51 protein-coding genes and 4 tRNA genes (1 of these 55 only partly in view) are annotated in these 54,452 nt (G+C 73.4%); 27 read left to right on the top strand and 28 right to left on the bottom strand.

Translation table 11 applies throughout. The annotated features are described in order from the left end of the window. Positions 1 to 818 precede the first annotated feature (818 nt). From ACZ4WZ_RS08100 to ACZ4WZ_RS08085, 4 genes are all read left to right on the top strand, one after another. A complete protein-coding gene (locus tag ACZ4WZ_RS08100; protein WP_467886591.1) occupies positions 819 to 1,592 on the top strand; it encodes a hypothetical protein in 774 nt (257 codons plus the stop codon). A gap of 339 nt (positions 1,593 to 1,931) precedes the next feature. Next, positions 1,932 to 2,711, top strand: a complete 780-nt coding sequence (locus ACZ4WZ_RS08095; protein WP_388946319.1) for an HAD-IIA family hydrolase — start codon at positions 1,932 to 1,934, stop codon at positions 2,709 to 2,711. Positions 2,712 to 2,814: 103 nt separating this feature from the next. Then, entirely contained in the window at positions 2,815 to 3,420 is a 606-nt protein-coding gene (locus tag ACZ4WZ_RS08090) for a hypothetical protein (protein WP_467886589.1), read from the top strand. Next, positions 3,417 to 4,082, top strand: a complete 666-nt coding sequence (locus ACZ4WZ_RS08085) for a class F sortase (RefSeq protein WP_467886586.1) — start codon at positions 3,417 to 3,419, stop codon at positions 4,080 to 4,082. Before ACZ4WZ_RS08090 ends, ACZ4WZ_RS08085 begins: the two co-directional genes overlap by 4 nt. Positions 4,083 to 4,236: 154 nt before the next feature. Here ACZ4WZ_RS08085 and ACZ4WZ_RS08080 read toward each other — a convergent pair. After that, a tRNA-Lys gene (locus tag ACZ4WZ_RS08080) sits at positions 4,237 to 4,310 on the bottom strand. A gap of 227 nt (positions 4,311 to 4,537) precedes the next feature. On the opposite strand from ACZ4WZ_RS08080, the gene ACZ4WZ_RS08075 reads away from it, so the two are divergent. The 5 genes from ACZ4WZ_RS08075 to ACZ4WZ_RS08055 all read left to right on the top strand — a co-directional run bounded on the left by ACZ4WZ_RS08075 (position 4,538) and on the right by ACZ4WZ_RS08055 (position 10,948). Beyond that, entirely contained in the window at positions 4,538 to 5,992 is a 1,455-nt protein-coding gene (locus ACZ4WZ_RS08075) for a peptidoglycan-binding protein (RefSeq protein ID WP_467886643.1), read from the top strand. Positions 5,993 to 6,003: 11 nt separating this feature from the next. Further along, positions 6,004 to 8,148 carry an SPFH domain-containing protein gene (locus tag ACZ4WZ_RS08070; protein WP_467886583.1) on the top strand — a complete coding sequence of 715 codons (2,145 nt, stop codon included), beginning with the start codon at positions 6,004 to 6,006 and terminating at the stop codon, positions 8,146 to 8,148. Between the two features lie 241 nt (positions 8,149 to 8,389). After that, the gene (locus tag ACZ4WZ_RS08065) at positions 8,390 to 9,064 is read left to right on the top strand and encodes a lytic polysaccharide monooxygenase auxiliary activity family 9 protein (RefSeq protein WP_467886580.1); all 675 of its coding nucleotides are present in this window, start codon (positions 8,390 to 8,392) and stop codon (positions 9,062 to 9,064) included. 26 nt (positions 9,065 to 9,090) lie between these two features. Then, the gene (locus tag ACZ4WZ_RS08060; RefSeq protein WP_467886577.1) at positions 9,091 to 10,797 is read left to right on the top strand and encodes an AMP-binding protein; all 1,707 of its coding nucleotides are present in this window, start codon (positions 9,091 to 9,093) and stop codon (positions 10,795 to 10,797) included. A 77-nt stretch (positions 10,798 to 10,874) separates the two neighbouring features. Continuing rightward, positions 10,875 to 10,948 (top strand) — tRNA-Lys (locus tag ACZ4WZ_RS08055). A gap of 134 nt (positions 10,949 to 11,082) precedes the next feature. Here the strand turns inward: ACZ4WZ_RS08055 and ACZ4WZ_RS08050 are convergent. Next, positions 11,083 to 11,841 carry an IclR family transcriptional regulator gene (locus ACZ4WZ_RS08050; RefSeq protein WP_388946303.1) on the bottom strand — a complete coding sequence of 253 codons (759 nt, stop codon included), beginning with the start codon at positions 11,839 to 11,841 and terminating at the stop codon, positions 11,083 to 11,085. A 264-nt stretch (positions 11,842 to 12,105) separates the two neighbouring features. Between ACZ4WZ_RS08050 and ACZ4WZ_RS08045 the strand changes: the two genes are divergently transcribed. Together ACZ4WZ_RS08045 and ACZ4WZ_RS08040 are read left to right on the top strand one after the other, a co-directional pair. Next, the gene (locus ACZ4WZ_RS08045; RefSeq protein ID WP_467886575.1) at positions 12,106 to 13,362 is read left to right on the top strand and encodes an LLM class flavin-dependent oxidoreductase; all 1,257 of its coding nucleotides are present in this window, start codon (positions 12,106 to 12,108) and stop codon (positions 13,360 to 13,362) included. Positions 13,363 to 13,627: 265 nt separating this feature from the next. Next, positions 13,628 to 15,325: a glycosyl hydrolase family 18 protein gene (locus tag ACZ4WZ_RS08040; RefSeq protein WP_467886572.1), complete on the top strand. Its 1,698-nt coding sequence runs from the start codon at positions 13,628 to 13,630 to the stop codon at positions 15,323 to 15,325. Positions 15,326 to 15,413: 88 nt separating this feature from the next. Here ACZ4WZ_RS08040 and ACZ4WZ_RS08035 read toward each other — a convergent pair whose 3' ends face one another. Further along, the gene (locus ACZ4WZ_RS08035) at positions 15,414 to 17,282 is read right to left on the bottom strand and encodes a putative bifunctional diguanylate cyclase/phosphodiesterase (protein ID WP_467886640.1); all 1,869 of its coding nucleotides are present in this window, start codon (positions 17,280 to 17,282) and stop codon (positions 15,414 to 15,416) included. A gap of 375 nt (positions 17,283 to 17,657) precedes the next feature. Here ACZ4WZ_RS08035 and ACZ4WZ_RS08030 point away from each other — a divergent pair, with 375 nt between their 5' ends. Further along, a complete protein-coding gene (locus ACZ4WZ_RS08030; RefSeq protein WP_467886637.1) occupies positions 17,658 to 18,854 on the top strand; it encodes a M6 family metalloprotease domain-containing protein in 1,197 nt (398 codons plus the stop codon). Positions 18,855 to 18,928: 74 nt separating this feature from the next. On the opposite strand, the gene ACZ4WZ_RS08025 is transcribed toward ACZ4WZ_RS08030, so the two are convergent. The 4 genes from ACZ4WZ_RS08025 to ACZ4WZ_RS08010 form a co-directional block, all read right to left on the bottom strand. Beyond that, a tRNA-Lys gene (locus ACZ4WZ_RS08025) sits at positions 18,929 to 19,002 on the bottom strand. Further along, complete coding sequence (locus ACZ4WZ_RS08020; RefSeq protein ID WP_467886569.1) at positions 18,993 to 19,583, bottom strand: bifunctional DNA primase/polymerase; 591 nt, start codon at positions 19,581 to 19,583, stop codon at positions 18,993 to 18,995. The genes ACZ4WZ_RS08025 and ACZ4WZ_RS08020 overlap by 10 nt, the downstream gene beginning before the upstream one ends. Before the next feature lie 159 nt (positions 19,584 to 19,742). Next, positions 19,743 to 20,090 (bottom strand): hypothetical protein, encoded by a 348-nt coding sequence (locus tag ACZ4WZ_RS08015; RefSeq protein WP_467886566.1) that lies wholly within the window; start codon positions 20,088 to 20,090, stop codon positions 19,743 to 19,745. A 73-nt stretch (positions 20,091 to 20,163) separates the two neighbouring features. After that, positions 20,164 to 20,721: an NADPH-dependent FMN reductase gene (locus ACZ4WZ_RS08010; RefSeq protein WP_467886563.1), complete on the bottom strand. Its 558-nt coding sequence runs from the start codon at positions 20,719 to 20,721 to the stop codon at positions 20,164 to 20,166. Positions 20,722 to 20,856: 135 nt separating this feature from the next. Here ACZ4WZ_RS08010 and ACZ4WZ_RS08005 point away from each other — a divergent pair, with 135 nt between their 5' ends. Genes ACZ4WZ_RS08005 through ACZ4WZ_RS07995 form a run of 3 tightly spaced genes read left to right on the top strand, consistent with a single transcriptional unit; the run spans position 20,857 to position 22,443 of the window. Further along, positions 20,857 to 21,351, top strand: coding sequence for a MarR family winged helix-turn-helix transcriptional regulator (locus tag ACZ4WZ_RS08005; protein ID WP_467886560.1), 495 nt, complete (start codon positions 20,857 to 20,859; stop codon positions 21,349 to 21,351). A 29-nt stretch (positions 21,352 to 21,380) separates the two neighbouring features. Next, on the top strand, positions 21,381 to 21,983 hold the full coding sequence (locus ACZ4WZ_RS08000) for an SMI1/KNR4 family protein (RefSeq protein WP_467886557.1): 603 nt from the start codon (positions 21,381 to 21,383) through the stop codon (positions 21,981 to 21,983). Between the two features lie 43 nt (positions 21,984 to 22,026). After that, positions 22,027 to 22,443, top strand: a complete 417-nt coding sequence (locus ACZ4WZ_RS07995; protein WP_467886554.1) for a GNAT family N-acetyltransferase — start codon at positions 22,027 to 22,029, stop codon at positions 22,441 to 22,443. A gap of 22 nt (positions 22,444 to 22,465) precedes the next feature. Here ACZ4WZ_RS07995 and ACZ4WZ_RS07990 read toward each other — a convergent pair whose 3' ends face one another. The 3 genes from ACZ4WZ_RS07990 to ACZ4WZ_RS07980 are packed head-to-tail and all read right to left on the bottom strand — an operon-like array spanning position 22,466 to position 26,522. Then, positions 22,466 to 23,800 carry an AAA domain-containing protein gene (locus ACZ4WZ_RS07990; protein ID WP_467886551.1) on the bottom strand — a complete coding sequence of 445 codons (1,335 nt, stop codon included), beginning with the start codon at positions 23,798 to 23,800 and terminating at the stop codon, positions 22,466 to 22,468. After that, on the bottom strand, positions 23,797 to 25,368 hold the full coding sequence (locus ACZ4WZ_RS07985; RefSeq protein ID WP_467886548.1) for a hypothetical protein: 1,572 nt from the start codon (positions 25,366 to 25,368) through the stop codon (positions 23,797 to 23,799). The genes ACZ4WZ_RS07990 and ACZ4WZ_RS07985 overlap by 4 nt, the downstream gene beginning before the upstream one ends. After that, positions 25,356 to 26,522, bottom strand: a complete 1,167-nt coding sequence (locus tag ACZ4WZ_RS07980; protein WP_467886546.1) for a hypothetical protein — start codon at positions 26,520 to 26,522, stop codon at positions 25,356 to 25,358. The genes ACZ4WZ_RS07985 and ACZ4WZ_RS07980 overlap by 13 nt, the downstream gene beginning before the upstream one ends. Before the next feature lie 280 nt (positions 26,523 to 26,802). Between ACZ4WZ_RS07980 and ACZ4WZ_RS07975 the strand changes: the two genes are divergently transcribed. Further along, positions 26,803 to 27,399, top strand: coding sequence for a histidine phosphatase family protein (locus ACZ4WZ_RS07975; protein WP_467886544.1), 597 nt, complete (start codon positions 26,803 to 26,805; stop codon positions 27,397 to 27,399). A 43-nt stretch (positions 27,400 to 27,442) separates the two neighbouring features. After that, on the top strand, positions 27,443 to 27,784 hold the full coding sequence (locus tag ACZ4WZ_RS07970) for a VOC family protein (protein WP_467886541.1): 342 nt from the start codon (positions 27,443 to 27,445) through the stop codon (positions 27,782 to 27,784). A 14-nt stretch (positions 27,785 to 27,798) separates the two neighbouring features. Here the strand turns inward: ACZ4WZ_RS07970 and ACZ4WZ_RS07965 are convergent, their stop codons facing one another. Continuing rightward, entirely contained in the window at positions 27,799 to 29,121 is a 1,323-nt protein-coding gene (locus tag ACZ4WZ_RS07965) for a tetratricopeptide repeat protein (protein WP_467886538.1), read from the bottom strand. A gap of 275 nt (positions 29,122 to 29,396) precedes the next feature. Between ACZ4WZ_RS07965 and ACZ4WZ_RS07960 the strand changes: the two genes are divergently transcribed. Beyond that, positions 29,397 to 29,879: a hypothetical protein gene (locus tag ACZ4WZ_RS07960; RefSeq protein ID WP_467886535.1), complete on the top strand. Its 483-nt coding sequence runs from the start codon at positions 29,397 to 29,399 to the stop codon at positions 29,877 to 29,879. A gap of 70 nt (positions 29,880 to 29,949) precedes the next feature. Then, positions 29,950 to 30,789, top strand: a complete 840-nt coding sequence (locus ACZ4WZ_RS07955) for a spermidine synthase (protein WP_467886634.1) — start codon at positions 29,950 to 29,952, stop codon at positions 30,787 to 30,789. A 6-nt stretch (positions 30,790 to 30,795) separates the two neighbouring features. Here the strand turns inward: ACZ4WZ_RS07955 and ACZ4WZ_RS07950 are convergent, their stop codons facing one another. Continuing rightward, positions 30,796 to 31,347 (bottom strand): hypothetical protein, encoded by a 552-nt coding sequence (locus ACZ4WZ_RS07950; RefSeq protein WP_467886532.1) that lies wholly within the window; start codon positions 31,345 to 31,347, stop codon positions 30,796 to 30,798. A gap of 102 nt (positions 31,348 to 31,449) precedes the next feature. Here ACZ4WZ_RS07950 and ACZ4WZ_RS07945 point away from each other — a divergent pair, with 102 nt between their 5' ends. The 5 genes from ACZ4WZ_RS07945 to ACZ4WZ_RS07925 all read left to right on the top strand — a co-directional run bounded on the left by ACZ4WZ_RS07945 (position 31,450) and on the right by ACZ4WZ_RS07925 (position 34,934). Then, positions 31,450 to 32,139 carry a response regulator transcription factor gene (locus ACZ4WZ_RS07945; RefSeq protein WP_388938709.1) on the top strand — a complete coding sequence of 230 codons (690 nt, stop codon included), beginning with the start codon at positions 31,450 to 31,452 and terminating at the stop codon, positions 32,137 to 32,139. 69 nt (positions 32,140 to 32,208) lie between these two features. Beyond that, complete coding sequence (locus ACZ4WZ_RS07940) at positions 32,209 to 33,585, top strand: HAMP domain-containing sensor histidine kinase (protein ID WP_467886528.1); 1,377 nt, start codon at positions 32,209 to 32,211, stop codon at positions 33,583 to 33,585. Between the two features lie 88 nt (positions 33,586 to 33,673). Continuing rightward, a complete protein-coding gene (locus tag ACZ4WZ_RS07935; RefSeq protein ID WP_467886525.1) occupies positions 33,674 to 33,838 on the top strand; it encodes a DUF5993 family protein in 165 nt (54 codons plus the stop codon). 12 nt (positions 33,839 to 33,850) lie between these two features. Continuing rightward, entirely contained in the window at positions 33,851 to 34,492 is a 642-nt protein-coding gene (locus ACZ4WZ_RS07930; protein WP_467886523.1) for a disulfide bond formation protein B, read from the top strand. A gap of 142 nt (positions 34,493 to 34,634) precedes the next feature. After that, positions 34,635 to 34,934, top strand: coding sequence for a hypothetical protein (locus tag ACZ4WZ_RS07925; RefSeq protein ID WP_467886520.1), 300 nt, complete (start codon positions 34,635 to 34,637; stop codon positions 34,932 to 34,934). A gap of 126 nt (positions 34,935 to 35,060) precedes the next feature. Here ACZ4WZ_RS07925 and ACZ4WZ_RS07920 read toward each other — a convergent pair. The 4 genes from ACZ4WZ_RS07920 to ACZ4WZ_RS07905 form a co-directional block, all read right to left on the bottom strand. Beyond that, positions 35,061 to 35,133: transfer RNA gene (locus tag ACZ4WZ_RS07920), tRNA-His, on the bottom strand. Positions 35,134 to 35,227: 94 nt separating this feature from the next. Beyond that, positions 35,228 to 35,830 (bottom strand): oligoribonuclease, encoded by a 603-nt coding sequence (gene orn, locus ACZ4WZ_RS07915; RefSeq protein WP_467886517.1) that lies wholly within the window; start codon positions 35,828 to 35,830, stop codon positions 35,228 to 35,230. A gap of 78 nt (positions 35,831 to 35,908) precedes the next feature. Next, on the bottom strand, positions 35,909 to 37,084 hold the full coding sequence (locus ACZ4WZ_RS07910; RefSeq protein WP_467886515.1) for a helix-turn-helix domain-containing protein: 1,176 nt from the start codon (positions 37,082 to 37,084) through the stop codon (positions 35,909 to 35,911). A gap of 376 nt (positions 37,085 to 37,460) precedes the next feature. Continuing rightward, positions 37,461 to 37,847 (bottom strand): hypothetical protein, encoded by a 387-nt coding sequence (locus ACZ4WZ_RS07905; protein WP_467886512.1) that lies wholly within the window; start codon positions 37,845 to 37,847, stop codon positions 37,461 to 37,463. A gap of 416 nt (positions 37,848 to 38,263) precedes the next feature. Between ACZ4WZ_RS07905 and ACZ4WZ_RS07900 the strand changes: the two genes are divergently transcribed. After that, positions 38,264 to 38,797, top strand: coding sequence for a universal stress protein (locus tag ACZ4WZ_RS07900; RefSeq protein ID WP_467886509.1), 534 nt, complete (start codon positions 38,264 to 38,266; stop codon positions 38,795 to 38,797). Between the two features lie 99 nt (positions 38,798 to 38,896). After that, a complete protein-coding gene (locus ACZ4WZ_RS07895; protein WP_467886506.1) occupies positions 38,897 to 39,463 on the top strand; it encodes an acetate uptake transporter in 567 nt (188 codons plus the stop codon). Between the two features lie 116 nt (positions 39,464 to 39,579). Here ACZ4WZ_RS07895 and glmS read toward each other — a convergent pair whose 3' ends face one another. From glmS to ACZ4WZ_RS07880, 3 genes are all read right to left on the bottom strand, one after another. Continuing rightward, positions 39,580 to 41,397, bottom strand: a complete 1,818-nt coding sequence (gene glmS, locus ACZ4WZ_RS07890; protein ID WP_467886503.1) for a glutamine--fructose-6-phosphate transaminase (isomerizing) — start codon at positions 41,395 to 41,397, stop codon at positions 39,580 to 39,582. 71 nt (positions 41,398 to 41,468) lie between these two features. After that, positions 41,469 to 41,744, bottom strand: a complete 276-nt coding sequence (locus tag ACZ4WZ_RS07885; protein WP_388938730.1) for a hypothetical protein — start codon at positions 41,742 to 41,744, stop codon at positions 41,469 to 41,471. 106 nt (positions 41,745 to 41,850) lie between these two features. Beyond that, positions 41,851 to 42,735 (bottom strand): DUF4429 domain-containing protein, encoded by an 885-nt coding sequence (locus ACZ4WZ_RS07880; RefSeq protein ID WP_467886500.1) that lies wholly within the window; start codon positions 42,733 to 42,735, stop codon positions 41,851 to 41,853. Positions 42,736 to 42,798: 63 nt separating this feature from the next. Between ACZ4WZ_RS07880 and ACZ4WZ_RS07875 the strand changes: the two genes are divergently transcribed. Beyond that, entirely contained in the window at positions 42,799 to 44,388 is a 1,590-nt protein-coding gene (locus tag ACZ4WZ_RS07875) for a beta-N-acetylhexosaminidase (RefSeq protein ID WP_467886497.1), read from the top strand. Between the two features lie 82 nt (positions 44,389 to 44,470). On the opposite strand, the gene ACZ4WZ_RS07870 is transcribed toward ACZ4WZ_RS07875, so the two are convergent. From ACZ4WZ_RS07870 to ACZ4WZ_RS07830, 9 genes are all read right to left on the bottom strand, one after another. Further along, entirely contained in the window at positions 44,471 to 46,252 is a 1,782-nt protein-coding gene (locus tag ACZ4WZ_RS07870) for an IucA/IucC family protein (RefSeq protein ID WP_467886494.1), read from the bottom strand. After that, a complete protein-coding gene (locus ACZ4WZ_RS07865; RefSeq protein WP_467886491.1) occupies positions 46,249 to 46,827 on the bottom strand; it encodes a GNAT family N-acetyltransferase in 579 nt (192 codons plus the stop codon). Before ACZ4WZ_RS07865 ends, ACZ4WZ_RS07870 begins: the two co-directional genes overlap by 4 nt. Then, positions 46,824 to 48,125 carry a lysine N(6)-hydroxylase/L-ornithine N(5)-oxygenase family protein gene (locus tag ACZ4WZ_RS07860; protein ID WP_467886488.1) on the bottom strand — a complete coding sequence of 434 codons (1,302 nt, stop codon included), beginning with the start codon at positions 48,123 to 48,125 and terminating at the stop codon, positions 46,824 to 46,826. Before ACZ4WZ_RS07860 ends, ACZ4WZ_RS07865 begins: the two co-directional genes overlap by 4 nt. Then, complete coding sequence (locus tag ACZ4WZ_RS07855; protein ID WP_467886485.1) at positions 48,109 to 49,599, bottom strand: pyridoxal phosphate-dependent decarboxylase family protein; 1,491 nt, start codon at positions 49,597 to 49,599, stop codon at positions 48,109 to 48,111. Before ACZ4WZ_RS07855 ends, ACZ4WZ_RS07860 begins: the two co-directional genes overlap by 17 nt. 155 nt (positions 49,600 to 49,754) lie before the next feature. Further along, positions 49,755 to 50,663, bottom strand: coding sequence for a siderophore-interacting protein (locus ACZ4WZ_RS07850; protein ID WP_467886483.1), 909 nt, complete (start codon positions 50,661 to 50,663; stop codon positions 49,755 to 49,757). 137 nt (positions 50,664 to 50,800) lie between these two features. Continuing rightward, positions 50,801 to 51,847 (bottom strand): ABC transporter substrate-binding protein, encoded by a 1,047-nt coding sequence (locus tag ACZ4WZ_RS07845; protein ID WP_467886480.1) that lies wholly within the window; start codon positions 51,845 to 51,847, stop codon positions 50,801 to 50,803. A gap of 150 nt (positions 51,848 to 51,997) precedes the next feature. Beyond that, entirely contained in the window at positions 51,998 to 53,158 is a 1,161-nt protein-coding gene (locus ACZ4WZ_RS07840; protein WP_467886476.1) for an acyl-CoA dehydrogenase family protein, read from the bottom strand. Between the two features lie 7 nt (positions 53,159 to 53,165). Continuing rightward, positions 53,166 to 54,086: a hydroxymethylglutaryl-CoA lyase gene (locus ACZ4WZ_RS07835; protein WP_467886631.1), complete on the bottom strand. Its 921-nt coding sequence runs from the start codon at positions 54,084 to 54,086 to the stop codon at positions 53,166 to 53,168. Positions 54,087 to 54,097: 11 nt separating this feature from the next. After that, positions 54,098 to 54,452, bottom strand: the final stretch of a protein-coding gene (locus ACZ4WZ_RS07830) for an acetyl/propionyl/methylcrotonyl-CoA carboxylase subunit alpha (protein ID WP_467886473.1). Its footprint extends 1,676 nt past the window's final position; 355 of the gene's 2,031 nt are visible here — the last part of the coding sequence; the start codon falls outside the window, past its right edge; the stop codon is at positions 54,098 to 54,100.

Raw genomic sequence — 54,452 nt, 5'->3', positions numbered from 1 at the left:
GCCGGGCGCCGGGCGCGGGTGGCGTGCGGCGGCTGGGCCCGGGGGCCGGCCCCGGGCCTTCTCCGCACTGCGTCCGGCGGGTCCGGCACCACCCGGCCGGGCGGCGGCGTCCGCTTCTCGGGAGTGTGCGGCTGCTGGGCGTTGGGTCATGCCCCTCCCCGCCCTTCCACCGTTCCCCGGGACTCCGCCCCGGACCCCGGCCCCTCTTGGGCCGTTCCACGGACTCCGGGCTGTGCCTGGATCCCCGGGGCTGTTGCTGGATCCCCGGGGCTGTGCCCGGATCCCCGGGGGTGTGCTCCGGCCCCCCCGGGCTGTGCCCCCGGATGCCCCGGGCTGTGCCCGGACCCCCGGGCTGTGCTCCGGAACTCCCGGGCTCTGCCCCTGGACCCCCGGGCTCTGCCCGGACCCCCGGGCTGTGCTCCGGATCTCCCGGGCTCTGCCCCCGGCCCCCCGGGCTGTGCCACGGATCCGGGGTTCTGTTCCCGGCCCGGGGCTTCGCCCCGCCCCCGGGGGGGGGCCCATCCCCATGCGGCGCCCATCCCCATGCGGCACTCCCCCATGCGGCACTCCCCGGGGCGACGCCCGCGCGGGCGGCACCTGGGGCGGTGCCCGCCCGGCGGCACTTCCCCGCGCGGCACCGCCATCCCGGCCCGCCGCCAGCCTCGCGTTTGACCCCGGCCGCCGTATGGGCGTAAACCGGGAGGGCTTGGGCGTGGGGTGGATGTGGGGTCGCGCGGGCGTGGCAGGGTGCGGGAGGGCCGGGGTGATTGTCACCTCGTCCGATCATCGTTCCGTCCGGCGAGCAGCGAAGGTCTGCCATGAGACTGCGCAACGCCCTTGCCCTCACCGCCCTCCTCCTGGCCCTCAACACCGCGACCGCCGCTGCCGACATCGGCAACGGCGGCGGTGCGCGCCCCGCACCCGCTCTGCCCTCCCGCGCGCACGCCACCTGCGGCGACGGCAAGGCCACCGCGTTCCCCATCGGGGCGCGGATCAGGGGTGGGCCGGCGGTCTACCGGGCCGGTGCCGGGCCGCAGACCTGGCTGCTCGACCTGACCAACACCACCAGCGGCACCTGTACGGCCATCCACCCCGTGGTCGTCTTCACCGATGCCGCCCGGGCGTTGCGCCCCGCCCACCTCCGGATGGAGTTCGAGGCCCCCGGCGGCCCCTTCCCCGTCACGCTGGAGCGCTCCGACCGCGACGAGATCATCGCCGTGTTCGACGGCGGGCCCGGCAGCGGAAACGGCAGCGGGAAGGGTGGGTACGGCGGCAGCCGGTTCGCCGGGTTCTCCGTACCGGCCGGGGGTTCAGCGACCGTCAAGGTGCGGCTGGCCTTCGCCCCCGACGCCCCCCTGGGCGAGGTCGTCGCCGACGCGGCGCTGGTCCAGCGGAAGGCCGACGACGGCGAGTGGGTCGGGGAGGCGGGCGGGTACCGCTTCGCCGTGGCGGGGCCGCAGGACCCGGCCGAGGCGGGTTCGCTCGCGCACACCGGGCCCCGCGAGTGGGCCTACGGGTCCGCCGCCGTCGCCGCCGTCGCGGCCGGGGGCGGGCTGCTGCTCGGGGCCCGGCGGCTCCGCGCCTCCGCCTAGCGACACACCCCCGGCCCCCCTCGTGCCCCCCTGGCGCCCCCGCCCCCTCGGCGCGACCGGCCGCGCGGGCCCGCTCGTCGACCGGCCGCGCGGGCCCGCTCGCCGGCCGGCCGCGCGACCGGCCCGTCACCGCCGTCGCCACCGGCCCGCCGACTCGCCCGCGCGCGGACGTCACCCCGCCGCACCGGGCGGCGTACCGCTGAACCCCCGACGGCGGCTGCCCCCGCCCCGCCCTGTCCGGGCCGTGGACGCCCTCCCCTTCCGCGGCCCCGCACCGCTAGGGTGGTACAGACCAGAGGCCCCCGAGGTCAGAGGCCCCGCAGAGCGGAGAGACGTCCCGTGGCAGAGCGCAAGCCGATCGAATCCTGGCTGACCGACATGGACGGGGTCCTCATCCACGAGGGCACCCCGATCCCCGGCGCGGATGCCTTCATCAAGCGGCTGCGCGAGTCCGGCAAGCCCTTCCTGGTGCTGACGAACAACTCCATCTACACCCCGCGCGACCTCCAGGCCCGGCTCAGCCGGATGGGTCTGGACGTGCCCGTCGAGAACATCTGGACCTCGGCGCTCGCCACCGCGAAGTTCCTCGACGACCAGCGCCCGGGCGGCACCGCGTACGTCATCGGCGAGGCGGGCCTGACCACCGCCCTGCACGACATCGGCTACATCCTGACCGACCACGAGCCCGATTACGTGGTCCTGGGCGAGACGCGCACGTACAGCTTCGAGGCCATGACCAAGGCCGTCCGGCTGATCAACGGCGGCGCCCGCTTCATCTGCACCAATCCCGACGAGACGGGTCCCTCCACCGAGGGCCCGCTCCCGGCCACGGGTGCGGTCGCCGCGCTGATCACCAAGGCGACCGGCAAGAAGCCGTACTTCGCGGGCAAGCCCAACCCGCTGATGATGCGTACGGGTCTCAACGCCATCGGCGCCCATTCCGAGTCCAGCGCGATGATCGGCGACCGTATGGACACCGACGTGCTGGCCGGCCTGGAGGCGGGCATGCAGACCTTCCTCGTGCTGACCGGTCTCACCACGGTCGAGGACACCGAGAAGTTCCCGTACCGGCCGACCAAGACGGTCGATTCCATCGCCGATCTCGTCGGCCTGGTGTAGTCGCGCATTAGCGCGTACGGCTGACACGTACGGGCCAAGAGAGCGCCGCTCCGGATGCGGAGCGGCGCGCCGCGCGTGAATCTCCTTGTTGAGGAGGTTCACCATGCGCTGTTCTTTGATCGCTCTGCGTGTCGCAGGGGTCGCCGTCGCCCTGACGGCCTTCACCGCCGTGACCGCCCCCGCAGCCCTCGCGAACGAGTGGGACCGCGGCGGTGTCTCGGCGGAACCGAACCCGGCCGCACCGGGAGCGCACGTCAAGATCCGCGTGCGGGGCTGTCACGGTGACTGGGGGGCGGCCCGTTCCCCCGTCTTCGTGTCGGACGTGCGCCTCTCCTCCCGCCACGGGGACGGCCGGACCCTCTGGGGCGAGGCCACCGTCCGCTCGCACGCCGCCCCGGGCTGGCACGAGATCCGCGTCAAGTGCGAGGGCGCCGACGGCCTGCGCGGCTCCATCGAGATCCGCCACCGCGACCACCACCACCGCCCCGACCCGCACCGTTCGCCGGTCTGGCCGGTCCACGCGGGCGGCGGCGGGATGTCCGCCGAGGTCGCCGGGGCGACCCGGTTGGCGACGGCCGCGAAGAAGAGCCACGACGGCGACGGCCCCGGGCTGCCCCACACCGTGATCGGCGCCGTTCTCGCCGCCACGGCCACCCTGGCGGTCGCGGGCCGGGCCATCACCCTGCGACGCCGCCGCAACGGCGGATGAGCGAGCCCAGGGGCTCCGCGACCGGCCGGCTGCTGACCTTCGCCGCCTGGACGGTGCTGGTGATGGGCCTGTGGCTGTGGGGCAAGGAGATCACCGGGGTTCCGCCCGGTCCGGCCGCGGACCGGGCCGGCGGGCTGCCGGGGCCGGTCCTCCCGGCCGCGCGGCCCCCGTTGCCCGGGGCGATGCCCGCGCGGGTCGACGTACCGGCCCTGGGCGTCCGGGCGCCGGTGATCGCCCGGGGCCTGGACGCGCAGGGGGCGATCGATCCGCCGCCGTACGAGCTCCCGGGCACGGTGGGCTGGTGGGGCGCGGGCCCGGAGCCCGGTGCGGTGGGGGCCGCGCTGATGGTGGGGCACGTGGACACCAAGTCCAAGCCGGCGGTGTTCTACGGCCTGAGCTCCCTCAAGCCAGGCCAGAAGATCCGCGTGGAACGGGCGGACGCCACGGTCGCCGAGTTCACCGTGGAGGACGTACGCGTCTTCGAGCGCGCGGGCTTCGACCCCCACGAGGCGTACGGGCCCCGGGTCGGGGGCCGCGCCGAACTGCGGCTCGTGACCTGCGGCGGGAACTACGACAAGGCGGCCGGGCAGTACGCGGCGAACGTGGTGGTCTCCGCGTACCTCACGGGCGCGGGGGCGAAGCCGGCCGCGGCGTCGGTGTAGCCCGTCCGGGTCAGCCGGGCCGTCCGGGTCCCTCGGGCCATCCGGGCCGTCCGGGCCGTCCGGGTCCTCCGGCCCCAGGGCCCGCCCGGCCGGGCCAACGGCAGAACGAAGAAGACCCCCGTGGCTTTCGCCACGGGGGTCTTCTTCTCGTCTGTGCGCCGCCAGGGACTCGAACCCCGGACCCGCTGATTAAGAGTCAGCTGCTCTAACCAACTGAGCTAGCGGCGCCTGCTGACAGGCAAAACTCTACCCCACCTCGAGAGGTACGCGTGACCAGCCGCGCCCGTCCTGTCCGATTAACCCATGTTTAGGAGGTTTGTCGTGCACGATATGTCTGGTCGAGCCGAATCTGATGCCCCGACAGATGCGTGCCCGGCCGACCAGTGGACGAGCAGGGGAGTGGACGGAACCGCATGACGATGCAGCCTCCGGTGCATGTGCAGATGCCGGCGCCGATGACGATGCCGGTCTTCGAGGAGTACGAGCCCGCCGGCGACTGCGTGTGCCTCGGGTGCGCGCAGCGGCGCCGCACCCTCGCGCGCGGGCGGGCCATAGCGCTGCGGGACGGCGGACACCCGGCCGTGCGCGGGGCCCGCCGGGCGCTGGTACTGGCGACCGCGGCCGGTGTGGTGCTGGGCGGCGGCGGGTCGGCGGCGCTGGCCGCCGCCAGGCCGGTGCCGGGTCCGGGGCCGGTGGCCCTGGACGACCGGGACGGCGCGGACGGTCCGGGCTCCCCGCAGGGCGACCGGGCCCCGCTGCACGGACGCCCGGCCCCGGGGCCGCGTCCCCCGTCCCCGTCGACGGGGCGGCCGGGCGCGCCGCCCGCCGTGCGGGCCATCGACCGGGCCACGATCATCAACCGTGCGAAGACCTGGCTGGACGCCCAGGTTCCCTACAGCATGACCGCGTACTGGTCGGACGGCTACCGGCAGGACTGCTCGGGGTACGTCTCCATGGTCTGGAACCTGGGTACGAACGAGTGGACCGGCAGCCTCGACTCCTTCGCCACGAAGATCACGAAGGAGGAGCTGCTGCCGGGGGACATGCTGCTCTTCCACAACCCGGCGGACCCCAACAACGGCTCGCACGTCGTCATCTTCGGCGGCTGGGTCGACGAGACGCGCACGCACTACGTCGCGTACGAGCAGACCCGCCCGGCGACGCGGAAGCAGGCCACCCCGTACGGGTACTGGAAGAACTCCGAGAAGTACCTGCCGTACCGGTACAACGGCGTGACCACCGGGGTCCTCCCGGACACCCCGGTACCGGACACCCCGGTGCCGGGCACGCAGGTGCCGGGCACGCAGGTACCGGGCGCCCCGGTGCCGGGCGCCCCGCCGGCGAGCACGGCCGCCTTCCCCGGCGCGGCCAAGTTCGGCCCGGGCGCGGACAACGAGCACGTCGCCGAGCTCGGCAAGATGCTGATCGGGCGCGGCGCCCTGCGCTTCTACCCCAAGGGGCCGAGCTCGAAGTGGAGTGACGCCGACCGGCAGGCCACGCGGGCCTTCCAGGAGGCGCAGGGCTGGACGGGCGCCGACGCCGACGGCATCCCCGGCGAGCACACCTGGCGGCTGCTGGTCCAGCGCAAGGGCAAGGACATCCCGCCGACGGGACGGACGACGGGACCCGGCGCGGTGAAGCCGCCCGCGGCCCTGCCCGGCCCGACCGGGGTGCCCGCGTACCCGGGGCCCGGGGTCTTCCGCCCGGGGCAGTCCCATCCGGCCGTCCTCGCCCTCGGCCGCCGGCTGGCGGCGAAGGGCTTCGGCAAGTACTACACGTCCGGCCCGGGCCCGCGGTGGAGCGAGGCCGACCGCCGCAACGTCGAGGCCTTCCAGCGCGCCCAGGGCTGGCGCGGTGCCTCGGCCAACGGCTATCCGGGCCCGGAAACCTGGCGCCGGCTGTTCGCATGACGGAGGCAACGATGTACCCCACCCACACCACGTTCACCACGGGCACCTTCCGGATCCCCGCGCTGCCCGCAGCCCCCGCCGGCGCCACGGCCCACGCCTCGGGTCCCGCCGGCCCGCTGCCGTCCCGGGCGCCGGCCGTGGACCCGGACCCGGCCGCCGGCACCCGTCCCGCCGAGCCGGTCGGCGTGTACCGCGGGTTCTGGACACCGCAGCCCCCCACCACGGGCCCCGCCCCTGTCCCCGTCCCGAGCCCCGCCCCCGAACCGACCGCCGTCGCGGGCCCCGCCCCCGCCCCGGCCGTCACCCCGGCCCCGACGCCGGCCACGGGCTCCGTCCCCGCCCCAGAACCGGCCCCCGCCGCGCACCCCGTCCCCGCCCCGGCGTGGCCGTCCGCGCAGCCGGCGCCCGCCGCCGCGCCCCCGGCGGGGGAGTCCGCCCCCGAACGGGCCGTCCAGCCGTTCGGAGCCACCCGGTTCGCGACGGGCGTCGCCGCGGTCCGCCCGGCCGGTCCGGAGCCCGTGGCCGTGGTCCCGGCGGCGGAACCCACCTCCGCGACCGGGGGTACGGAGTTCCCCGCGGCCGCCGCGACCTGCACTCCGGCCCCCCGCGCCGCGGAGCCCGCCGACGCGACGGCCCTCCGCGCCGCCGAGCCGGCCGCCGCGACTCCGGCGCCCCGCGCCGCCGAGCCGGACCCGGTCCCGGCCGGGCACGCGCACCCCGCTCACCCCGAACCGGCCCCCTTGGCCCTGGCGGCGTTCCCGGCCGCCGACCCCGACCCGGCTCCGGGGGCCTTCCCCGGCCCCGCCCGGGGCCCCGGCCCCGAACCGGAACCCGCCCGGCCGGGGCCCCCGCACCCCGCTGACGCCGACGCCGACCCCGACGCGTTCCGCGCGGCCGCCGACGCCCCGGAGCCCGGCTCCGAGTCCGCCCGGCCGGGGTCGCCGCGGGGTGATGTGCCCGCCGCCCGGAGCCAGGCCGGGGCGGACGCCGCCCCCGGCATCCCGCACCCCGCCCCCGAGCCCCCGCACGGCGTGCCCGGCCCCGGGCCCGCGGAGATCGCCGCGCGGGCCGTCGCGCGCGGGATGCGCACCGGGGACCCCGCCCCGCGCGGCCTCCCGCACCCCCCGCGCGGCACCGCGGTCACGGAGGTCCCGCTGCACCTCCCGTTCCGCCCGCAGCCGCAGCCCCCCAGGTACCCGGCCGCCGCTCCCGCCGCCCGCGCCGCGCGGAAGCCGGCCGCGGGCCGTCGCGTCCCCCGGGGCGACGACCGGCTCCGGGAGCACCGCGGGCCCGTACTGCCCGGCTGGATCGCGGTGGCCGTCGGCGGCCTCGCCCTCCTCGGCTGCGCGGCGGTGCTGTGGCGGGCCGGGGTGGTCCCCGCCACCGTGGTCGCCGCCTTCGGGGCCCCTCCCCGCCCCTACCAGGGGCTGCGCGCCACGCACTGGCCCCCGCTCGCCTTCCTCGGCATCGTCACCCTCCTCGCGCTCGGCGGTCTCGGCCGGGCCAAGGCGGGTCACGCCTGGGTGCTCACCCTCTTCGGGCGCTACCGGGGCACGGTCCGGCGTACCGGCCTGACCTGGATCAGCCCCCTCCTGCTGCGCCAGCGGGTCGACGTCCGGCTGCGGCACTGGCGCAGCGAGCCGATGCCCGCCGTGGACTCGGGCGGGCTCGCCCTCCAGGTCGTCGTGCAGGTCGTCTGGCAGGTCAAGGACACCGCCCGGGCCACCCTCGCCGTCGAGGACCACACCGACTACCTGGCCGAGCAGGTCGAGTCGGCGATGGCCCGGGTGCTGTCCCAGCTGCCCGCCGACGCCTTCCACGAGGACGCCCCGACCCTGCGCGACGCCGAGGCCGTCGGTGACGCGCTGACCCGGATGGTGGCGGCCGAAACCGAGGCGGTCGGGATCGAGGTGTTCTCGGCCCAGCCCACCCGGATCGAGTACGCACCGGAGGTCGCGGAGGCCATGCGCCGGCGCCGGGTCGCCGCGATCGACGCCAAGCACCGGGACACGGTGCTGACGTCGGTGGTCGACGCCGTGGACGACACCGTCCACCGGCTGACCTCGCGCGGGATCGTGGAGCTCGACGACTACGAGCGCAAGGCCCTGGTGAAGGACCTCACCGTCGCCTTCTACACCGGGCGGTCGGACCAGTAACAGCCGTCACGGGGGTTCCGCGAGCGAACGGGTGGCCGGTCATGACCGGCCACCCGTTCGCTCATTGGTATAGACATGGCCAACTACCGTCCATACCCTGGGACTTGGTCTAGACCTAGAGCGGCCGACCGGCTCCCCCCGGCCGGCCCCAGTACCTCCGCCAGCCGGCCCGCCAGGGCCGATCCCCACGCGCACACCCCCTCGCCGGATACCGGATCCCCCCCCACGCCCAAGGAGCACCATGCGTTCCTTCCGCATGCCCTCATGGCCCGCACGCCCCTCAGGCCCCTCCCTTCCCGCGCACCCCTCCCGCCCCTCCCGCTCCGGGCGGGCAGCCACCGCCGCCACGCTCGGTCTCGGCCTGCTCGCCGGAATCGCCCTGCTCGGCGCCCCCGGCGCCAGCGGCCACGGCTACACCGACACCCCCATCAGCCGCCAGAAGCTCTGCGCCAACAGGGCGGTCTCCGACTGCGGCCCCATCCAGTGGGAGCCGCAGAGCGTCGAGGGGTACAAGGGCTTCCCGGCGGCCGGTCCCGCCGACGGGAAGATATGCGCCGGCGGACACAGCGAGTTCGCCCAGCTCGACGACCCGCGCGGCGGCGCCTGGCCCGCGACCCGGGTGAACTCCGGCCAGCCCTTCGACTTCCGCTGGCAGTTCACGGCCAACCACTCCACCACCGACTTCCGGTACTACGTCACCCGGAACGGCTGGGACCCGGTCAAGCCCCTCACCCGGGCCGCCCTCGACCCCCAGCCCTTCCTCGTCGTCCCGTACAACGGCGGCCGCCCGGACATGACCGCCATCCACCGCGGCTCCATGCCGGCCGGCAAGACGGGACGGCACATGATCCTGGCCGTCTGGACGGTCAACGACACCCCGATGGCCTTCTACGCCTGCTCCGACGTTCAGTTCTGACGCTTCGTCAGCTAACCTCCGGCGGCATGCGGACCACGACAGCACCCGGTGCCGGCGAGACCGTCGCGGAACTCGTCGCGCGCCAGTGGGGGGACCACCGGCCCGGGCTGGTGTACGGGGCCGGCGCGGCCGACAGCGCCGGGCCCACCGTCCTCAGCCGCCACCGGACCGCCCAGGAGGCCGCCGCCCGCGCCGCGCTCCTCGCCGACCTGCTGCCGCCGGGGGCGGAGCCGCACGTGGGGGTGCTGCTCGACAACACCCCCGAGTTCCCCTTCTGGCTCGGCGCGGCGGCCCTCGCGGGAGCCGCCGTCGCCGGGATCAACCCCACCCGGCGCGGCCCCGAGCTGGCCCGCGACATCCTGCACACCGACTGCCGGATCCTGGTCACCGAGCCCGCCCACCTCCCGCTGCTGCGCGGCCTCGACCTGCCCGGCGTACGGCTCCTGGTCACGGGGACCGAGGAGTACGAGGCCCTGCTCGCCCCGTACGCCGCCGCGAAACCCGGCGAGTCGACGGTGCGCGCCGGAGCGCCCGGCCCCGGCACCCGGCTGCTGCTCTACTTCACCTCCGGCTCCACCGGCGCCCCCAAGGCCGCCGTCTGCAGCCAGGGCCGCCTCGCCGCCGCCGGCGGATCGCTGGCCCGGCACTTCTCGGTCACCGCGGACGACGTCCACTACATCTGCATGCCGCTCTTCCACGGCAACGCCGTCATCGCCGACTGGCTGCCCGCCCTCGCCGCCGGCGCCCCGGTGGCACTGCGCCGCCGCTTCTCGGCCTCCGCGTTCCTGGACGACGTACGGGCCTACGGGGCGACGTACTTCACCTACGTCGGCCGGGCCGTCCAGTACCTGCTGGCCACCGAGCCCCGCCCCGACGACCGGGAGCACCGGCTGCGCCTGGGTTTCGGCACCGAGGCGGGGGCCGTGGACGCGGCCCGCTTCGCCGACCGGTTCGGGGTCCGTCTGGTGGAGGGGTACGGGGCCACCGAGGGCGGCGCCTCGGTGCAGCGGGGCCCCGGCACCCCGGCGGGCGCGCTGGGCCGGGCGGCCCCGGGGGACGACCTGGCCGTCGTGGACCCGGAGACGGGCCGCGAGTGCCCGCCCGCGGTCCTCGACGGGCGGGGCCGGCTGGTCAACGGGGACGAGGCCATCGGCGAGCTCGTCAACCGCGGACGCGGTCTCTTCGAGGGCTACTGGCGCAACCCCGACGCCGAGGCGGCCCGCACCCGGCACGGCTGGTACTGGACCGGTGACCTGTTCTTCCGGGACCCCGAGGGGTTCCTCTACTTCGCGGGCCGCACCGACGACCGGCTGCGGGTCGACAGCGAGAACCTGGCCGCGGCGGTGATCGAGAACATCCTGGCCCGCTGGGAGGCGGCGGCCGGTGTCGCCGTGTACGCGGTCCCGGACGAGGTCGCGGGGGACCAGGTGATGGCCGCCCTGGCCCTGCACGAGGGCGCGGCCTTCGATCCGGAGGCCTTCGGCGCCTTCCTGGCCGCGCAGCCGGACCTCGGTACGAAGATGGCCCCGCGCTACGTACGGATCCTCGACGCGCTGCCCGTCACGGCCACGAACAAGATCCACCGGGTTGCCCTGCGCCGGGCCGGCTTCCTCGGTCCCGGCCCGGTCTGGCACCGGGTCGGCGGCGCGTACCGCCCGCTGGACGGGGAGGAGCTGGCCGCGCTGCTGGCGGCGTACGAGGCACAGGGCCGCCGGGAGCTGCTGGACCGCTGAGGGGGCTCGCCGGGCGGGCCTGCGGTTACTGGTTTGGAGCACCCCTGGGGACCAGGTAGTATTTTCTCTGTCAGCAGGCGCCGCTAGCTCAGTTGGTTAGAGCAGCTGACTCTTAATCAGCGGGTCCGGGGTTCGAGTCCCTGGCGGCGCACCTGATCTTCGGGCGGTTTCCGGTTCACCGGGAACCGCCCGAAGTGTTTTCAGGGTCGCCGCGGTGCTTTTTCCGGGGGCCGCCGTGTTCCGGGCCGGGGGCGGGGCCCGCGCTCGGCCTTCTTCCGCGGGCCCTCAGAGGGTGAGCGACAGCAGCAGCGGCGCGGCCTTGCGGTTCAGGGTGTCCGCCGCGGCGCGCAGCCGGTGGGCGTGCTCGACCGGCATGGACAGGGCCAGACAGCCCACCGCGGCACCGGCCGTGATCGGGACCGCCGCGCAGACCGTGCCCACCGCGTACTCCTGGAGGTCCAGGACGGGGACGGTGGCGGGCTGGGAGTCCAGCTTCGAGAACAGGATCCGCTCGTTCACGATCGTCTTCGAGGTGAGCCGGGCGATCTTGTGCCGGGACAGGTGGTCGCGCCGCCCGTTCTGGTCGAGCTGGGTCAGCAGGCACTTGCCGACCGCGCTGGCGTGCGCCGCCGAGCGGAAGTCGACCCACTCGTGCACCTTGGGCGTGCGCGGGCTGTCCGCGAACTGGGTGATGCGGACCTCGCCGTCCACGTAGCGGCTGATGTAGACGGCCGCGCCGACCGAGTCCCGCAGCTTGTCGAGGGTGTCCTGGAGCTTTTCCTGGAGGGCCTGCTGCCGGCCGAGGCCGGAGCCGAGCAGGACGAGGGAGTCACCTATGGCGTAGGCGCCGTCGGAGACCTGGAGGACGTATCCCTCGCGGCGGAGCATGAGGAGCATCGGGGCGAGATGGACCGCGGGCAGGCCGGTCTCACGCGCGATCTGTACGTCGGTCACACCGCCGGTGTGCCGCGAGATCGTTTCGAGTACGCGCAGGGCGTACTGCACCGAGTGGAACGGCGCGGTCGGCTCGGGCTTCAGCGCCACGGTTTCCCCCTACCAGGTTGTTACCGCTTGCTCTACCACGATAGCCATCAAGAGGCCCACGTGGAGCGTGTGTTGATGAGATTGATGGCTTAATCAAGTCGCCCGGCCTGGAACTACTCGTTCGGCATATGCCAGCGGCATGGGCATGCCCCGGTCTGCCGGGAATGCCCGGCGAGCACTTCCCGTTCGAGTTCTTCGTACGAACGCCGTACGAGGCGTACGGGGCGCCCGCGGGCGCACGAGCGGGACGGGACGGGAGCGACGATGAGCGACACCGGGGACGCGGGCCGGCGCACGGGCGGGTCGGCGGAAGGCGGCCCTCCGCAGGCGGACCGGGCCGCGGCCCAGGATCCGGCGGCGGCTCCGGCGCCCACGGCTCCGGCCGGGGAGCCGGACCGGGACCGGGCCCAGGACCGCCCGCGGGACCGGGCCCAGGGCCGCCCGCACGACCCGATCCGCGGGACCGCCCGCGGCGGGGCGCCGGTGCCGCTGTCGGTGCTCGACCTGGTCACCGTGGGCAGCGGGTCCACCGCCCACGAGTCCCTGCGCACCAGCGTGAGGATCGCCCGGCAGGCCGAGGCCCGGGGCTACCACCGCCACTGGGTCGCCGAGCACCACTCCATGCCCGGGGTCGCCAGCTCCTCCCCGGCCGTGATCCTGGCCCACCTCGCCGCCCACACCTCGCGGATCCGCCTCGGCTCGGGCGGGGTCATGCTGCCCAACCACGCCCCGCTCGCCGTGGCCGAGCAGTTCGGCACCCTGGAGGCCTTCGCCCCGGGGCGGATCGACCTCGGGCTCGGCCGGGCGCCGGGCACCGACCCCCGTACGGCAGCCGCGCTGCGGGGGCCCGGACGGCTGGACGAGGCGGCGGACGAGTTCCCCCGGCGGCTCGCGGAGCTGACCCGCTTCCTGGACGACGACTTCCCCGACGGGCACCCGTACGCCCGCGTGCACGCCGTGCCCGGCCCGGTGCAGGGGCCCGCCGGGCGCCCCCCGGTCTGGCTGCTGGGCTCCTCCGGCTTCAGCGCCCGGCTCGCGGGGGAGCTGGGCCTGCCCTTCGCGTACGCCCACCACTTCTCCGCGGCCGGCACCCTGCCCGCGCTGGAGCTGTACCGCGACAGCTTCCGCCCCTCGGCGGTGCTGGACGCCCCGTACGCCCTCATCGGAGTCTCGGCGCTGGCCGCCGACACCGCTGCCGAGGCGCGTGCGCAGGTGCTGACCGGAGCGCTGTCGATGCTCCGCCTGCGCGGCGGGCGGCCCGGGCTGGTCCCGACGCCCGAGGAGGCGGCCGCGTACGGCTTCTCGCCGCTGGAGCGGGAGTTCGTCGACGGCTGGCTCTCCAACGTCGTCCACGGCACCGCCGACGAGGTCCGGGCCGGACTCGACGCGCTGGTGGCGCGGACGGGCGCGGACGAGCTGATGCTGACCGCCAACGCCCATGGCGGAGAGGCCCGGCTGCGCTCGTACGGACTCGTCGCAGATGCGTACGGGATGCCCGCCGAGCCCTCGACGCGGGCCTGAGCGGGGGTGGATCCGGGGGAACGGCATTCGGCTGGTTTGTTGCTGAAGGCTTGCCGGAGCATGGCCTAAGGGAGTCTTAAACCGCTCGTCACCGGGGGTGGCGGGCTGTTTTTGATGTGCGCTCAGCTCTCTGACGAGGGGATTTGGCCGTTGAGTGGTCTAGTCCTTATTTGGTCCAAACCATTGACTGGGGCGCCGGGTGATCGCTATCACTTCTCTCACCTACCGCTGATTTCCTCACCTCCCACCCCCACGGAGGCAGTTCATGCACATTCGTAAACCCCTCATCGCGGCCGCCGCCACGGCCGCGCTGGCGGCCGGTGCGCTGGCCGGCTTCGCGGGACTCGGCACCGCACAGGCCGCCGACGCCTCCACCACCGCCACGGCCGGCGGTGTGCGGATCGCCTACTACGACCAGTGGAGCGTGTACGGCAACGCCTTCTACCCCAAGCACCTCGACACCCGGGGCATAGCGGGGAAGCTGGACGTCATCAACTACTCGTTCGGCAACATCCACCCCACCGAGCTCACCTGTTTCGAGGCGAACAAGGCGGCGGGCGACGACAACAACCCCAACGCCGGTGACAGCGCGGGCGACTCGTACGCCGACTACCAGAAGTCCTTCAGCGCGGCCGACAGCGTCAGCGGCGTCGCGGACAAGTGGGACCAGCCGATCGTGGGCGTCTTCAACCAGTTCAAGCAGCTGAAGGCCAAGTACCCCCACCTGAAGATCAACATCTCGCTCGGCGGCTGGACGTACTCCAAGTACTTCAGCGACGCGGCGAAGACCGACGCCTCCCGCAAGAAGCTGGTCTCCTCCTGCATCGACCAGTACATCAAGGGCAACCTGCCCAAGGCCGACGGCTTCGGCGGCCCCGGCACGGCGGCCGGGGTCTTCGACGGCATCGACATCGACTGGGAGTACCCCGGTTCGCCCGACGGCCACCTCGGCAACCACTACGCCCCCGAGGACAAGCAGAACTTCACCCTCCTGCTCAAGGAGTTCCGCGAGCAGCTCGACGCCTACGGCCAGGCCAACGGCGGCAAGAAGTTCATGCTGACCGCGGCCCTCCCGGCCGGCCAGGACAAGATCAAGCACATCGAGACGGACAAGATCGGCGCGTACCTCGACTACGCGAACATCATGACGTACGACATGCACGGCGCCTGGGACGGCGACGGGCCGACGTACCACCAGTCCCCGCTGTACTCCCCGGCCGGCGACCCGACCGACGTGATCGCCCCGGGCACCCAGAAGTACAGCATCGACAACGCCATCGACTCCTGGCTCGACGGCAACCCGGCCTACGGCATCGCCGGCGGGTTCCCCGCCAGCAAGCTGACCCTGGGCTACGAGTTCTACTACCGCGGCTGGAAGGGCGTCCCCGCCGGGGCGGCGGGCGGCTTGGCCCAGCCGGCCACCGGCGCCTCCGGCGCCCGTCCCACCAGCCAGCAGGCCGGCATCGCCAACTACAAGGAGCTCGGCGGGATCGTCGACAACCCGGCGACCACCTACTGGGACGACCAGGCCAAGGCCTCGTACTTCTACAAGGACGGCGAGTTCTTCACCGGCCTGAACCAGAAGTCGGTCCAGGCCCGCGTCGACTACGGAAAGCAGCGCGGCCTGGCCGGCGCGATGATGTACTCCCTGCTCGGCCTGGACAACAACACCACGCTGCTGAACCAGATCTCGGACGCCCTCGGCGCTGCCACCCAGCCGCCGACCACCCCGCCGACCACGCCTCCCACCACCCCGCCGACCACGCCGCCGACGACCCCGCCGACGACGCCCCCGACCACCGGCTGCGGCAGCGTCCCGGCCTACGTCGCGGGCACCGTCTACACCGCCGGCAACGAGGTCTCGCACAACGGCCGCAAGTACCGGGCCCAGTGGTGGACGCAGAACGAGGCGCCCGGCACCACCGGTGAATGGGGTGTCTGGAAGGACCTCGGCGCCTGCTGATCTCCCCCCACCCCGCGCCGAGCGCCGGCCCGCCCCGCCCCCTTCCCGGGGGCGGGGCGGTTCCGGTTCCCGGGGCGCACGACGGCCCTCAGGCCTCCGGCGTCCCCGAGGCGAACCGGGCCCCCGGCGGCGGCGCGATCATCTCGGCGATCCGCTCCGGCGCCACCGCGCGGGAGTACAGCCAGCCCTGCCCGGTGTCGCAGCCGACGCGGCGCAGCCGGGCCGCCTGGCCGGCGGTCTCCACGCACTCGGCGGTGACCGTCAGCCCCAGCCGGTGCGCGAGCTGGACGAGGGCCTCCACGATGGTCTCGTCGGCCGGGTTCGGGTGGGTGCCCTCCTCGTAGCGGAAGCCGCGGACGAAGGAGCCGTCCAGCTTCAGCACGGACACCGGGAGCCGGCTCAGGTAGGCGAGGTTCGAGTAGCCGGTCCCGAAGTCGTCGATGGCGATCCGCACGCCCATGTCGCTGAGCGCCTGGAGGGCCTGGAGGGGGCGGCCCGCCGACCCCATCACCGCGGACTCCGTCAGCTCCAGCTGGAGCAGCTGGGGGGCCAGCCCGGTCTCGGCGAGGATCTCCGCGACGTCCCCCACCAGGTCCGAGTCCCAGACCTGGCGCACCGCCACGTTCACCGAGACGAACACCGGCGAGTCGCTGGGCTGTTCGATCTGCCAGCGGCGCGCCTGGCGGCACGCCGTGCGCAGCACCCACCGGCCCAGCTGCACGATCGAGCCGTCCTCCTCGGCGATGCCGATGAACCGATTCGGCGTCAGCATCCCGAACTGCGGGTGCCGCCAGCGGACCAGGGCCTCCACCCCGCGCACCACCCCGCTCTCCAGGTCGACCAGCGGCTGGTACTCCAGCTCGAACTCCCCGCGCTCCACGGCCGGGCGCAGGCTGGAGGAGAGCGCCTGGCGGGTCATCCGGTGCGCGTTGCGCTCGGGGTCGAAGAGGGTCCAGCGGGCCTTGCCGTCCGCCTTCGCCCAGTACAGGGTCGTGTCCGCCGCCTGCATCAGTCCCGTCGCCGAGGTGCCGGCCGCGTCCCGCTCGACCACGCCGATCGACGCGGACACCGACAGCCGCTGCCCGGCGAGGTCGAAGGGCTCCTGTACGGCGGCCAGTACGCTGCGCGCCAGGTCGGCGAGCTGCTCGGTGCCGGTGGAGTCCTCGACCAGCAGGGCGAACTCGTCGCCGCCGAGCCGGGCGACGAGGTGCCCGCCCGAGCGGCCGTAGCCGGACTGGTCGGCGCACTGGCTGAGCCGGGCCGCCACGGCGGTCAGCAGCCGGTCGCCGACCCGGTGGCCCAGGGTGTCGTTGACCGCCTTGAAGCCGTCGAGGTCCAGGTAGCACAGGCCGATCCGGCCGGTGCCGCCCGTGCCGTAGGCGGAGGCCTCCAGGGCGGCCGAGAGCCGCTCGAAGAAGAGTGCCCGGTTGGGCAGCCGCGTCACCGGGTCGTGCATCTGGAGGTGCCGCAGCCGGGCCTGGAGGTCGCGCCGGTCGGTGATGTCGGCGACGGACAGCAGGACGTCGGGGGTGCCGGTCACCGGGCCCAGGGTGACCTCGGCCCACAGCGAGTGCCCGTCGGGGTGTTTGAGCCGGCGCGTGCACCGCAGCCGGGCCTGCCGGCCGCGCAGCACCTCCTGGTAGGCCTGCCAGGTACGGGCCTCCGCCGCCAGGTCCACCAGGTCGGCGGCGCACTGCCCGGCGAGGGCGTGCGGCTCGGCTCCCAGGAGGGTGGCCAGGGCCCGGTTGGCGGCGATCACCTCGCCGCCGCGGCCGATGACGGCCATGGCGAGGTGCGCCGCGTCGAAGGCGGCGCGGTAGTCGCGCGGTTCGGGCACGGCAGACACGGTTTGGTGACGCTCCGTAAGGGTCGGTCGGGTGCTCTCGGCCGCCGAACCGGTCTCCTCTGAGGTTCCGCTCACCGTTCGCTCCCGCTGTGTTCGTGAGTGTCCGCGCAGGAAAGTGTGCCGATCATAGAGGCTGCCGGGAGCCCCTATCCAGCGGCGTCGCCGTGCGGGGACGGGTCCGTCGCCATGCTGACGCCGTTCGAGGGGCCGCCTGACGGGGTGTCGGACAGGGGCCGGGTGACCGTTTGCGCGCATCTGTGAGCATCGGGCGGCGCGAGTCGATCTCATGTGATCGATCGTGACGTTCTGTAGTGCCCGCCGTGAACTCCGGGGTCACCGGCTTGCCGTACCGGTCACTCATGTGGGGCACCGGAACAGGACATTAGTCAGACAATCGCCTCAAGGTGGATGGGACGGGACGAATCCACCACGCTGGAGGTCGACGTGCGGCGAGAGCAGACACCCGGGGGAGTGGACCGCTCCCGCATGCGAAGTACGGCCGCGGCCCTCACCTCCATGACGGCGCTCGCCGCCATGTCGCTCGTCGCGGGTCCGGCCGTCGCCGACACCACCGCCGCGGGGCCCTGCGCGCTGACGCGGACGGCCGCCCACCACTCCCTCGGCGTGGACACCTGGAACGGCTCCTACCCCAAGCCGGAGCGCACGCTGCACGCGGTCATGGTCTTCCTCTCCTTCCCCGGCCACCGCACCGCCGTCACCCCCGCCGAGCTGACGGCCGACTACTTCCCGGCGACCAGCGACTTCTTCGAGCGCGCCTCCTACGGCCGGTTCCGGCTGGCCCCGCACCCGCAGAAGCAGTGGATCCGGATGCCCCGGCCGGCGACCGCGTACGGGATACGGCGCGACTGGGCCCCCGAGGACCGGGCGGCCTACCTGCGGGACGCGGTCGCGGCCGCCGATCCGCGCGTGGACTTCAGCGCGTACGACATCGTGTACTTCATCGCCGACCCGAGTGCCCCCGGCGTGGACTCCGACGCCACCAAGGTCGTCAACTTCGACCGCCCGGTCGTGGCGGACGGCTCGGAGCTGCGGCGGATCGTCACCGTCTTCGAGCAGCACCCGCCGGACCGCAACGTGCTGGCGCACGAGACCGGGCACGTCTTCGACCTGCCCGACCTCTACCACCGGCCCGCGGACGGCAAGGGCGACTGGGACACCTACGTCGGCGACTGGGACGTCATGGGCAGCCAGTTCGGGATGTCCCCGGACCTGTTCGCCTGGCACAAGTGGAAGCTGGGCTGGCTGGACCCCGCCCAGGTGGACTGCGTACGGTCCGGCACCTCGCTGCACACCCTCCAGCCGCTGTCGGAGGCGCCGCCGCCGGGCGGCACGGGCGGCACCCGGCTCGCGGTGATCCGTACGGGCCCCGGCAGCGCGATCGCGGTCGAAGCGCGCGGCTCCGCCGGGAACGACGGGGACACCTGTACGGAAGGGGTCCTGGTCTACCGGGTCCGCAACGAGGCGTCCTCGGGCGGCGGGCCGATCGAGGTGCTGGACGGGCACCCCCGCACGGAGGCCTGCTGGGACCGCTCGGTCTACCCGCCGCTGGCGGACGCGCCGCTGGAGGTCGGGGAGACCTTCACGGTGCCGGGGGAGCGCATCACCATCGAGGTGGCGGACCGGACCCAGTCGGGCGCCTACACGGTGAAGATCACGACCTGAGCGAAGCCGTTCCCGCCGCCGCGCGCACACGAAGAAGGCCCCCGCTCCGAAGAGCGGGGGCCTTCTCCCGTCTGTGCGCCGCCAGGGACTCGAACCCCGGACCCGCTGATTAAGAGTCAGCTGCTCTAACCAACTGAGCTAGCGGCGCCTGCTGACGTCGTAGACATTAGCAGGCGTTTCGGCCGAACCAAAAATCGATACCGGACCCCGGGCCGCGTGCAGGAACGCCCAGAGCAGGGCGTCCGGCCCGGGGAGCCAGGGCCGCCGGGCGTCCGGGGCCACCAGCCAGCGTGACGGGCCCGGGGCGGCGGACAGCGGGGGCACGGTGACGGCGTCCCCGTGGCCGTGGCACAGCGGGGCCGGGGCGGCCGGGCCCCACTCCTCCCACGCGAGCAGCGCCGGGAGCCGCTGGGCGGTGCCGGGGGCGGCGAAGAGCAGCATCCGCCCGCGGTGGACGGCGGCCGGCCCCGAGCCGGGCCCCCGCTCCCAGAGCAGGTCGAGCATGCGGCGGCCGAGCACGAGCGGAACGTTGACGACGTCGAACGCGGTCCCGCAGGGCAGCACGGCGGGCGCGGTGGGCCGCGCCTCCCAGACGGCGAGCGTCTCGTGCGGGCGGGCGGACGCTGAGGCCAGCCAGGCGGCGCCCTGCGCGGTGACCTGGGTGGCCGCGGTGCGTGCGTCGGGGCCGTCGAGGGCGGGGCAGCCGGCGGCCGTCGTCAAGGTCGTCATATGCCAGGTGTACCCGCCGTAGCGCAGCCGTTCCGCGGAGTTACCGAAAACCGGGACAGGGCGGGCGGTCCTGGGGTATGTTGCGCCGCGCATATGCCGCGCGCCGCAGGGTCCCCGGGGACCGGCCGCCCTGTTTCCGTGCGACCCGGCCGGGCGTGCCTAGACGGTGCCGGGGGTGGTGCCGCGCTGGAGGTCCTCGCCGAACTCGATCATCTTGCGGGCGTAGTCCTCGGTCCACTCCGCGATCGCCGCGATGGCCTCCGGCGGGAGCCGGTCGAAGCGCCGGGGGTCCGCCAGCTGGGCCGCCGCCAGGGCCTGGAACTCGACGGCCCGGTCCTGCGCGGCCCGGAAGGCCAGCGTCAGCTCGGTGGCCCGGGTCAGCAGCTCGTGCGGGTCCTCGATCGACTCCAGGTCGAAGAAGTGCTCCGGGTCCGTGACGGCCTCCGAGGGCTCGAAGAGCAGCGGTGCCGGCCGTTGCCTCCGCTCGGTCCGCTCGGGCTCTGCCATGCGTGTCCTCCTGCTGCGCTGCGAACTCCTGGGCCACCCTCCATTGTCCAGCGTCGCGCAAGGGTGCCGTGCGTCAGGCGGCGGCGGGCTCCTTCGCCAGCGCCGCGATGTCGTCCAGCACGCCCGCGACCTCGCCGGCCAGGCCCTCCGGCGCCCCGAAGCCCTCGGCCCCGATCAGCGCGTTGATGCCGGCGACCGCCACGGAGCGCTCGGCGGGCCGCATGCCGAGCTGGGTGAGGACCGGCAGCAGCATCCGGGCGGCCGGGGCGCCGCCGGAGCCGCCCGCGCTGTAGCTGACCAGGCCGACCGGCTTGCCCTGCCACTCGCGGTAGAGGAAGTCGACGGCGTTCTTGAACGGGGCGGTGAACCCGCCGTTGTACATCGGCAGGACGAACACGAACGCGTCGGCGGAGTCGACGAGCGCGCTCCACTCCTGGGTGTGCCGGTGGGTGTAGTTGCCGCTGGAGGCGTACTCCGGCTCGTCCAGGAAGGGCAGGGCGAGCTCCGCGAGGTCCACCGGGACGACCTCGAAGGCGCCATGCTCGCGGGCCTGGCGGGCGACCCACTCGGCGAGGGGCCGTCCGGAGGAGGTGGGGCGGGTGGCGGCGGAAAGGACGAGGAGGCGGGTCATGGCTGAACTCCCTTGGTGTGGAGGTGCGGTGTGCTGATCGCAGTCTGGTTGTTGACGTGTCACCCAGGAAAGTCGCTGCTGCGTGATATGTCAACTAGATAGTTGATGTATCACCAGACTCGTTAGGCTGCCCCCATGACCGACACGCCGGAGCCGGCCCACCCCCGCTGGCTCACCGAGTCCGAACAGCACGCCTGGTACGCGTGGCGCCGGATGTTCCCCCTGGTCGACGCCCAGATCGCGCGTGACCTCAACCTGGACAGCGCCCTGTCCGAGGCCGACTACGACGTCCTCTCGGTGCTCGGCTCCACGGAGGGCCACCGCATGCGGATCAGCGCCCTCGCGGTGCTGATGCAGTGGTCGCGCAGCCGCCTCTCCCACCAGATCAGCCGGATGCAGCGGCGCGGCCTCGTCCGCCGCGAGGAGGTGGCCACCGACGGCCGGGGCGCCGAGGTGGCACTCACCGCCGAAGGGCTGGACACCATCAACGCGGCGGCCCCGCTGCACGTGGAATCCGTACGGCGGCACCTGATCGACGTCCTCACCCCGGAACAGCTGCACGCCCTCGCCGACGCCGGCGAAACCCTCCGCCGCCACTTCGGCATCGCCCGCAAGGACAACCCCGGATAGCCGCCGCGGTCACCTCGTAGGCTCGTGGCATGCACCCGCCCGCCACCCGACGACCCCCGTTGAACGAGGACGAGATCGCCGACGCCGAACACGCGCTCGGCGTCCGCTTCCCCGCCGACTACCGGGCGTACCTGCGCGGCGCGGACACCGGCGGATTCGGCGTGGTGCGCACCGGCGACGGCTGGCGCTGGCCCGGGGACGACGTACTGCGCCCCGACCTGCTGTCCGAGCCGTTCCCGCCCCCCGACTCGTACGTGGAGGCCGACGCCGCGCTGGAGGACCGCGAGCCGCGCGAGGCGGACTTCCCCGACCCCGCCGTGCTCACGGCGGCGTGGAACGCATGGGACGCGGAGTGCGAGGTGTTCGAGAACCGGCGGACGGCGGGCGCGATGCGCCTTCAGGAGCACGGCTGCGGCTTCGCCACTCTGCTGGTGATATCGGGGCCGCTCACCGGCACGATGTGGTGGGACGGACGCGCCTCGTGCGGGCTCATCGTCCCGCTCTCCCTCGACCACGCGGGCGGGGCCCGGCCGGTCACTTTCGGCGAGTGGCTCGGCCGCGACTCCTGGGACCTGCTGCCGCCCGGCTGGGGCCCGGGCTCCGGGTCCGGCTCGGGGTCCGCCGCCGGCTGATATCCGCTGGCCCGGCTCCGGCGGGCGGTGCTTGGATGGCCCGATGGACGGCTACGAGATCTCCACCGACCCGGACCGGCTCGACAACGCCCTGGTCCACCGCTGGTTGTCGCAGGACGCGTACTGGGCCCTGGGCCGCAGCCGCGAGAGCCACGACCGGGCCGTCGGGTCCTCCCTGAACTTCGGCGTGTACGACAGCGTTTCGGGTGCCCAGCTCGGCTACGCGCGGATCGTCACCGACCGGGCCACCTTCGCCTGGCTCTGCGACGTGTACGTGGACCCGGCCGCGCGGGGCAAGGGCCTCGGCGCCGCCCTCGTCGAAGCGGTCAAGGCCCACCTGGCCCCGTACGGACTGCGCCGGATCATGCTGGCCACCGCCGACGCGCACGAGGTCTACGCCCGCGCCGGCTTCGAACCGCTGGCCACCCCCGCCAAGTGGATGGCGTTCGGGGAGCAGTAGCCCTCCAGGCGCCGGGCACGCCCTACGGCCGCCACCGGACGCGGTGGTCGGACCAGGAGTCCCACGTGGTCATCATCGCCTCCCACCCGTCCGGGAACTTCACCGTCACGCCCAGCTGCACCGGTTCCGTCGACGGGTGGTCGTCCAGCAGCTCCGCCACTCCCGCCCGGGCCACCACCACACAGGCGTGCCGGTGCCGCGAGGCCAGGACGCACAGGCGGCCCGTCTCCAGGTGGAAGGCCGTCGCGTCGGGGCGGCCGGACAGGGGGTGCAGGACCACCGTGAGGTCGTACTCGCGGCCCTGGAGCCGGTTCGCGGTGTCGACCGTGACGCCCGCGACGCCCAGGGCCGCCAGGGCCGTGCGCACCGCCGCGGCCTGGTCGCGGTGGGCCGTGCCGACGGCGATGCGGGCCGGGGTCAGCGGGGAGGGGGCGGGGGACCGCTCGTCCGAGGTGACCGCACCGCGGTCCAGGGCGCGCCGCACCACCAGGGCCACCGCCCGCACCGCCTCCGGGTCCGTGCGCGGGGTGTGCCGCGCGGGCAGCTCCAGCAGCCCCCAGCCCGACGCGGCGGCCTCGTCCAGGACGCGGTCCGGGCCCGAGCCGTCGCCCGCGACCCCGTACGCGAGACGGCGCTCGCCGGGGCCGGTGCCGCTGCGGAACTGCGAGTAGGGGTAGAAGGCGCGCGAGACCAGCGGCGCGGCCGTCGCCGGGAGCCGCCACGACACCGGCAGCCGGTGCTGCGGCAGCTGTGGGTTGTGGGCGAGGAGGGTGGAGACGGCGCTCGCCGAAGGGTCGTACGACAGGCCGGCCCACTGCTCCGCGCCGACCACGCTGAACGGGTCCAGCTGCCCCGGGTCGCCCACGAACAGCGCCCGCTCGAACAGTCCGGCCACGGCCAGCAGCGCGTCGGAGCGCATCTGGTAGGCCTCGTCGACGATGGCGTGCTCCCACGGCTCGGCGTCCTTGACGTACGCCCACTTCGCGGCCGTGGAGATCGTGATCGGCAGCTCGGCCAGCTCCGCCGGCTTCGCGGAGAGGGTGACGGACGGCAGGTCCCGCAGCGCCGGGTCGTAGGCGTCGGCGTCGCTGCTGTGCAGCCGGCCCACCTTCAGCTCCGGGTCCTTCTCGGCGAGCCGCAGCACCAGGTCGTCCACCTGGGCGTTGGTCTGCGCGACCACCATCAGCCGGCGCCCGGCGGCGGCCAGCTCCCGGGCGGCCCGCACCACGAGCGTCGACTTGCCGGCCCCGGGCGGGGAGTCCACGACGACACCCCGCTCGGTGCCGTGCAGGGTGTCGTGGAGGATGGCGGCGGTGGCCCGGTCGGCGGCCGCGGCCGGGTCGAAGGCGGTGGTCACAGCAGGTCCTCGTCGGTCACGGCGTCCAGGGCGGGAGCGGTCCGGGAGCCCGGCGGGCCGCCGTGCGTCCAGGGGGTGTTCTCCGGGTCGGGCAGCTTCGGGCCGCCGCGCGCGTCGTGCTCGAAGAGCGTCCAGCAGTCCCGGTCGCCCTTCTGCGGCACCGAGCCCGCCACCGGCTCCCGGCCGGCGCCCATCTTGTCGAGCACGCGCAGCACCAGCTGCCCGTCGTCCTCGTACCGCACGAACTCGAAGGCCTGCTGGCGGCCGTCCAGGGACCGGTACACCTTGCCGCCGCCCTCGTCCGCCAGCTGCGGCCGGTCCTCGGTGGCCACCGTCACCAGCGGGCGCGGCCGGGGCCGCTTGCCCTCCGTCCACTCCATCAGCACCTCGGTGACCTCACCGGCGAAGGCCTCGCCCGCGAACCGCCGGCCCGCCATGACGAGCGGGTCGTCCAGCGCCTCCTGGGCGTCGAGCCGTACCTGTTCGGTCTCCCGCGTGGCCAGCTTCTGGGCCGCCGTCACCGCGTCGTCGCGGCGCGGCTGCGGCGGCTCGCCGGCCCGGACCCGGTCGCGGTGGCCGGTGAACGACCAGCGGTCGCGGGTCCAGCGCTCCTCGGCACGTTCGCCCGGCGGCAGGGTGCGCAGCAGCTCGATCGCCTGCCAGGTCTGCGACCAGGCGGGCCGCATCTGGTCCAAAACCAGCCGCCGGACCGCCCGCTCGGCCGCCCGCACCGCATCGCCGTCGCGGGGTCCGCCCGCCGCCCGGGCCGCGTCGTACCTGGCGATCGCCGGCGCCAGCAGCTTGTTGTCGAATGCCGGGTCGGTGGCCGGGCCGGACGGCGGCACCAGCAGCTGCCCGTCTCCGTCCCGCGCGAGCTCCACGCGCAGCGCCCGCTCCGCCCCCGAGACGCCCTCCGGCGGGTCGATCCACGCGAGGAGCGCCCCCAGGTGCTGGTCCTCCAGGCTGCTCTGGCCGGTCGCCCAGTGCCGGGCCAGCAGCTCCGTGGCGGACAGCAGCATCGAGGAGCCGGGGACCCGGGAACGCTCGGCGAGGTGCGTGAACCAGCGGCCCAGCAGCGGCACCTGAGTGGGCGCCGGGTACGGGTTGTCGGGGTCCTCCTCGGCGGTCCGCCGGAACCGCATCGACCGGCCCAGCAGGCGCACGTACTCGATGCCGGCCCGGCTCGGTACGACGATCTGCGGCGCGTCCACGCACAGTTCGGCCTCGACCTTGACCTTCCTGCCGGTCTCCGGGTCGGTCTCGGTGCGCTCGGCCGGCTCGACGACGTCCGCGTACGCGTCCACGTACGCCATCACCTCGGCGGCCAGGGCGGCCAGGAACTCCCAGCGCAGGTCCCGGTCGCGCGGCTGGGGTATGACGAAGACCCGCGGGTCCTGCGGGTCGGTGCCCAGCATCGCGCCGAGCGGCGCGCCCGCCTCACCGGCGGTGGTCAGCGGTACGAGGACCAGCGGCCGCCCGCTCAGATGGCGGTGCCGTACGGTCGCGAGCGGCCGGGCGCGGCCCGCGCGGACCGCCTCCAGCCGGGCCAGGGTGCTCAGCAGGGGCATTCGGGGGTCTCCGGGGCCTGGTACGGGGGTCGGGCGGCGGCCGGCTCCAGCGCCTCGGCGCGCAGCCGGGCCGCCTGGCGCAGCGCCTGGGCGGTGGCATCGCCCTCGGGGCCCGCTCCGGCGGCCGCCGCGAGGGCCGCCTCGACGGTGGCGAGGCCGCCCAGCTCCCCCCGGACGGAACGGCCGAGCGCGGCCGGCTCCCCGGCGGCGCGGGCCCGCTCCCGGCAGTGGAAGGCCAGTTCGCAGGCGGCGAGGCACTCGGGGGCGTAGGAGGCGGAGACCGCCGAGACGGCCTCGGTCAGCTCGGCGGCGGGCCGCGCGGGGTCGAAGCACAGCCCCGGCGGCAGCCCCTCGGCCAGCTCCTCCACCCGGGTCAGCCGCTCCAGCTGGCGGCGGGTGACCGACCGCTCCCGGCGGATGTCCACGGGCGCGGCGGTGGGCAGGTTGGAGAAGTCCTTCGGGCAGACGAGCAGCACCTGGTGGCCGACCTCGGCCCCCTCCAGCTTCCCGGCGGTCTGTTCCAGGGCCAGCACGTACACGGCGGCCTGCCGCGCGGCGGCCCCCACCTTCGCGGCGTCGGCGGCCCCGTCGATCATCGGGAACGACTTGATCTCCACCACGGTCCAGCGGCCGTCGGGGTGCACCACGACGGCGTCGGGCTCCAGGTACGCGGGGGTGCCCGCCACCTCCAGGGCCAGCATCGGATGGTCCAGCAGCGTCCACGTCCGCGCGGCGGTGGCCTCCCGCAGGGCCAGCGCCGTCCGCGCGGCACGTCCCTCGGGCCCGGCGGCGGTGAGGTCCGGCACCCGGGAGTGCGGCCCGGGCGGCTCGGCCCCGCCGCCGAGGCGTGCGTGCGTCAGCCGCAGCAGTTCCGCTCCGCCGTCGGCCTTGACCTTGGCCTCGAAGGAGTTGCCGCGCACGATCGCGAACTGCGACTGCCCGAAGGCGGCGGGGGAGCCCAGGGCGGCCGCGAGCGCGGTCTTGTCGATGCCGGCGCCGTCGAGGAGGGCCCGTCTGCCGCAGCCGGGGTTGGCGGCGAGCGCGGCGAGGGCCCGGGCGTCGAGCGGTCGGGGCGGCACGGCGGGGCCGCGCAGGTCGGCGAGCCGTTGCCGCAGTGTCGTCTGGGGCGGGCCGGCGGGCGGGTAGGAGCTCACGGGCGGAAGTGTCCCATCCGCCACTGACAATCGTGGTCATACGGCTGAAACGAGCCGGTCGTCCGCCCGGTGTCCGCCGCGCGGCCCGCCGGGGAACGAGCCGGTCGTCCTCCCGGCGGTCTCCCGGCGTGCGCCTCCCGGGCGCCCCCGGCCGCTCCTGCCCGCCCCTTCCGCCGTCCCGCCGACCGGCCCGGACGTCCCCGTTTCCCGTCGGGGATGATGGACGGACGACCCCATCGCCCCTGGAGGGGTGAACCCCCAAGGACCGGGAGAAACACAGATGGCCCCCCGCATCCTGCTGGCCCGCCACGGGCAGACGGCATGGTCCCGGCTCGGCAAGCACACCGGACGCACGGACGTGCCGCTGCTGGAGGAGGGCAGGCTGGGGGCGAAGCGGCTGGGCGAGCGCCTGGCCCGGGAGCCCTGGGCGGACCTGCGCGGCCTGGAGGTGCGCACCAGCCCGCTGGTCCGCGCCAGCGAGAGCTGCGACCTGGCCGGTTACGGGGCGCAGGCCGACCCCTGGGACGCCCTCATGGAATGGGACTACGGCGACTACGAGGGCATGACCCCGGCCGAGATCCAGGCGGTCCGGCCCGGCTGGCTGATCTGGCGCGACGGGGCCCCCGGCGGCGAGTCCGTCGCCGACGTCGCGGCGCGCGCCGACGAGGTCGTGGCCTGGGCCCGCTCGGCGGAGCGCGACGTCCTCGTCTTCGCCCACGGCCACATCCTGCGCACCCTCGCCGCCCGCTGGCTCGGCTTCGAGGCCTCCTTCGGCGCCCGCATCCGGCTGGAGCCCACCTCCCTGTCGGTCCTGGGCTGGGCTTACGGCGCCCCGGCGCTGGAGCGCTGGAACGACACGGGGCACCTGGAGGGCTGACCCCAACTCCCGTCCGGCGGCGCCCCTTTGGGATGATCGCAGTATGACGATCAGCTCAGTGGTGCTGCGCCGGCGCGTGGCCGACCTGGAAACGGCGGCGGCCTTCTACGAGAAGCTCACCGGGGAGCCGGCCTCCCGGTTCGCCTTCGCCGGCCTGGAACTGGCCGCCACCGGCCCCTTCCTGCTCTTCGCCGGGCCGGACGAGGCCGCCGGGCGGTTCGCCGGGGTGGCGGCCACCCTGGCCGTCGCCGACCTGGACGCCGCGGTGGCCGAGGCCCGCGGAGCCGGTGCCGAGGTGGTCGCCGCTCCCGCCGTGACCCCGAACGGGCGCCGGGCCGTACTGCGCCACCCCGACGGCGGGGTCTTCGAGTACGTCGGAGCCTGACGGGGAGGGCTCGTTCAGGCCTGGGCGTGCCGGGCCAGGAAGGCGCCGACGCGCGGGGAGCGCTGGTGCGGGACCAGGGTGCGGGCCGTGCCCGCCAGCATCGACCTGATCCGGGTCGAGCGGACCTCGGCCAGCAGGTCCAGTGCCCGTCCGCCCGCCCAGGCCGCCTCGTCGGGTGCGCCCGCCCGGGCCAGGTCGTCGGCGAGCTCCGCCGTGTAGAGGGCCACGTTCCGCGCGAAGTGGGGGTCCTGGAGGTCGGCCGCGCGCCGGGCGTGCCGGGCCGCGCGGGCGTGCTCCCCGAGCGCGGCCCAGCAGCGGGACTCCAGCGATTCCAGCTCCGCCTCGCCGAAGAAGGACATCCACTCCGGGTCGGCGGGCGATGCGCCCCGCGCGAATTCCGCGTGCGCCCGGGCCAGGGACTCCTCGCACGCCCTGCGGTCGCCGAGCCCAGCCCAGCCGCCCGCCTCGCGCAGCGCCAGCAGCGCGAGCAGCCGGGGCGAACCCAGCGAGCGGGCCGCGTGCCGGCCCGCCTGGGCGGCCCGCACCGACTCGCGGGGGCGGCCGCGGTCCCGGGCCAGGAAGGCCATGTTGCTGAAGGCGTGCGCCTCCAGGGCGGCGTCGCCCGAGACCCGGGCGGTGGCCAGGGCCTCGGCGTAGTGCGAGCGGGCGTCCTCGAAGCGGCCCGAGTCGTGCGCCAGCCAGCCCACCGAGACGGCCAGTTCCCCGGCCCCGGCGTGCAGCCGGTCCTCGGTGGACTGCCGGGTGGCGCCCGCGTCGAGCAGGGCGTAGGCGGTCTTCAGGGGCTGTGCCGCCCGCCGGTAGAGGGCGTCGGCGCCGTGCCGGTCGTCCAGGAGCCTGATCTGGCGTACCGCGTCCTCGACCGCGGCGGCCTCGGCCTCACCGGCGCGGGAGGGGATCCGGCGGCCGTCGCCGAGCAGGGTGAGGCTGAGGGTGGCGGCCGCCACGGTGGCGGAACCGCCGGTCATGAACGCGCGGCGCAGCACGTCGCTCTCCTTGGAACGCCGGACGAGGTGGGTGAGGACCTGGGGCGCGGGCCGCGCGCGCTGCGCGGAGCGGCCGCGCACGGTCTCGCGCGGGGAGAAACCGAGGTCGGCCAGGGTGCGGCCGGGGAACATGTGGAGGAAGACGCGTTCGTAGGCGTAGTTGGGACAGCGGATCTCGCCGGACTCGACCCGGCCGATGTAGCGGGCGTCGCAGGAAACCGTTTCGCCGATCTCCCGGGCCGCGCGCCGGACCAGGGCCGCGAATTCGGCCGGGGAGCGCTGCCCGCGGAGCCTGCGGAAGGAGGAGTTGGGTGAGTGGGGGGACGCCGCCATGGACGTGTGCCTCTCTGGACGATCCCAAGGGGTCCCGCAGGACCCCCTTCGATCCCTGTCGGTCTCGCCCCGGAGTCAGGGCTCCGGCGCGCACGAACGTACCGCCGCCGACGGGCGCTTGATGTGGTGTTTGGCTACAAAACGGATATCTCACCCGCGATCCGCCATGAACTGCCATCCTTTGCGGCGTCTTGCCGCCGCACCCGTTGACGCTTCCGTGCGTTGAACCCATGCGGATACGGATCGAGGAGGGGTTCCCCTTGGTGGAGGCCGGCATGGACAGCATCGGAACGAACACCGCGGCCGGGCCCGGCGCGGCCTCCCCGGCTCCGAGCCCGGTCCCGGGTCCCGTCCATCCGCACGCCGCGCCGCCCCTCCCGCCGCCGGCCTGCCCCGCGGCCCCGGACCTGGTGACCGTGCCCACCCGCCAGGGGCTGGAGGCGGTGGACATCATCCGCCGCGGGGCCGGCCTGGCGGCCCCCGGCGTCGGCCCGGTGCTGCACGACGGCTCCGGCGACACCCTCGGCTTCCTCGTCCCGCCCGGCACCGCCGACGCCTGGGACCTGCCCGGCAGTGCCTGTACGCAGACCAACGGGCGCGGCATGCGCTTCGGCGACGCCGTCTCGCCCGCCTCCGGCGGCAGCACGGGCTGGCTGCTGCCCCCCGAGGCCGTGGGGCCGGTCACCGACCCGGACGTGCTGCGCGCCGCGCTCGGCGAGGCGGCCCGGCTGATCGAGGCGGCCGACAACTGCCGCTGAGGCGCTGACCAGCCATAATGAGGGAGTGGCAGGCAAGGGCAAGGGCAGCAGGGGCAACAGGGGCGGCGCGATACCGGACGCCGGGCCGGTCGTCGGGCAGGTGGGCGGCGGGCTCGCCGAGCTGGCACCGGACCGCGAGCGTTCCCGTGCCTGGACCCTGCTGATCGACGGGGCGCCGCAGTCCCATGTGGACCTGGACGACCCCGCCCGGCTGGACTTCGCCTACCAGCGCCGGATCGGCCACCTGATCGACCTCGCCGCGCCCGCCCGGCAGCCCCTGAACGTGGTGCACCTGGGCGGCGGCGCCTTCACCCTGGCCCGCTACACGGCCGCCTCCCGCCCCCGCTCCACGCAGCAGGTGGTGGAGATCGACGCGGCCCTGGTGGCGTTCGTACGGGAACACCTGCCGCTGGACCCCCAGGCGCGGATCCGCGTACGGGCCGTGGACGCGCGGGCGGGGCTGGCGAAGGTGCCGGACGGCTGGGCGGACCTGGTGATCGCGGACGTGTTCAGTGGGGCGCGCACGCCGGCCCACCTGACCAGCGTGGAGTTCCTGGACGACGTACGCCGGGCCCTCGCGCCCACCGGGTGGTACGTGGCCAACCTCGCGGACGGTCCGCCGCTGGCGCACCTGCGGGGCCAGGTCGCCACCGCCGCTTCGCGGTTCGCCCGGCTGGCGCTGGCGGCGGATCCCGTGGTCTGGCGGGGGAAACGTTTCGGCAATGCGGTGCTCGTGGCCTCCGACCAGGAGCTGCCCGTCGCGGAGTTCACCCGCCGCGTGGCGAGCGACCCGCACCCCGGCCGGGTCGAGCACGGCCGCGCCCTGGCCGACTTCACCGGCGGTGCGGCCCCGGTCGCCGACGCCTCGGCGGTGGCCTCCCCGCAGCCGCCGCCCTCGGTCTTCCGCTGACCCGCCCTACGGGTCGACGATCTCCACCGCCGGCGGATGGTCGTGCCAGGTGCAGAACACCGACACCTCGCGGCTGCCCTGGGTGAAGGTGACCCGGATCCAGAAGTCCTGCTTCCACACCTGCATCCGCCAGCCCGCCTCCGGGGTCGCCGAGACCAGCCCGGCCGAAGAGGTCCCCAGGTCGAAGACGACCCGGCCGCCCGACACCGAGTAGTTCTTCACCGTGCCCGACCCGCCGCCCTGGCCGCCCTCCGGGGACGGGCGCCGGCCGGGCGGCGGCGCCTGCTGCGGCTTCGCCGGCGACGACGCGCCCGCACCGGCCGACGGGGGCGGGGCCGCCGACGGGGGCGCGGAGGGCGGAGCGGAAACGGAACCCGAAGGGCCCGGCGACGGCGTCGGGTCCGGCCCCCGCGTGGCGGACGACAGCGCCGGTCCGCCGGGCCTCCCGGCCGTCAGCGGCACCGCGCGCGGGGGATCGTAGGCGGTCCCGGACAGCACGGTGTGCACACCCCACCACGACAGGGTCGCCGCGGCGGCGGTCGCCAGCACCCAGGCCATGGCATGTACAGGTCCTCGTCGCATCAGGGCACATACTGCACCACCCGTCACAGACCCGGCCCGGCACCTCCCCGGGTCCTCCGGATGGACTACGGTGCGCCCATGGCTAGTGTGCTCGTGGTCGAGGACGACCAGTTCGTACGTTCCGCCCTCATCCGGCACCTGACCGAGGCCTCGCACACCGTCCGGAGCGTCGGCACGGCCCTGGAGGCCCTGCGCGAAGTCGCCCACAACCCCTTCGACGTCGTCATCCTCGACCTCGGACTGCCTGACCTCGACGGCTCCGAGGCCCTGAAGATGCTGCGCGGCATCACCGACGTACCGGTCATCATCGCCACCGCCCGCGACGACGAGGCCGAGATCGTCCGGCTGCTCAACGACGGCGCCGACGACTACCTGACCAAACCCTTCTCCGTCGAGCACCTCTCCGCCCGGATGGCCGCCGTCCTGCGCCGCGCCCGCGCCGCCGCCGGAGCCGAACCGCCCTCGCGCGTGCTGCGCGTCGGCGGGCTCGCCATCGACCCGCTGCGCCGCCAGGCCGAGCTCGACGGCGCGGTGCTCGACCTCACCCGGCGGGAGTTCGACCTGCTGGCCTTCCTCGCCGGACGCCCCGGAGTGGTCGTGGCCCGGCGCGAGCTGCTCGCCGAGGTCTGGCAGCAGTCGTACGGGGACGACCAGACCATAGACGTGCACCTGTCCTGGCTGCGCCGCAAACTCGGGGAGACCGCCGCCCGGCCCCGCTACCTGCACACCCTGCGCGGCGTCGGCGTGAAACTGGAGCCACCGCTGTGAGCCGCACCGCGGAGAGCCGCACCGCCGTGAGCCGGACACCCGTCAGGCGGGCGCCGTGAGGCGGACGCCGTGAGGTGGGCGCTGGTCAAGGTGTGCCTCGCCGTCACGACCATGGTGGTCCTGGCCTTCGCGGCGCCGCTCGCGATGGTCGTGCGGGAGATGGCCAGCGACCGGGCCTTCTCCAACGCCGAACGGCAGGCCGCCACCATGGGGCCGACCCTGTCCATCACCACCGACCCGGCTCAGCTGCGCCGGGCCGTGGAGTCCACCGAGATGGGCGCCGCCGGGCGGATGGCCGTCCACGTGCCGGCGATCGGCGGCGCCGCCGCCGTGGACATCGGCGACGGCCGCGCCGGAGCGCACGCGGTGGCCGAGACCCGCTCCCTGGGACGGGCGACCACCGCCGGCGTCCCCGGCGGGGGTTCGGCGCTGCTCCAGCCCGTCGCCCTCGGCTCCGGCGACATCGCGGTGATCGAGATCTACGTGCCGGAGAGCGAGGTCAGCAACGGGGTCACCACCGCCTGGGTCATCCTCGGCGGGGTCGGGCTCGCCCTCGTCATCGGCTCGGTCGCCGTCGCGGACCGGCTCGGCGCCCGCCTGGTGCGCCCCGCAGAACGGCTCGCGGACGCCGCGCACCAGCTGGGTGAGGGCAAGCTCGGCGCACGGGTCCCCGAGGACGGGCCCAAGGAACTCCGCTCGGCGGCCGTCGCGTTCAACTCCATGGCCGACCAGGTCGTCGAACTCCTCGCCAACGAGCGGGAGCTCGCCGCCGACCTCTCCCACCGGCTGCGCACCCCCCTGACCGTGCTGCGGCTCAACGCCGCCTCCCTCGGGGACGGCCCGGCCGCCGAGCACACCCGGGCGGCGGTGGAGCAGCTGGAACGGGAGGTCGACACGATCATCCGTACCGCACGCGAACAGCGCCCGCCGGCCGCCGCGGCCACCGCCGGCTGCGACGCCTCCGAGGTGATACGCGACCGGATGGCCTTCTGGTCGGCGCTCGCGGAGGACGAGGGCCGCGAGGTCCGGCTCGCCGGCGTGGACCGCACCGTACGCGTCCCCGTGGCCCGCCCCGAGCTGGCGGCGGCCCTCGACGCGATGCTCGGCAACGTCTTCCGGCACACCCCGGAGGCCACCCCCTTCGCGGTGGACGTGCACGACGCCGGGGACGCCGTCATCGTCCTCGTCTCGGACGCCGGCCCCGGTATCGCCGACCCGGCCGCCGCCCTGCGGCGCGGCAACGACGGAGCCCGCGACGGCTCCACCGGGCTGGGCCTGGACATCGTGCGGCGGGTCGCCGAGTCCACGGGCGGCGACGTACGGCTGGGGCGCTCGGTCCTCGGGGGGACCGAGGTACGGGTGTGGATCGCGCTGGACGACCGGGCCCGGGGCGGCGAGCGCGGGGCGCGCGGCCGGCGCGGCCGCCGCAAGCACCGGGGCGGCTGACCCGGGCACCGGGGCCCGGCGGGGCAACCGGCTGACCCGGGGGCGCGCCTCGCGGGGCGGAAGTCCGCAGGTCGGTACGGTCCGCCCCATGGACACCCTCATCTTCGGCGGGATCCTCGCCACCCTCGTCACCATGTACCGGGACACCTCCCGGACCGTGGTGGTCGGCGCCTGGTGGACCATGCTGGTCGCCGTCCTCCTGCTGATGGCGCACCACATCACCAGCGGCCTCGCCCTCGACCTGAGCTACTGACCCGTGGCCACGATGAGCAGCCTCCTGCCGGAGGCGCCACTGGAGAGCGGCCTGCTGGCGCGGGTCCAGTACTGGTTCGCCTGCTTCTTCGCCGCCGGCTGGACGGCGGTCGTCTGCGGCGGCCTCTTCTACCAGTTCGGACTGTGGGAGTACCCCTGCCCGCTCTGCGTCGTGCAGCGGATGTTCATGCTGCTGGCGGCGATCGGGGCCGGGTACATCGTCCGCACCGCCCTCACCGTCGGCGTGGTGACCGGCCGGGACTACATGACGGGCTGGGGCATGGCCCTGGTCGCGGTGATGGGCGGCTCCTTCACCGCGTGGCGGCAGACGATGCTGCACATCCTTCCCGGGGACAAGGGCTACGGCAGCACGGCGCTGGGTCTGCACCTGTACGTGTGGGCGTGGATCCTCTTCTCCGCCTCGGTCGTCGCGATCGGCGTCGTCCTCGCCCTCGCCCACGCCACGGCCGGGCGGACCGTACCGACCGCCGCCCCCGGCCCGCACCGGACGGCGGGCATCCTCGTACTGGCCTTCCTCGGCCTGGTCCTCGCCGTCAACGTCGTGGCGGTGTTCCTGGAGGAGGGCTTCCACTGGTTCCTGCCGGACGACCCCGCCCGGTACCAGTTCTTCTACGACGTCGGGATCCTGGACTGAGACGTTCCGCCGGACCGCGGCCACGGACCGCGCGCCCCACCGTTCGCGTCCGCGCGGCCGGCGCCTTCCGCCCGGACGGGGGCGCACAGGTTGCGGCGTCCCCGTGCCGCGCCGAGGGTGGCCGTGACGGAAGGAGCCACGCATGAGAGTCATGCTCAGGGCCCACATGGACACGGCCGCCACCAACGAGGGCATCAAGACCGGATCCCTGCCCAGGGCCGTGAAGGACCTCATGGAGAAGATCAAGCCGGAGGCGGCCTACTTCGGCCTTCACGAGGGCGTGCGCTCCTGCTGGATGGTCTTCGATCTCCAGGACAGCGCGCAGCTGCCGGCGATCCTCGAGGACCTCTTCCTCCAGTTCAACGCCGAGCTGGAAGTGAGCCCCGTCATGAACGCGGAAGACCTGGCGAAGGGCCTGGCCGCGATGCGGACGTCACCGTAGGGCCCGCCGCACGGGACCCGGCCCGCCGGCGGAGCCGATCGCCCACGGGCCGGCGCGGGGACGCACCGCTGTCTGGGGAACGCAGAAGGCCCCGGTCCGCTCTCGCGAACCGGGGCCTTCCCGCAGGGTGAGTGACGGGACTTGAACCCGCGGCCACCTGGACCACAACCAGGTGCTCTACCAGCTGAGCTACACCCACCATGTCCGGTCGCAGAACGACCGGCCGAAGAAAAGGGTACAGGGTCCGGGAGGGTGCTCGCTCCACCTTTCCCCCGCGCCCCCCTCCGGGAGGACTACGCGTCCGTCACCACGTGCTTGGCGGCGATGGCCCGGGCGGTGTCCGAGTCGGGTCCGGGCTGCGGCACGAAGACCGCTTCCCGGTAGTAGCGGAGCTCGGCGATGGACTCCTTGATGTCCGCGAGCGCCCGGTGGTTGCCGTTCTTCGGCGGACTGTTGAAGTACGCCCGCGGGTACCAGCGGCGCGCCAGCTCCTTGACCGAGGACACGTCCACGATCCGGTAGTGCAGGTGGCCCTCCAGCGCGGGCATGTCGCGCGAGAGGAACCCGCGGTCGGTGCCGACGGAGTTCCCGCACAGCGGGGCCTTGCGCGGCTCCTTCACGTGCTCCCGTACGTACGCCAGGACCTGCGCCTCGGCGTCGGCCAGGGTCGTGCCGGCGGCCAGCTCGTCGAGCAGCCCGGAAGCGGTGTGCATCTCGCGCACCACGTCCGGCATGGTCTCCAGGGCCGCGTCCGGCGGGCGGATCACGATGTCCACGCCTTCGCCGAGCACGTTGAGCTCCGAGTCGGTGACCAGCGCGGCCACCTCGATAAGTGCGTCGTCCGTCAACGAGAGCCCGGTCATCTCGCAGTCGATCCACACCATGCGATCGTTCATGCGCCCCACCTTATGCCGAAGGTCCCCCGCACCGGTGATCGGCCGGTGCGGGGGACCTCTTCGCTCGTGCGGGGACGGCTACGCGTGCTCGCGCAGCACCCGGCTCGGGGCGTACAGCTCGGTCACGCTCGGGCCGGAGGCGGCCAGGGCCGCCGCGGCCCGCTGGGGCTGCGGAGTGCGCTGGTGCGGCAGCGGTGAGCCCTGCATCTCCGACACCGGGGACACCTCGGCCTGCGGCCGGCGTGCGCGGTAGGCGGAGCGGTAGGCGGCCGGGGAGGACCCCAGCTGCCGCCGGAAGTGGCCGCGCAGGGCGACCGGCGAGCGGAAGCCGCAGCGTCCGGCGACCTCGTCGACCGAGTAGTCGGAGGTCTCCAGCAGCCGCTGCGCCTGGAGCACCCGCTGCGTGATCAGCCACTGGAGCGGAGCGCTGCCGGTGAGCGAGCGGAACCGCCGGTCGAAGGTGCGCCTGCTCATGTAGGCGCGGGCGGCCAGCGTCTCCACGTCGAACTGCTCGTGGAGGTGTTCCAGTGCCCAGGCGACGACCTCGGCGAGCGGGTCGGCGCCGATCTCCTCGGGCAGGGACCGGTCGAGGTAGCGCTCCTGCCCGCCGGTGCGGCGCGGCGGGACGACGAGCCGGCGGGCCAGTGCCCCGGCCGCCTCGCTGCCGTGGTCCGTGCGCACGATGTGCAGGCACAGGTCGATTCCGGCCGCGGTGCCCGCGGACGTCAGCACGTCGCCGTCGTCGACGAACAGCTCGCGCGGGTCGACGTGGACGGACGGGTAGCGCTTGGCGAGCGTCGGCGCGTACATCCAGTGCGTCGTCGCGGGCCGGCCGTCCAGCAGCCCGGCGGCGGCGAGCACGAAGGCTCCCGTGCACAGGCCGACGATCCGGGCCCCCTCCTCGTGCGCCAGGCGCAGCGCGTCGAGCGCTTCCGGCGGCGGGGGCGAGGTGATGGAGCGCCAGGCCGGAACGACGACCGTGCCCGCCCGGGCGATCGCCTCCAGCCCGTACGGCGCGGTCAGTTCGAGTCCGCCGGTGGTCCGCAGGGGACCGTCCTCCCCGGCGCACACGAGCAGTCGGTAGCGTGGAACTCCCGCGTCCTGTCGGTCGATCCCGAACACGGACAGCGGAATGGAACTCTCGAAGATCGGTCCGCCGCTGAACAGCAGCACCGCGACGATCTCCCTGCGGCGACGCCCCGCGAGCTTCCGGCCCGCGTCGGCGACGACGGCGGCGGTGGAATCCTGGCTCATGGCGCTAAGCCCCCCTTGGGTGTCGCGACTCCTTGGTCTGGTCGCACCTGCACGTTTCCCCTCGGCCTTGCACGTGGATCCCCCGCCGTAAATACATGATCGAATCTACTGCGTCCCGTGGTGTCGGCGTGACAAGTTCAGCACGCAGCGCTATGTCGACTTGGCAACTTGGCGAAAAGCATTCGATCAGGAAGCGTTCCACTCCGCTACCCGGCCCGATAGCCCGCGATCCGGCCGTGGCCAGTACTCACGGGGTCGAATCGTCCCCTCTCGCCCGTAGTCGCTGGTGGTGGTGGGGTCGGGGGAACATTCCGGCAAGGGAAGCATGGGGTCCGGAAGTTGGCCGAAAACAACCGGGTGTGTACGTGCGAACCGGTCAGTCGTGAGGGGACAGGCCACCGGAGCCGTGGCAGCCGCGGTGCGAACCCGCCCCGGTACGGGAGTGCCGGCCCCGGTGGCCGGACGGAAGCGGATCCTCCGACCGCACGCGCGCGGCGGCCCGTTCCGTCTTCTCCGAGTACCGCAGCAGCACCCGGCAGGCGGCGGTGACGGCGGCCAGCCCCAGGGTCGCCACGGCGGCCCCGCCGTACGAGGTCCCGTAGACCACCAGGACCACGGGCACGAGCAGGCAGCTGAAGGCGGCCCAGCGCACCACGTCACCCGCCGGGTCGTCATGGGCGCGTCCGGCGGACCGCACGGACGGGTGAAGCGGGGCGCGCGCGGGCGACGCCGCGGAGCGGGCGGACCGGGCGGACCGCGTCATCGGAGCGGGCTGGACGGGCGGGACGGGGTGAACCGGATGACCGGGCACGGCGTACTCCCTGCGGGCTCTTCCTGGACGGTCGGACTCCTGTCCAACGCCCCGGCCGGGCCTCGGTCACTGCGCGCACGGGTGGCGCGAAGGTCTCTCGTCACTGGCTGTAGGGGACAGCTGCCATTGCCAAGGCGCTCTCGCTCCGGCATGCTCCCTGGGACGCTCTCCAAGGGCGGCATGCCCTGTGCAGGACAGGAGTGTCGCCGTACCCTGGGGGGTGAGGGCTTGGGAAGATGCTTCCAGGACAGACCCCGGTCACGCTGCGTCGTCAAAAACGTTCGTGATCCAGGCCCCCGTCGTCAGAAAGTCCGAGTCGCCGAAACCGCCCCTGTCGCTTCCCCCGAGGACTCTTCGCCGAGACACCCATGGCCGGTCACGAATTCTCCGAACCCGCGGACCGCAAGCGCAAACCCTTCGCCGACGATTCCGTATCGAGCGACCTGCGCGCGGTGGAACAGACACGTCACCCCTGCGACCCGGCCTTCCGGCACGGCGTGGTGGTGGGCTTCGACGGCTCCACGTCCAGTGAGCGGGCCCTGGCCTACGCGATCGGCATGGCCCGGCGTTCCGGTTCCGGTCTGATCATCGTCCATGTGGCGAACCGGCTGCCCACCACGGTGTGGGCCGGCTGCGAGCCGCCGGTCTTCGTGGACGTGCCCGACCACCGCACCGAGGTGCTCGGTCTGGAGCTGGCCTGCGCGGACTACCTGTCCGAGGTGCCGTGGATCCTCGTCGAGCGCGGGGGTGACATCTGCCACGAGCTGGAGGAGGTCGGCCGGGAGTACTCGGCGGACGCCATCGTGGTCGGTTCCACTCACGGGATCGTCGGGCGGATCTTCGGCTCGGTCGCGGGGCGGCTGGCGAAGCGGGCGCAGCGACCCGTTGTTGTCATTCCGTGACCCTCTGTACGTCGCTCGTGCGGTTGTGAGCCCCCATGTAAAGGGTAGATAAACGCTGCTGGGACGCAGCAGACAACTGCAGATCGAAGGGAGCCCGCCGTGGACAATGGTGTCTCTGCGGGAAGAACGGCCTCGACCTCCACCCTGGGGAACATCTCCCTGGGTCTCACCCTTCTCGCATTCGGTATCGGCCACACGGGGATCCTCTCCGGTGTGACCGCCGCCCACTCCGTGTCGCTCGCGATGTACGTCGGCGGCGCGGCCCTCTTCCTCCTCGGCCTCCTCGAGTACCGCGGCGGCAACGGCTTCAACGGCACGGCCTTCGCGGGCCTCGGCATCTTCTGGTTCACCTGGGCCAAGGGCGCGGGAGCCACGGTCTCCGACGAGGCGGCCGGAACGTTTCTGGTCCTCTTCGCGATGCTCGCGCTGACCCTCACGCTCGCCGCGTCGAGCGGGCTGTTCGGCCAGGGCGTCTACGCCCTGCTGACCCTCTCCCTCCTGCTGCTGGCCGTCGCCGCCTTCGCGGACAGCGCCGGTCTGGCCGAGGCGGGCGGCTGGGTCGCGGCCGTGTCCGGGCTGCTGGCCTGGTACGGGGCCACCGCGGCGCTGGCCAACTGGCCGATGGCGATGGGCAGGACCTCGGGGCGCGCGGTCGCCGCGGGCTGACGGGCCGGTACCTCGGGAGAACGGACAGGGGTGCCACCGGAGTTCCGGTGGCACCCCTGTCGCGTCGGCCGGGGAGGTCGCCCCTCCCCGAGGCCGCCGCGCGTGCGCGGTGGTGACTACTCGACGGTGACGGACTTCGCCAGGTTGCGCGGCTTGTCGATGTCCCGGCCCAGGGACAGGGCGGTGTGGTACGCCAGCAGCTGGAGCGGGATGCCCATCAGGATCGGGTCCAGCTCGTCCTCGTTCTTGGGCACGAGGATGGTGTGGTCGGCCTTCTCCTGCTCCCGGTGGGCGACGGCCAGGATGCGGCCGCTGCGGGCCTTGATCTCCTCCAGCGCCGCGCGGTTCTTCTCCAGCAGGTCGTCGTCCGGGACGATCGCGACCGTCGGCATCGCCGGCTCGATGAGGGCGAGCGGGCCGTGCTTCAGCTCGGAGGCCGGGTAGGCCTCGGCGTGGATGTAGGAGATCTCCTTCAGCTTCAGGGAGGCCTCCAGGGCCACCGGGTAGCCGCGGACCCGGCCGATGAACATCATCGACTTGGCGTCGGCGTACTCGGCCGCGAGGCGCTTGATGTCCTCCTCGCCCTTCAGGATCTCCTCGATCTGCGCGGGCAGCCGGCGCAGGCCGTCGATGATCCGCTTGCCGTCGGTGACCGACAGGTCCCGGATCCGGCCCAGGTGCACGGCGAGCAGCGCGAAGGCCACCACCGTGTTGGTGAAGCACTTGGTGGAGACGACGCAGACCTCGGGGCCGGCGTGCACGTACACGCCGCCGTCGGCCTCGCGGGCGATCGCGGAGCCGACCACGTTGACCACGCCGAGGACGCGGGCGCCCTTGCGCTTGAGCTCCTGGACGGCCGCGAGGACGTCGTACGTCTCACCGGACTGGGAGACGGCGATGTAGAGGGTGTCGGGGTCCACCACCGGGTTGCGGTAGCGGAACTCGGAGGCCGGCTCGGCGTCCGCGGGGATGCGGGCCAGGCTCTCGATGAGGCCGGCGCCGATCAGGCCCGCGTGGTACGAGGTGCCGCAGCCCAGGATCTTGACCCGGCGGATGCCGCGCGCCTCGCGCGGGTCCAGGTTCAGGCCGCCCAGGTGGACGGTGTTGAACCGGTCGTCGATCCGGCCGCGCAGCACGCGGTCGACCGCGTCGGGCTGCTCGGAGATCTCCTTGTGCATGTAGGTGTCGTGGCCGCCCATGTCGTAGGAGGCGGCCTCCCACTCCACGGTCTCCGGGGTGGCGGTGGTCGTCGTACCGCTGGTGGTGTAGGTGCGGAAGTCGTCGGCCTTGAGGGTGGCCATCTCGCCGTCGTTGAGGGTCACGACCTGGCGGGTGTGCGCGATCAGGGCGGCCACGTCGGAGGCGACGAGCATCTCCTTCTCGCCGATGCCGAGGATGACCGGGGAGCCGTTGCGGGCGACGACGATGCGGTCGGCGAAGTCGGCGTGCATCACGGCGATGCCGTAGGTGCCCTCGATGACCTTGAGCGCCTCGCGGACCTTCTCCTCCAGGCTGTCGGCCTGGGAGCGGGCGATCAGGTGGGTGATCACCTCGGTGTCGGTCTCCGACGCGAAGACGACGCCCTCGGCCTCGAGCTTGGCGCGCAGCTCGGCGGCGTTGTCGACGATGCCGTTGTGGACGACGGCGACCTTGTTCTCGGGGTCGAGGTGCGGGTGCGAGTTGAGGTCGCTCGGGGCGCCGTGGGTGGCCCAGCGGGTGTGGGCGATGCCGGTGGTGCCGGCGAAGCGCTTGGGGACGCGGGCCTCCAGGTCGCGGACGCGGCCCTTGGCCTTGACCATCTTCAGGGCGGCGGCCTTCGGGCTGTTGACGACGATGCCCGCCGAGTCGTACCCGCGGTACTCCAGCCGTGCCAGGCCCTCGAGCAGCAGCGGTGCGACGTCACGCTTGCCGATGTAACCGACGATTCCACACATACGGTCTTGCCCCTCCTGAAGTTCGGTGTCCTGCTCGTCCGCGCGCGGCCGTACGGGCCGCCCCGGCCCTGTCAGCCGTAGACGATGCGGCGCAGCTGCCGGAGCGAGAGCTCCGGTGGCGCCACGGCGCGGTGCGGCAGCTCGGCCGCGATCCGCTCGAAGATCTCCGCGTTGACCGCCCCGCCCGACTGCAGCTCGCGGTGGCGGCGGCGGACGAACTCCTCGGTCGTCTCGTTGAAGTACGCGAGCACGTCGAGCACCACCCGGGCGGCCTCGCCGCGCCGCAGCGCGGTGCTGCGCACCAGGTGGTCGACGAGGTCGTCATGTGACGGGCGGCGGTCGAGCACCAGTAGATATTGACTGTCCGGCGGGTGAAACGCAAAGATCCTGCCCGACATCGGGCAGGATCTCGCTGGTCTGGACCAGGGAAGAGGAGATTCCGGTACGGCGTGGTCAGAAACGACCCAAAATCGCCGCCTTCGCCGCCGAGAACTCATCGGCGGTGAGGACGCCCGACCGGTGCAGCTCGCCCACCTCGCGCAGCCGTCGCAGCAGGGTGTCGTGGTCCGCGGCCTCGCCCGCCAGCGCCGGGGCCGACTCCGCGAGCGGCAGCGGCCCCGCCGCCTCGGGCGCGGGAGCCGCCGGATGGGGCATCCGCACGGCCACGGCCGCGGCGACCAGCGCCATCAGCGGGTCCTTCTTGAAGCCGAAGAGCTCCACAGCGCAGCGGTCGTACTTGGGCGCGGAGGCCGGAGGGGCGCCGTCCAGGGTGAACCGCAGCCAGCCGTGGTCCAGGCCCTTCGAGGGGTACCAGTCCACCGCCCGCACGTCCGCGACCCGGAACTCGCACGGACCCCCGGAACGCTTGGCCTCCTCCGCCGTCCAGTTCCACTCCAGGACCACCCGGTCGCCGTCGAAGGAGGCCGTGGCGTCACCCGCGCCGAACGAGACCGGCACCGCGGGCCCCGGCAGCAGGTACGCGTCGCAGGGGCCGGGATCCACCTGGTCCAGCAGCAGGGCGTTGCGCACCTCGTCCACGAAGTACTCCGCCACCCCCGACCGGTCCGACTCCACGGCCAGCCGGTACGGGTCGGAGGCCTCCGGCAGCCGCCCGCCCGTCACCTGCACCAGCGGGTCCGCCCCGTCGCGTGGCCTGAGCCGCAGCCGACCCGCCTTGCGCCCCGGCTCGTAACTGATCCCCGCGATCGCGCGCAGCGGCACGACCACCTCGCCCAAGTGCTGCCGGAGCAGCCCCACCCCCTTGTCGCGGCCCGGCACGATGCGCACCGCGTCCCCGTCGAAGGTCCACGTACCGTCCTTCTGGATGATTTCCGCCATCCGGTGATTCTCCCACCGGTATGTGGGCCCCGAATGGGGGCCGTCTGGCCTATACCTGGGCACATGAGAGTCCTGCGACGCGCGCTCGGCACCCTCCTCGTCCTCGGCGCCCTCGGCGGCGCCGTCTCCCGCACCGAGGCCCGCGGTGACGAGGCCAGACCCGGCTCCGGGCGTCCCGCCGCCCTCACCCCCTACGAACGGCTCCTGCCGGCGCCGGCCTCCGCCCGGGCCGCGGGCGCCGGGTACGGCTTCGGCGCGGGCACGGTGATCCGTACCGGGCCGGGCTCGCCGCAGGAGGTGCGGCGGGTCGGCGAGCTCCTGGCGGAGCAGCTGCGCGGGCCGAGCGGGCTGCCGCTGCCGGTGGTCGACGGGGAGGAGGGGGACGGGATCCGGCTGCGGCTGGACGACCGGGCCCGGGAGCTGGGGGCCGAGGGCTACCGGCTGCGGACCACCCCCTCCGGGGTCACCCTGACCGCGCACGCCCCGGCGGGCCTCTTCAACGCCGGGCAGACGCTGCGGCAGCTGCTGCCGGTGCGGGGCACGGGCGAGGTCCCGGGCGGCGAGATCACCGACGTCCCGCGCTTCGCGTACCGGGGGGCGATGGTGGACATCGCCCGTCACCACTTCCCGGTGGAGCAGGTCAAGCGGTACGTCGACCAGCTCGCCCAGTACAAGATCAACACCCTGCACCTGCACCTCACCGACGACCAGGGCTGGCGGATCGCCATCGACTCCTGGCCGCGCCTGGCCACCTACGGCGGAGCGAGCGAGGTCGGCGGCGGACCCGGCGGCCACTGGAGCAAGGCCGAGTACCGCGACCTGGTCGCCTACGCGGCGGAGCGCTACGTCGACGTGGTCCCCGAGATCGACATGCCCGGCCACGTCAACGCCGCCCTGGCCTCCTACGCGGAGCTGAACTGCGACGGCAAGGCCCCCGAGCGCTACACCGGGACCAAGGTCGGCTTCAGCTCGCTGTGCGTGGGCAAGGAGCGCACGTACGAGTTCATCGACGACGTCCTCGGCGAGCTGGCCGCCCTCACCCCCGGCCGCTACCTCCACATCGGCGGCGACGAGGCCCACTCCACCCCGGCGGCGGACTACGCGGCCTTCATGGACCGCGCCCAGGCGGTGGTGGCCAAGCACGGCAAGACGGTGGTGGCCTGGCACCAGCTCGCGAACGCCCGCCCCGCGCGGGGGGCGGTCCTCCAGTACTGGGGCCACGACCGGACGGCGGCAGCCGAGAAATCCGCGGTCGCGGCGGCGGCCGGGGCGGGCCATCCCCTGATCCTCTCCCCGGCGGACCGCGCCTACCTGGACATGAAGTACGACAAGGCGACGAAGCCGGGCCTGGCCTGGGCCGGCTACGTCCCGGTGCGGCGCTCCTACTCCTGGAACCCGGGCGCCTACCTCCCGGACGTCCCCGAATCCGCCGTCCTGGGCGTGGAGGCCCCCCTCTGGACGGAGACCGTCGCGACGCGCGCCGACTGGGAACTGATGGCCTTCCCCCGCCTCCTGGGCATCGCGGAACTCGGCTGGTCCCCGGCGGCGTCACTCCGCTGGGACACCTACCGCCCCCGCCTCGCCGCCCAGGGCCCCCGCCTGGACGCCCAGGGCACCGCGTACTACCGGTCGCCGGAGGTGCCGTGGGAGTAGGCGCCATGGGCGCGGACCGCGGCAGGCGGGTGGCGGGCGGGCTTCCGAGGGACCGTATCGGGAGCCCGCCCGCTCCGGGCCGTCAGCGCCGGGCGAAGGGCGCGACGGGGTTCTTGAGGGTGCCGATCAGCTGGAGGGCCGCCGACGGGTCCGCGAGGTCGACCATCTGCTTGTTGTCGCGCAGCTGGAGGCGGTTCAGGCAGGACAGCTGGAACTCCGGGGTGAAGAGGTCGTACTGCGCGAAGCGGTCCGCCAGGGCGGGGGCCGAGGCCTGGTAGTCGTGGGCGCAGTCCGCCACCGCCTTCCAGAACACCTCCTCCGTGCAGATGCCTTCCTCGGCCAGGATCGCGTTCAGGAAGCGGAAGAAGCAGTCGAAGACGTCCGTGAAGACCGACAGGAGCTTCATGTCCTCCGGGACGTCGGCCTTGATCCGTTCCACCGCCGGGGGGAGGACCGCGTCCGGGTCCATGACCACGATCTCCTCGGCGATGTCCTTGAAGATCGCCCGCTGCACCACCCCGTCCTTGATCACCAGGATCGTGTTCTCGCCGTGCGGCATGTACGCGAGGTCGTACTGGTAGAAGCAGTGCAGGAGCGGGAGCAGGTACGCGCGGAGGTACGGCTTCAGCCATTCCGCCGGGGTGAGGCCCGATTCGGCGATCAGGGCGCCGACGAAGGACCGGCCCTCCGCGTCGACGTGGAGGAGCGAGGCCATGGTGGCCAGGCGTTCGCCCTCGCGGAGGGAGTTCACCGGGGACTCGCGCCACAGGGCGGCCAGCATCTTGCGGTACGGAGAGTAGCGGTCCGTCGCGCGCTCGTACTGGCGGTGGTGGTAGCCGATCGCCGCGCGCTCGCGGATGATCGAGAAGTCGACGGACCGGAGGACCTCGTCCGACTCGATCAGCTGGTGGAGCCAGTCGTTGATGGCCGGGGTGGCCTCCATGTAGGCGGCGGAGAGGCCGCGCATGAAGCCCATGTTGAGGACCGAGATGGCCGTCTTGACGTAGTGCTTGGTGGGGGTGGTGGTGTTGAAGAAGGTACGGATCGACTGCTGCGGGAGGTAGGCGTCCTCGCCCTCGCCCAGCAGGACCAGGCGGCGGTTGGCGATCTCCGCCGCGAAGGTGACCGTGGTCTTGTTCCACCACTGCCAGGGGTGGACGGGGAGGAAGTGGTAGTCCTCCGGGTCGAGGTCCAGGGCGGTGAGCCTGGCCCTGAAGCCGGCCATCGCGGCTTCGCCCAGTTCCTCGCGCATGAACGTGTCGTGGTCCAGGCCCGCGCCCGCCGTGAAGGTGGAGACGTCCTTGTGGGCCGCCGCCCACACCAGGTGGACCGGGCTCGCCGTCTCCGGCGCGTACGCGAGGTACTCGTGCACGCCGAAGCCCAGGCGGCCGTTGTTGGCGACGAAGCAGGGGTGGCCCTCGGTCATGCCCGTCTCGATGTCCTGGAAGCCGGACTTCGCGAGGGTGACGGAGGACGGCTGCGGCTTCGTGTACTTGAAGCCCGTGCCCGCCAGGGTGGAGGAGATCTCCTCCAGGTAGACGGGGAGGACCTCCGCGCTCAGGCCCAGGGTCCGCTGGAACTCGATGTGGAAGTCCAGGGCGTCCAGTTCCAGGGTCCCGCCGTCGTGGTGGCGGGTGATGGACCGCTCGTCCACCGACCAGTGGTCCAGGGCGAGCCGGGCCGAGCGGAAGCGGTACTCGACGGCTCCGTCGTCGCTGCGGACCGAGTAGACGTCCCCGCCCAGCGGCTCAGGGGTCAGCAGGCGTTCGTGGGAGAACTCCGCGAGGGCCTTGCGGACCAGGGCGCGGTTGGCGCGGGCCCACAGCTCGGGGGAGAGGTGGGAGACGGCGTCGGTGAGGCTCACATCGACTCCCGCTGGGTGGCTTCGAACTGCTCGCGGGTGCAGAAGCTGAGCAGGGCGGTCTTCTCGGGCTTCCGGACCTCGCGCTCGGGGACGAAGCCGACGGCCTCGTTCAGGGCGTGGACCGCCTCGTTGCGGACGTCCGGTTCGACGACGACGCGCCGGGTGGCGGGGTCCGCGAAGAGGGCGGCCATCACCGTCGTGATCACCGCGCGGGTGAAGCCGCTGATCGGGTTCCCGGTGGGAGCGACGAGGAAGTGCATGCCGACGTCGCCGGGCTGGGCCTCGTACAGGCCGACGAGCTCCAGGCGCGAAGGGTCGTAGCTCTCCATCAGGAAGGCGGGGCGGCCCTCGTGGAGGCCGATGAAGGCGTGGTGGTGCTCGTGCGCGGTGATGCGGACGTACTCGCGCTCGACCTCGGTGAGGGTGGCGTCCTGCATCATCCAGAACGCGGCCTTCGGGTGCGTGACCCAGGCGTGCAGGAGCTCCGCGTCCGAGAAGGGGTCCAGGGGGCGGAGGGAGAAGGTCCCGAGGGCCGCGTCGGTGCGGGCGAAGAGGAGTTCCGGGGTGGTGCTCATGCGTGGATGCCTTCCGGGGCCGCGAACTGCTGGAACGCGATGGACTTCTCGACCTTGTAGTACTCGCGGCCGAGCAGCTCACCGACGATGTACGCGTTGCGGTACGCGGCCATGCCCAGGTCGGGCGAGGTGAGGGAGTGGTTGTGGGTCGTGCCGTTCTGCAGGTACACCCCGCGCCCGGTCACGTCGATGCTGTAGTTGCGGGCGGCGTCGAGGCGGCCGTGGCCGTCGAAGTTCAGCCGGCCGCGGACGGGGGCCAGGAAGTCCGGGATCCGGTACTTGTAGCCCGTGGCGAGGACCAGGCCCTCCGTGGTGAGGGAGAAGTCCCGCTCCTGCTCCTCCTGGCGCAGGCCCAGGGTGTACGTGCCGGTGGTGGTGTCGTACGCCGTGCTGTTCAGGGAGGTGTTGGTGCGCAGCGTCGTGGGGACCGCGCCCGGCATGGTGATCTTCTTCTGGTAGAGCAGGTCGAAGATGGCGTTGACGAGGTCGCCGTCGATGCCCTTGAAGAGGTTCTTCTGCTGGGTCTCCAGCCGGTAGCGGGTGTCCTCGGGGAGCGCGTGGAAGTAGTCCACGTACTCCGGCGAGGTCATCTCCAGCGTGAGCTTGGTGTACTCCAGGGGGAAGAAGCGCGGCGAGCGGGTGATCCAGTCGAGCCGGTAGCCGTGGACGTCGATCTCGGCGAGCAGGTCGTAGTAGATCTCGGCCGCGCTCTGGCCCGAGCCGATCAGGGTGATCGACTTCTTCCGCTGGAGCCGCTCCTTGTGCTGCATGTACGTGGAGTTGTGCAGGAAGTCCCCGCCGAGGTCCTCGCAGGCCGCCGGGACGTGCGGCGGGGTGCCGGTGCCGAGGACCAGGCGGCGGGCGCGGTGGGTCTCGCCGCGGTCGGTGTGGACCTCGTACAGGCCGGCGGTCTCGTCGTAGGTGACCTCGGTGACGGAGGTGGAGTACAGGACGTTGTCGAGCCGGTCGGCGGCCCAGCGGCAGTAGTCGTTGTACTCGGCGCGCAGCGGGTAGAAGTTCTCCCGGATGTAGAAGGAGTACAGCCGGTCCTTGTCCTTCAGGTAGTTCAGGAAGGAGAAGGGCGAGGTCGGGTCGGCGAGGGTGACCAGGTCCGACATGAACGGGGTCTGCAGGTGAGCGCCGTCCAGGAACATTCCGGCGTGCCACTCGAAGTGCGGCTTCGACTCGATGAACAGACCGTCGAGCCCGTCGATCGGCGCGGTCAGGCAGGCGAGTCCCAGGTTGAAGGGACCCAGGCCGATGCCGATGAAGTCGTGGGGCTCAGTGGTGGACGGCAAGGGATTCTCCCAGGAACTGCTCGGCGTGTGCGGCGAGGAGGTCGAGGACGGCCGCGATGTCGGCCGTCGTGGTCTGCGGGTTGAGGAGGGTGAACTTCAGGTACTGCTTCCCGTCCACCTTGGTGCCGGCGACGACGGCCTCGCCGGAGGCGAACAGGGCTTTGCGGGCGTGCAGCTGTGCCTCGTCGACGAGGTCGGGGCGCAGCTCGCCCGCGGGGAGGTAGCGGAAGACCAGGGTGGAGATCTGCGGTTCGACGACGACCTCGAAGCGCGGGTCGGCGGCGATGACCTCGTAGCCGGCGGCGGCCAGGTCGACGACCTGGTCGAAGAGGGAGCCGATGCCGTCGGCGCCCATGACGCGCAGGGTCATCCAGAGCTTGAGGGCGTCGAAGCGGCGCGTGGTCTGGATCGACTTGTCGACCTGGTTGGGGATCCGCTCCTCGGCCATCCGGCGCGGGTTGAGGTAGTCCGCGTGGTACGTGGCGTGCCGCAGGGTGTGGCGGTCGCGGACCAGCATCGCGCTGGAGCTCACGGGCTGGAAGAACGACTTGTGGTAGTCGACGGTGACCGAGTCGGCCTTCTCGATGCCGTCGAGGAGGTGCCGGCGGGTCGGGGAGACCAGCAGGCCGCATCCGTAGGCGGCGTCCACGTGCATCCACGCGGAGTGCTCCGCGACCAGGCGGGCGATCTCGGGGAGCGGGTCGATGGACCCGAAGTCGGTGGTGCCGGCGGTGGCGACGACGGCCATGGGGAAGAGGCCCTCGCCGGCGCAGCTCTCCAGCTCCAGGGCCAGTACCGCGGTGTCCATGCGGCGGTTGCGGTCGACGGGCACGCAGATGACGGCCTCGTAGCCGAGGCCCAGCATGGCGGCGGACTTCTGGACGCTGAAGTGGCTGGCCTCGGAGGTGAAGATGCGCAGCTTCGGCAGCACTTCGGCCTTGGTGATCCCGGCCCCCGCCTCGTGGGCGCGCTGCATGACGGTCCGGCAGGCCTCGTCGCGGGCGAGGAGCAGGGCGTGGAAGTTCGACTGGCTGCCGCCGGAGGTGAAGACGCCGTCCGCGCCCTCGCCGAAGCCGATGCGCCGGGCGGTCCAGTCGATGAGGCGGCGCTCGATCAGCGTGCCGCCGATGGACTGGTCCCAGGTGTCGAGGGAGGAGTTGACGGCCGACAGGACCGCTTCGCCGACCACCGCGGGGATGACCACCGGGCAGTTGAGGTGGCCCAGGTAGCGCGGGTGGTGGAAGTAGACGGCGTCGCGGAGGTAGACGTCCTCCAGCTCGGCGAGGGCGGCGGCGGTGTCGGCCAGCGGCGCGTCGAGGTCGATCCCGTTGATGACCGGAGCGAGTTCGTCGACGGATATGCCGGTGTGGGGCCGCCGCGTGGTGGAGAGTCTGGCCGCGACGCGGTCGACGCCCTCGGTGACGGAGCGCCGGTAGAGGTCCGCGGTCGTCTCGTTCAGCAGATGCGTGCGCATCAACTTTCCTCCGGGCATGGGGAAGCGGGGGGCGGGGGAGGGGTGGGGTGCGTGAGTTAGGTTAGCCTAACCTAAGTTGTAGTACAAATGGAGGAGGGCCCCGGCTTCCGCCGGGCCCCTCCTCCATGAAATGCCCTGCTCCGCGCAGGAGTCGGCTACAGCTCGGACGCCGGGTCCTCGCTCGGGGCCCTGCCCGCGTACGCCTCGGCGAGCAGCTGTTCCTCGCTTGCCCCGAGCCGCCAGTACCCGGTGAAACGCACCGCGCGCCGGTCGACGGAACGTTCTCCCACCAGGTGGCGGCGTACGGCGCGCACCGTGCCCGCCTCACCGGCGAGCCAGGCGTACGGGGCCTCGGCGGCGGGCGGTTCCGCCGCCCGGACCGCGTCCACCACGCGGGCCGTCCGCTCGGGGCCGGAGGCGCCCTTCTCGCGCACGATCCAGGTGATGTCCGCGTCGGCGAGGGTGTGCGGCGCGAGCCGGTCGTCCGGGTGCGGGACCTCGAACCAGGCCTTGACCCTGGTTCCGGCGGGGAGCCGGTCCAGGATGGCGGAGGCGGCGGGCAGGGCGGTCTCGTCCGCGTACATCAGGTACGCGTCCGTCGCCGCCGGCGGCTGGAAGCGGACGGACTTGTTCTGCGCGACCGCCGGCCCGATCGCCATGATCCGGCGGCCCGTGACGGCACTGCCCGCCCAGCGGGAAGCCGGGGAGGCGTCCCCGTGGAGGACGAAGTCGATGTCGACCTCCGTCGCGCCGTCGTCCGTACGCCGCTGCTCGCGCACCGTGTACGAGCGCATCACCGGGCGCTCCGCCTCCGGCATCCCGCGCCAGGCCCCGAACCAGGTGTCCTCGTCGGTGGAGGGCAGCTCGGTGTGCTCGGCGTGCGGGGGCGGCAGGAAGAGCGAGAGGCTCTGGTCGTAGCCGCCGGACCTGAAGTCCGCCAGGGACTCCCCGCCGAAGGTCACGCGCAGGAACGAGTGGCCGAGGCGGCGCGTGCGCAGGACTTCCATCGTGAAGAAGCGGAAGTGCGCCGCGGCCTGTCCGGCCTCGGATGCGGTGGCGGTCATGCGCGAGTCCCCCTGGGATTCGAAGTCGGTGCCGGCGGCGGGTGTGGTGCCGGGCGGTCAGTGCCGGACGCCGGGCCCCCGGCGGTGGCCGGGAGCCCGGCGTCAGGACCGGCGGAAGGGGTGTGGAGCCGAGGAGGTCAGGAGACCTTCTTGGCGCTCTGGATGGCCTTGGCGAGGTCCTCGAGGATCTGCGCGCACTTCTCGTACGAGTAGATCGGCTCGGTCACGCGCGGGGCGATCTGGCCGGCCTTGACGGCGGGCAGCTCGCTCCAGGTCGGCTTGGCCTTCAGGGCCTCGGCCTGGAGGGCCTGGGTACGGTTGTCGAGCAGGACGAGGTCGGCCTTGTACTTGCCGGCGTTCTCCCAGCTGAGGCTCTCGTAGAAGCCCTGCGGGTCCAGCTTGTCCTGCTCGGGGGCGACGAACTCGACGCCCAGGGACTCGAAGTACTTGAGGTCGGCCGAGGTCTTCGGCGTGGAGACGTAGAAGAGCTGGTCGGCGGCGGAGCCGACGAGCACCTTGACGCCCGGGTTGGCCTTGACGGCCTCGCGGACCTTGGCCGAGGCGGCCTCGAAGCGGGCCTTGGCGTCGGCGGCCTTCTTGGAGTTCAGGTCGGCGCCGAGGGACTTGGCGAGCTCCGCCGTGCGCTCCAGGGCCTTGTCCATGGTGGCCTTGTCGCCCACGCCGATCGCGGCGGCCGGCGCCAGCTTCAGGATCTTGTCCTTGGAGGCCTCGGGGACGTACCAGTACGAGCCGTCCCAGGTGTTGGTGGCGAGCAGCTCGGGCTTGAGGGAGGCGTACTTCTCGACGTTGAACTCGTCGTAGACGTTTCCGATGATCTCGACCTTGGAGATGTCCATCGAGCCGGCCATCGGGTCGGGCTTGCCGTCCGCGAGCTTGGTCGGACCGAAGACGCCCTTGACCTGCACGCCGTAGTCGTACAGCGCGGCGGCGGTGCCGGTGTAGGCCACGATGTTCTTCGGCGTGGACTTCGCGGTGGCGTCCTTGCCCAGGTCGTCCTTGAAGGTCCAGGGGCCCGAGGCGGCGGCCGTGCCGCCCTTGCCGCCGTCAGCGTCCTTCGCCTTGTCGCTGCCACCGCACGCGGTGAGCGCGGCGACGAGTCCGAGGGCGCCGCCGGCCGCGATGAGGCCGCGGCGGGAGAGGAACGTGGGGCTGGGCTTGGGCATGGCGAAGTCCGCTTTCGTACGTGCAGGGGGCGGCCGGGGAACCCGAGGCCGTTCGGAGGGAAGGTTAGCCTAACCTTGGCTAGAAACGGTAAGGGGACCCTAATTTCTTGGGGTCCCCTCGTCGTTCCCCGCACGCCGCGGGGTCACCGGTCAGCCGGCGAAGCCCAGCTCACGGGCGATCAGCATGCGCTGGACCTCGCTCGTGCCCTCGCCGATCTCCAGGATCTTGGAGTCCCGCCACATACGGGCCACCGGGTACTCGTTCATGAAGCCGTAGCCGCCGTGGATCTGCGTGGCGTCCCGGGCGTTGTCGACGGCGACCGTCGAGGAGTACAGCTTCGCGATCGCCGCCTCCTTCTTGAAAGGCTCCCCGTGGACCAGCCGGGAGGCCGCGTCGCGCCAGCCGATGCGGGCCATGTGGGCGCGCGTCTCCATGTCGGCCAGCTTGAACTGGATGGCCTGGTTGTCGCCGATCGCCCTGCCGAAGGCCTGCCGCTCCTTGGCGTACTTCACCGACTCGTCCACACAGCCCTGCGCCAGACCCGTGGCCAGGGCCGCGATGGCGATACGGCCCTCGTCGAGGATCCGCAGGAACTGGGCGTAGCCGCGTCCCTCCTGGCCCACCAGGTTGGCCAGCGGCACCCGTACGCCGTCGAAGGACAGCTCACGGGTGTCGGAGGAGTTCCAGCCGACCTTGGAGTAGGGCGCGGCCACCGTGAAGCCCGGGGTGCCGGACGGGACGATGATCGAGGAGATCTCCGGGCTGCCGTCCTCCTTGCGGCCGGTGACGGCGGTGACCGTGACCAGACCGGTGATGTCCGTACCGGAGTTGGTGATGAAGCACTTCGAGCCGTTGATCACCCACTCGTCGCCGTCGCGCACGGCGGTGGTGCGGGTGCCGCCCGCGTCACTGCCCGCGCCGGGCTCGGTCAGGCCGAAGGCGCCGAGCATCTCGCCCGAGCACAGCTTCGGCAGCCACTGCCGCCTCTGCTCCTCCGAGCCGAACAGGTACAGGGGCATGGCGCCCAGGGAGACCCCCGCCTCCAGGGTGATCGCGACCGAGGAGTCGACGCGGGCCAGCTCCTCCAGGGCGATGCCGAGGGCGAGGTAGTCGCCGCCCATGCCGCCGTACTCCTCCGGGAAGGGCAGGCCGAACAGGCCCATGCGGCCCATCTCGCGGACGATCTCGTACGGGAACTCGTGGCGCTCGTACAGGTCGCCGATCTTCGGCGCGACCACGTCGTGCGCGAACGCCTCGACGGTGCGGCGGAGTTCCTCGTGCTCGGGGGTGAGCCGGTGGTCGAGGGACATGGTGTGACTACTCCTTGTGGGAGAGGGCGCGGACGGTACGGGAGGGGCTGGGGCGGCCCAGCCGTTCGGCCATCCACACGCTCGTGGCGGTGAGGGCGGCCAGATCGACCCCGGTCTCGATGCCGAGGCCGTCGAGCATCCACACCAGGTCCTCGGTGGCGAGGTTGCCGGTGGCGCTCTTCGCGTACGGGCATCCGCCGAGGCCGCCGGCGGAGGAGTCGACCGTGGTCACGCCGTGCTGGAGCGCGGCGAGGGTGTTGGAGAGGGCCTGGCCGTAGGTGTCGTGGAAGTGCACGCCGATCCGCTCGGTCGCCACGCCCTTCTCGTTCAGGGCGGAGAGCAGGACCTGGACGTGGCCGGGCGTGGCGACGCCGATGGTGTCGCCCAGGCTGAGCTCGTCACAGCCGAGGTCGAGCAGGGCCCTGGCGACGGAGACCACCTGGCCGACCGGGACCGGCCCCTCCCAGGGATCCCCGAAACACATCGAGAGGTACCCGCGCACGTGCGCCCCGTCCGCCTTGGCGCGGGCCACCACGGGCTCGAACATGGCGAGGGACTCGGCGACGGTGCGGTTCAGGTTGCGGGCGGCGAAGGTCTCGGTGGCCGAGCCGAAGACCGCGATACGGGTCGCTCCGAGGGCGAGCGCCCGGTCCAGGCCCCGTTCGTTGGGGACCAGGACCGGGAGGTGCGCCCCGACGTCCGAGAGCAGGGGGAAGAGCTGCTCGGCGTCCGCCAGCTGGGGGACCCACTTGGGGTGGACGAAGCTGGTGGCCTCGATGGTGGTGAGGCCGGCGGCGGCGAGCCGGTGGATGAACTCGGCCTTCACCTCCGTGGAAACGGCCGACTTCTCGTTCTGCAGCCCGTCGCGCGCGCCCACCTCGTGGATGCGTACGCGCGGCGGGAGCCCGGCGGGCGCCGGGACGGTCATGGGCAGCCCGTTCACGCGGCCCCCTCCTCCGCGTCGGGGGTCACCACGGCCAGGACCTGGTCCATGGCCACCGTGGTGCCCGGGGTGACGTCGAGCTCGGTGACCGTGCCGGCGTGCGGGGCGGAGATGACGTGCTCCATCTTCATCGCCTCGACCACCAGCAGGCTCTGACCGGCCGCCACCCGGTCCCCGACGGCCACCTTGACGACGGTGACGGTGCCGGGCATCGGGGCGGCGAGGGTGTCGGCCCCCGCCCTTCCGCCGCCGCCGAGGGAAGCGGCCACCGGGTCGTGGTGCTGGACGTGCCAGCTGTCACCGTCGCGGCCGAGCCAGATCCCCTCCGGGGAGGCGGCGACGCTGAAGCGG

It is taken from the genome of Streptomyces sp. NPDC029122 (genome assembly GCF_055569445.1).
Note: the sequence above shows the minus strand (reverse complement) of the source record. Positions and strands in the feature narration are given on the sequence as shown.

What these genes read in the sequence shown, in the direction of transcription:
- ACZ4WZ_RS08030 (WP_467886637.1), top strand. Translation starts at nt 17,658, where the DNA reads ATGCGAAGTACGGCCGCGGCCCTCACCTCCATGACGGCGCTCGCCGCC.
- ACZ4WZ_RS07930 (WP_467886523.1), top strand. Translation starts at nt 33,851, where the DNA reads ATGAGCAGCCTCCTGCCGGAGGCGCCACTGGAGAGCGGCCTGCTGGCG.
- ACZ4WZ_RS07945 (WP_388938709.1), top strand. Translation starts at nt 31,450, where the DNA reads ATGGCTAGTGTGCTCGTGGTCGAGGACGACCAGTTCGTACGTTCCGCC.
- ACZ4WZ_RS08040 (WP_467886572.1), top strand. Translation starts at nt 13,628, where the DNA reads ATGCACATTCGTAAACCCCTCATCGCGGCCGCCGCCACGGCCGCGCTG.
- ACZ4WZ_RS07845 (WP_467886480.1), bottom strand. Translation starts at nt 51,847, where the DNA reads ATGCCCAAGCCCAGCCCCACGTTCCTCTCCCGCCGCGGCCTCATCGCG.
- ACZ4WZ_RS07840 (WP_467886476.1), bottom strand. Translation starts at nt 53,158, where the DNA reads ATGTCCCTCGACCACCGGCTCACCCCCGAGCACGAGGAACTCCGCCGC.
- ACZ4WZ_RS07970 (WP_467886541.1), top strand. Translation starts at nt 27,443, where the DNA reads ATGACGATCAGCTCAGTGGTGCTGCGCCGGCGCGTGGCCGACCTGGAA.
- ACZ4WZ_RS07965 (WP_467886538.1), bottom strand. Translation starts at nt 29,121, where the DNA reads ATGGCGGCGTCCCCCCACTCACCCAACTCCTCCTTCCGCAGGCTCCGC.
- ACZ4WZ_RS07875 (WP_467886497.1), top strand. Translation starts at nt 42,799, where the DNA reads ATGAGAGTCCTGCGACGCGCGCTCGGCACCCTCCTCGTCCTCGGCGCC.
- ACZ4WZ_RS08090 (WP_467886589.1), top strand. Translation starts at nt 2,815, where the DNA reads ATGCGCTGTTCTTTGATCGCTCTGCGTGTCGCAGGGGTCGCCGTCGCC.
- ACZ4WZ_RS08015 (WP_467886566.1), bottom strand. Translation starts at nt 20,090, where the DNA reads ATGGCAGAGCCCGAGCGGACCGAGCGGAGGCAACGGCCGGCACCGCTG.
- ACZ4WZ_RS08000 (WP_467886557.1), top strand. Translation starts at nt 21,381, where the DNA reads ATGCACCCGCCCGCCACCCGACGACCCCCGTTGAACGAGGACGAGATC.
- ACZ4WZ_RS08045 (WP_467886575.1), top strand. Translation starts at nt 12,106, where the DNA reads ATGAGCGACACCGGGGACGCGGGCCGGCGCACGGGCGGGTCGGCGGAA.
- ACZ4WZ_RS07880 (WP_467886500.1), bottom strand. Translation starts at nt 42,735, where the DNA reads ATGGCGGAAATCATCCAGAAGGACGGTACGTGGACCTTCGACGGGGAC.
- ACZ4WZ_RS07960 (WP_467886535.1), top strand. Translation starts at nt 29,397, where the DNA reads ATGGACAGCATCGGAACGAACACCGCGGCCGGGCCCGGCGCGGCCTCC.
- ACZ4WZ_RS07995 (WP_467886554.1), top strand. Translation starts at nt 22,027, where the DNA reads ATGGACGGCTACGAGATCTCCACCGACCCGGACCGGCTCGACAACGCC.
- ACZ4WZ_RS08075 (WP_467886643.1), top strand. Translation starts at nt 4,538, where the DNA reads ATGACGATGCCGGTCTTCGAGGAGTACGAGCCCGCCGGCGACTGCGTG.
- ACZ4WZ_RS07905 (WP_467886512.1), bottom strand. Translation starts at nt 37,847, where the DNA reads ATGACGCGGTCCGCCCGGTCCGCCCGCTCCGCGGCGTCGCCCGCGCGC.
- ACZ4WZ_RS07910 (WP_467886515.1), bottom strand. Translation starts at nt 37,084, where the DNA reads ATGAGCCAGGATTCCACCGCCGCCGTCGTCGCCGACGCGGGCCGGAAG.
- ACZ4WZ_RS08085 (WP_467886586.1), top strand. Translation starts at nt 3,417, where the DNA reads ATGAGCGAGCCCAGGGGCTCCGCGACCGGCCGGCTGCTGACCTTCGCC.
- ACZ4WZ_RS07935 (WP_467886525.1), top strand. Translation starts at nt 33,674, where the DNA reads ATGGACACCCTCATCTTCGGCGGGATCCTCGCCACCCTCGTCACCATG.
- ACZ4WZ_RS07900 (WP_467886509.1), top strand. Translation starts at nt 38,264, where the DNA reads ATGGCCGGTCACGAATTCTCCGAACCCGCGGACCGCAAGCGCAAACCC.
- ACZ4WZ_RS07865 (WP_467886491.1), bottom strand. Translation starts at nt 46,827, where the DNA reads ATGAGCACCACCCCGGAACTCCTCTTCGCCCGCACCGACGCGGCCCTC.
- ACZ4WZ_RS08005 (WP_467886560.1), top strand. Translation starts at nt 20,857, where the DNA reads ATGACCGACACGCCGGAGCCGGCCCACCCCCGCTGGCTCACCGAGTCC.
- ACZ4WZ_RS07925 (WP_467886520.1), top strand. Translation starts at nt 34,635, where the DNA reads ATGAGAGTCATGCTCAGGGCCCACATGGACACGGCCGCCACCAACGAG.
- ACZ4WZ_RS08100 (WP_467886591.1), top strand. Translation starts at nt 819, where the DNA reads ATGAGACTGCGCAACGCCCTTGCCCTCACCGCCCTCCTCCTGGCCCTC.
- ACZ4WZ_RS08065 (WP_467886580.1), top strand. Translation starts at nt 8,390, where the DNA reads ATGCGTTCCTTCCGCATGCCCTCATGGCCCGCACGCCCCTCAGGCCCC.
- orn (WP_467886517.1), bottom strand. Translation starts at nt 35,830, where the DNA reads ATGAACGATCGCATGGTGTGGATCGACTGCGAGATGACCGGGCTCTCG.
- ACZ4WZ_RS08060 (WP_467886577.1), top strand. Translation starts at nt 9,091, where the DNA reads ATGCGGACCACGACAGCACCCGGTGCCGGCGAGACCGTCGCGGAACTC.
- ACZ4WZ_RS08070 (WP_467886583.1), top strand. Translation starts at nt 6,004, where the DNA reads ATGTACCCCACCCACACCACGTTCACCACGGGCACCTTCCGGATCCCC.
- ACZ4WZ_RS08020 (WP_467886569.1), bottom strand. Translation starts at nt 19,583, where the DNA reads ATGACGACCTTGACGACGGCCGCCGGCTGCCCCGCCCTCGACGGCCCC.
- ACZ4WZ_RS07985 (WP_467886548.1), bottom strand. Translation starts at nt 25,368, where the DNA reads ATGCCCCTGCTGAGCACCCTGGCCCGGCTGGAGGCGGTCCGCGCGGGC.
- ACZ4WZ_RS07850 (WP_467886483.1), bottom strand. Translation starts at nt 50,663, where the DNA reads ATGACCGCCACCGCATCCGAGGCCGGACAGGCCGCGGCGCACTTCCGC.
- ACZ4WZ_RS08010 (WP_467886563.1), bottom strand. Translation starts at nt 20,721, where the DNA reads ATGACCCGCCTCCTCGTCCTTTCCGCCGCCACCCGCCCCACCTCCTCC.
- ACZ4WZ_RS07975 (WP_467886544.1), top strand. Translation starts at nt 26,803, where the DNA reads ATGGCCCCCCGCATCCTGCTGGCCCGCCACGGGCAGACGGCATGGTCC.
- ACZ4WZ_RS07950 (WP_467886532.1), bottom strand. Translation starts at nt 31,347, where the DNA reads ATGGCCTGGGTGCTGGCGACCGCCGCCGCGGCGACCCTGTCGTGGTGG.
- ACZ4WZ_RS07835 (WP_467886631.1), bottom strand. Translation starts at nt 54,086, where the DNA reads ATGACCGTCCCGGCGCCCGCCGGGCTCCCGCCGCGCGTACGCATCCAC.
- glmS (WP_467886503.1), bottom strand. Translation starts at nt 41,397, where the DNA reads ATGTGTGGAATCGTCGGTTACATCGGCAAGCGTGACGTCGCACCGCTG.
- ACZ4WZ_RS07855 (WP_467886485.1), bottom strand. Translation starts at nt 49,599, where the DNA reads ATGCGCACGCATCTGCTGAACGAGACGACCGCGGACCTCTACCGGCGC.